The organism is Rhodococcus sp. NPDC059968 (assembly GCF_042738615.1).
Taxonomy (GTDB): domain Bacteria; phylum Actinomycetota; class Actinomycetes; order Mycobacteriales; family Mycobacteriaceae; genus Rhodococcus_F.
In genome coordinates this window covers 228,154-285,824 of sequence record NZ_JBHWUE010000004.1, presented here as the reverse complement: position 1 = coordinate 285,824, position 57,671 = coordinate 228,154, and the positions used below count along the sequence as shown (strand labels likewise).

The following is a 57,671-nucleotide window of genomic DNA, read 5'->3' as shown; positions in this document are numbered from 1 at the left end:
GTCCAACCGGTACCACGAGATCTCGATCCGCGTGAAGCAGCTGTGCGACAAGTACGACCTGCCATACACGACCGGCCCACTCGCGGTGCAGTACTGGAAGTCATGGCGCACCATCGCGAAACTCTCGCTCCCCGACAAGTACCTCACCGACACCCGCGACGCAGCGCCCGAGACCGCGTCCGAAGCCGGGTTCGGCGGTCCCCCCGCAACCGATCCACTCACCGGCCGCCGCATCGGCTTGGCGACTACGATCGAGAAGAAGCGCAAGCGCGGTTTCATCCGCCGAATTCTCGGAATGCGCTGACCACAACTATTCGAATGGGACACCAGGCCCGGCCTCGTGGACGCAGGCGGTGCCCACCGCCGACGCGAATCGGCCGGGGCGGTCAAGGGTGGGTCGGTTCGCCACTGCGCCAACGTTTGCCATCAGTTTCTGGTAGCGGTCGCTGTCGAGCACCCCCATCGCGTGGTCCAGGTGACGGTGTTGCTCGGCGAGCAGATCACCCTCGATGCGGGCGGCGACCGGATCCATCACCAGCTCGCTCGGCAGGTCGGCCACCTTCTCCCCGAACCGCTTCCGCTGCACCTGCCGGTTCCCCACCTCGCCGAGCACACCCGCGTACCAAGACAATTCGGCGTCGAGCTTTGTCCGCACCTCGGTGTCGAGGAGTTTGTTGAACACCCGCAGGGTGCTGCGGAACCGTCGAATACCCCCGGGTGGATCGGATCGGTACCAGGCCGCGGCGCAGCCACACGTCGCCGGCGACGATCGCCTGGACCTGCGCGTCGAGGTACTCGGTGAGTGCCCGTTCCGCGGTGGCGCTCGTGTCGACGGCGGGTGGGTGGTTGCTGGTGAGTGCGCGGCCGAGCTTCGACGCGTGCGGTGACGGCCGGGCACCGGCCTTGGTGAGGCGTTTGCCGGCCTTGGTCAGCACCTTGGCAGCCCCGGATTTCTCGCCGCGCCCGCCGAGTTCGACTTCCACTTCCCGCCATTCGCTGGCCACGGCGACGTCCCCGGCGACGGTGGCATGCACCAGGTCGTCGGCCACCTCCGCGAGCAGCTGCTGATCCCGGTCGAGCAGGCGGTAGGTGCGCCGGACCGTGGACAGCGCCGCCACCTGGTGCAGGGCGGCCAGCTCGTCGGGCCCGGTGCGGGCCTTCTCGGCGGGAACCTTCAACTGCGATCCGGTGTCCGCGTCCCCGGTGCGGCGGCACAGGGTGAGGTGCTGGCGGAGCAGATCCCGCTGTAGATACTGCGGCGGTGGCGACGAGTAGCCACTCCGATAGTGACACATGTCACATTGAATCGGGGTTGGCCGGTGTAACGTTCCCGGCCCTTCCGGACACCGTTCGAATAGCCGCAGACGCTGGGCCCGCGGCACTCGAATGAGGACCACCCGCCATGAGCACCACACAGCTTCACCGGATCACCCACTCCGCCACCAGCACCTCCTCCTGGAAGCGCCTGGCTGCCGTCGCCGCCGCGACCGTCGCACTCGGCCTCATCCCGGTCGGCGCCGCCACCGCCACCACCACCACCACCCCGGCCCCCGTACAGCCGACCGCCACACAACCCGTCGCCGCCGTCGTCACCCACGACAGCCCGCTCGACCGCGACAACGACGTGCAGCAGCAACGTCAGCACGACCGCCAGCGTGACCAGCGGCAGGACCGGCGCTCCGAAACCACCGTCCTCGACCAGATCCTCCTCGACGGCTGGAACAGCAGCAGCACCCAGCTGTAGCGCAGCCGCCTACCCAGGGTGCCAGCAGCGACCAGCAGCTCCCCACCAGGGCCTGACGGCCTCGCATCCGACGACACCCCGTTTTGAGAACCCGACGAGAAGCCAACCATGAGCACGACCGACACCCGCACCACCGCGACTGTCGACGCGAAGACCCGACGTCCCGACCGCATCGACACCACCGCCACAACATTCAGTAGTACCGCCGACCTGACCAATGCGCTGATTCGCGCGGCGATCGCTCACGGCGAACACGAAACACGCACCGGGGCAGAGGATCCGAACTGGCCCGGCTGGTATGCCGCCTACATGGTCGCCGAACAGTCCGGGACAGAGCTGCCCATATAACTGCCCTCCACACCATCCACCGGACTTCCCGTCACCCTGCACAACCCTCCAAGGAGAGAACGCCATGTCCACGATCCACCTCCATCAGACCACCACCGCGACACCCGAACAATTTCTCGACGCGCTCACCGACTTCGGGCCCGGCCGCGAGGCGCTGTTCGGCAACAGCGCCGACGACTACCTCCAAGTGCACGAACTCGGCACCGACCACGCCGACGTCACCGAAGGCTCGGGCGGGGCCTGGGAACGCCTGCGCTACGACTGGACCGACCCCCGTCGCATTGTCATGACGACAACCGACTCCAACCTGTGGGGCGGGAAGTCCGGCCACATCTACACCCTCACCCCGATGCCCGACGGGACCACCGACATCGACGCCGTCGTGGTTCGCGATGGCAAGAATTTCAAAGGACGAGCGCTCGGGGTGGTGCTCGGCACCGTCGGCACACGCGTGCTGCAAAAGGCACTCGACAAGACCGTGCAGGCCATCGAAGCCCGCGCCCGCACCGCAAGGACGGCAGAGAACACCTAGACCCAGGGCCGGGCCGGGCCGTCGAGCACCGCAACCGGGGTGCTCGACGGCGCCACCCTAACCGGAAAGGTCCGGAGAAGCGACGGCAGGCGGCGACGTCCGCGTCGGGACCACGACGTGAGGGCGGGCCGCTGATCGGCACGGACGGATTGTCCGGCAACGTCCTTCGTGTGACACCACCGACGACCGTCACAATCGAGCAAACCGAACGGCCTCTAGAGATCCTCGACGATGTCCCTTCCACACGAAGCATCGCAGGCCGGGCCATCACCATTCGATTGGTGCAACACCTGCCGAACCGATGGCGCGGGCGATACTGCCCCTCGAGCCACTCGGAGTCATACACTCCGAGTGGCTCACAGTGTGCACAGCGGTCTGAACGAAGGCGGTGTTCCGATGGGCGCGGAACTCGAGCCGGGTGACGTGTTTGCCGGCTACACCATCCAACGTGTGTTGGGTGTCGGCGGGATGGGTGCTGTGTACCTCGCTCGCGATCCTCATCTGCCCCGAAACGCTGCACTCAAACTGCTCGACCGGAGCCTCACTGCCGACGACTACTTCCGCTCCCGCTTCGAACTCGAAGCCGACCATGTGGCACGCCTGGAACACCCGAACATCGTGTCCGTCTTCGACCGCGGCCAGGAAGGAAATCAACACTGGATTGCGATGCAATACGTCGCCGGAACCGACGCCGCGGGAGCGTTGCATGAGGGTCCGATGAACCTGACGCGCGCCGTCCACATTATCGCTGAAACCGCCAAGGCTCTGGACTATGCGCACGAGAACGCCGTGCTCCACCGCGATGTCAAACCGGCGAATATCCTGTTGGGCAAGTCTGGCGCCGGGCAACCGGAGCGGGTACTGCTCACCGATTTCGGTATCGCCAAAGCCCTCGACGAGACGAAGCACCTGACCAAAACCGGCTCGCTGGTGGCCACCCTGCAGTACTCGGCGCCGGAAGTTTTCGCAGGCATTCCACTCGACGGTCGCGCAGACGTGTATTCGTTGGGATGCACACTATTTTGCCTGCTCACAGGCCATCCGCCCTTCACCGGAAGCACGCAGGCAGTCATGCGCGGCCATCTCAATACACTCGCGCCGCGAATCAGTACCGTACGCGATGATCTTCCGCCGGCCATCGACGACATCGTCTCCGCAGCCTTGACGAAGCGGCGCGAAGACCGGCTGCCGACCTGCCGCGCACTCTCCGCAGGCGTTCAGCTTGCCCTGTCCAACGTGCAGTCCTCACACACGGCCCAGTCCACCGGTTTCTGGTCGCAGACGACGAACATGCACGGCACACCCAATGCCCAGACGACTCGGTGGCCGATCTCACCACAGCATGGGCAACCGCCGCCCCGGCAGGCACAGCAACCACCCCCATCGCAGGCGGTCAGCGCTCCACGTCGGCGAAATCGGGCGCGCGTTCTACTGGCGCTAGCACTCCTCACACTGTTGGCCGTCGGCGCCGCAGTGGCATTCGTCTACTGGGGCAACCGGTCACCGACGCAGACCACGCTGCCGTTCAACGGTCTCAACTCCCCCGTCGGCGTCGCCGTCAACACTGCCGGAGATCTCTTCGTCGCCGACACCAATAATAATCGAGTCCTCAAACTGGCGGCGGACTCCGACGCTCAGGACGTACTCCCGTTCACCGATCTCGACCACCCCTCAGGGGTTGCGACCAATGACGCCGGCGACGTCTTCGTCGCCGACACAAAGAACAATCGAGTGCTCAAACTCGATGCCGGAGCCGAAATCCAAACGGTGCTCCCGTTCACCGACCTGGCTGGACCCGCCGGCGTAGCAGTAAGCGACGCCGGACACCTTTACGTCGCCGACAACAACAACAACAGGATTGTCGCGCTACCCGCCGGCGGCGCGAGCCAGCAAGTGCTGCCGTTCACAGACCTTCACGGACCGGTCGGCGTCGCGGTCAACACCAGTGGAGACGTATTCGTCACCGACACCGACAACAATCGCGTGGTCTTCCTTCCCGCCGGCGCAACCGACCAGACCGTACTGCCGTTCACAGCGCTGGCATCCCCTACAGGAGTGGCGGTTGATTCCACGGGTGATGTGTTCGTCGCCGACTACCAGAACGGTCGCATTGTCGAACTACGGGCAGGTGCCGATGCCGCCACTGGAGTGCCGTTCACCGGTCTCGATCGCCCGGTCTGGGTAGCGGTCGAGGCCACTGGAGACCTCTTCGTCACCGATGGCAACACAGTGTTACGTCTGCCGGACGACCGTTGATCTCGTCCATCCCGACCGGTCACGGTCAGCCGCCACCGACGACTTGGAACGACCCATACCAGCTCTTCAGATAGTCCAGGGACGTGACGCCGTTTGACGTCGAACCTTGGTACGAGCTGAGGCCAGGAGAGATCTCGATGACCACAACGCCGCCTGCCTGCTGGGAGATGACTCCCGCATGTACACCAGCTGTACACACGCTGGAGTCATCACTGTAAGGGCCGGAGCCCCACACCGTGTTGATAGTTCCGCCTGCCGGGCACTCGAACGACGCTTGTCCTCCGTCCTGGCCCCGGAAAGCCTCGGCGGTCGTACTCCAAGTAGCTGGTGGTGGCGACTGCGCGATCGGCGGCTCGACCGTCGTCTGTGGTGGTGGTGGGATTGGCGGCGGCTGCGTCCGCTGAGATGGCGGAGGGACAGTCGTCCGTGGTGGGGGTGGTGGCGGCTGCGTCCGCTGGGGCGGCGGCGCGACCGACGTCCGCGGTAGCGGTGGCGCAGCTGTTGTCCGCGGTAGCGGTGGCGCGGCTGTTGTCCGCGACGGTGTCGGCTCCTGCCGCTGCGGTGTCCCGCTGCCGGCGTTGATCACCACAGGCGCCCCGGTGACAACGTTGATGACCGTGAACTCGGTAATGGGTGCCGGCGCCGGCTGCACGACGATGATCTTGTCCGGCTCGAAACCCGGCCACCGCTGCCCGGTGTAGGTCGGCGCCGATGCGGTGGGCTGCGGTGGCAGCAGCGGGTTCCCGCACTGGCACCGAACCCTCGGCACACCGCGGTCGTCGACTAGAACTGCCGTCCCGGCCTGCAGCACGGACTGCAACGGTGTCGGGCGGCCATTCTCGTAACCGTGATTCGTCACCCGTGTGTCCGAGCCGAGAATCACCGACGTCAGCGACTCGATATACGCGCGGCTGGCGGAAATACCCAACACCTCCTCGAACGCACCCCGCTGCCCTGGATTCTGCTCGAGAAATCCGATCAGCTTCGCCTTGTCACAGACTGACAACTCGAGCGAGCCACCGTAGATCCCGGTTCGGTCGCCAGGCACGGCGATCAATCCGGGCCGCCCCGGATCCGGCGCACTGGGAGCCACTGTCGGCATAGAGTCCGGCAAGGTGGTCGGCGCGTCGGGGGGCACCACCGGCGGCGTCCATGGAAATTGCCCTTCGGATTCCGCAGCCTCGAGCAATACCTCGCCTTTGTCTGCGTCGCTCCTGACGAACAGCAGGTAGCCACCAACTAGCAGCCCGATCACAACGACGGCGATCAACGCGAACAGCAGAGGCCACCGGCCACCGCCACTCGAACGAGGGGGCGGTGGAACAGGCGGCCCCGGAGGCTGCCCGCCTGGGGGCGGCCACTGCTGGCCGTGCGGTTGCTGCTGTTGGCCCTGAGGTTGCCACTCAGGCCCTCGGGGTTGCCAGTGCGGATTGCCTAGCGAACCCGGATAGTCGCTCATGGTGGACCGCCGTCGACCGTGAAGCCGGATTTTCGCCAACGTTACTCCTAAAGCCGGCCCTGCGATGAATGTCCTCACGACCCAGAAGGCCCACGCAGACGGTGCTCGCGGCCGCGGCCGCGGCGCGCTGCACGCCAGGCCGCATGAGCCGCGGCATCGCCGTCCTCCAACCCCAAGGCAGGAGTGTGACCGGGTTCCCCCCATACGTCACGACCGAGACAGATCTGCGCTGCGGGCACCGCACCTCCTTGTGTATCGTCTCCGCCTCCCCGAGTTGCAGCGGTTGGAGCCCGGGTATGCCCGCACACCGGCGCGGACCAACGCCGGCGCCCACGGTGTCGGCTCGGGACTCGTCTACATACATCCCCTGACCGACGGTGCTCATCCCGCACGACTATGCGCGGTTGGGCGACCGCAGCTCGGCTTCCACCACACCAGCCCAAACACGCTGTGAAAGAAGGGAATACCACCGATCGACCACCTGCGCACCGGTACCGGACCGGGGCCTCGCAACTTCGCCACCAGCGGAAATGCATTTACGTCGGCCAGCGACGCATGCACTTAATTAAACTCGAGCACAATGCGTCTCACCAAGGTCGCGCCGATCGCCTCCGCTCAGCTCTCGGCCGCCGAAGTCGAGGCAGTATCAGATCCCAAGCCCACGCCGAGCACGAGACCATCACAAGTTTTCATTCAGAATCCGATAAGTGGCATGCCGGACCCTTTTCTTACCGCACACGGTACTCACAGAAAAGGACCCACCATGTTCACCAAGTTCGTCAAGTCTGCCGCTCGCGTCACCGCCGTCACCGCCGTCACCGCGGCGCTCGGCTTCGCCACCATGAGTGGGGTCGGTATCGCCAACGCCACGAGCTATCTCGCGCCAGAGGAGGCATATCTCACCGTCCTCGATGAAGAAGGCATCCCGTACAGCTCGGCCTACTACGCGGTGGCGGCCGCCTACGCGGTCTGCGGGGACTTCGAGAGCGGCTACGACTTCTACGACATCGGACTGGACATCCTGAGTGAGTCCTCCTACTACTCGGCGTACGAGGTCGGCTACATCATCGGCGACGCCGTGTCGGTGTACTGCCCGCAATACTCCTACGAGATCCCGGCCTGATTCATCAGCCGCACAACCCCGCCCGATTGGTTGCCGCACACGATGCGAGAATCGGTCGGCGGGGTGTGCTCGTCTGTGTGCGTCCAACGATTTCTCTGCGAGTGCCGGAGCGTCTTCGCCCACGATGTCAACGACGCGAGGCCACTGTTCGAGTGGAATCAGACCACGAACGCGTCGAATCAGTGAAGCGCTATTCGACGACGATCTCGAATACGTACTCGTTGTCCCCGATCCGAATGATGTCACCATCGACGAGCCACACGCTATCCACGACGCGGTTTCCGCGCACGTACACACCGTTCGATGAGCGCAGGTCCCGCAACACGAAGTTCATACCGGTATTCACGATGATCGCGTGGTGACGACTGACCTTGCTCTGCACGAGCACGATGTCGTTGTCGGGCATCCGGCCGATTCTGATCTCCGCCGAACCGATTCGAAAGGTACGGCCCTGACCGTCACGAAGCTGCGCGGCGACGGCACGTTCCAACGTCTCGAGAACCGTGACCGTATGGGCGGCGGTCGCCCGCGCCGTCTCCACCACCGCTAACGGTTCCTGCCGCAGGATGCGGCCCTCCAGTTCAAGCAGTTCACGGCCAGGATCGATGCCCAGCTCCTCGGCCAGGTTCGATCGCAGTCGTCGACACGCACCGAGAGCGTCGGACTGCCGGCCACACACGTACAGCGCGGTGATCAGCTGACCCCACAACGGCTCGCGAAGCGGATAGACCGATGCGAGGGACATCAACTCGGCAATCACCGACTCCGCTCGTCCGCAGGCGATTTCAGCCTCCGCCCGGGCGGCGAGGGCCAACAGTTTCTCCTCCTCGATCGCGGCGGCGAACGTCTTCGCGAAATCCAGATCGAGTAAATCCTCGAGAGCCGAGCCCTTCCACTCCCCGAGTGCAGCAGCGAAGTGCCGACTCGCGTCCTCGAAACGCCGCGTGGCGGCGGCCTGGATTCCGGCCCGCTTCTCGGCGAGGAATCGCCCCAGATCACAGTCCTCGTCCGGCACAACGAGCCGATACCCCGGCGGTGCACTGACCAACACTGCGCGGGCGTCGATGCCGGCATTGCGCATCATTCGACGCAGATTCGAAATGAACACCTGCAGACTTGCCCTGGCTTCAGGTGGCGGCCGATGGTCCCACACCCCGTCGGCGAGCGCATCGGCGGACAGCGAGCGATTGCGGTTGACGATCAGGGCGGCGAGCACGGCACGCTGCTTGGGCCCACCCAACGGAGGAGCGATCCCGTCAATCCGTACTTGCACCGGACCGAGTACATCGAATTCCAGTCTCGGCCCACGCCGCTTATCGTCCACTAGACCGGTGACATTACACCTGTGACCTCCACCGACGCCGTCCATTCGCCGAGAACCCGGCGAGACATTTGCGCCGATGACACGAGCGTCTCAGCCCTCAACGCGGACGCTCGCGCGACAATCGGTGTCTGGTGCACAGGCATCATCGGTCACAGAACCTGGGGGTACCACCGAGGTTGCCAACGAGAAGCCAGTCGCTCGGCGGCATCGAGGCGAAACTGACAACCCTCCTCTCCTCCTCCACACTGCGCACCCCGCCGACAGGTAGCGAGCAACCAACTCGAATAGCTCTGATTCTGCTGCTGAAGATCCGGCAAACTGGTTTGCAGTGCGGCGCTCTTCATCTCCATTCTGTGGAATGCGACTCGTCGTCGCCGATCGCGGTCTGCCGGATGCGGTCTTGAAGGGTTCATCTCACGGACCTCGGAGGTGTCGAGTGCTCCTCGACGCGTTCTGGGCGGCGGCGCTTCGATGCGCCGAGCAGAACAACCCCCCGGCGGCACCGAATCACCACGAGGTCGATCCCGACACCGCAATCTTGTAGAGCCGCGGCGGGGCGCGCCCTCAGACGGGTCTGGAGCTCGGACCGTGCGCATTGCCGGTGGCAGTTCCGACCGGCCGACAGTCGGTCAACTATGGACATCGCGTGTGGCGAAGACGGCGTCGCAGCAATGTATTGATGACCGACTGCCCACCCAGAGGGAGGTGACGACCCTCGTCAGGTGACCGTGACCGCTTGGGCGACGGCGCCGCTGGTCTCGCACACCACCGTCACTGTTTGCTGACCGGGAGGAGTGTGGAGAAACGTCACAAGGGTGCCGAAGTCATCGACTTCGTCCTCCTCGTAGAACGGTCCGTTATCTGCCTCCGCTCGACACCACTCCCCTGGCACGGCGCCGGTGATGTTGATGTCGACCCCGCCCGTGTTGCCCCATATGTTGACCGTGTAGCCCTGGGCGGGTCCTGGTGCCGGGCCTGGGCCCGGCCCAGGCCCGGCAGATCCGACTGTGAGCCCTTGGCCGTACCCTCCGCTGATATCGCACGCCACAGTCACCTGGTGCTCGCCCGGTTCAGCTGGAATGGAGAAATCGAGAAACCCCGCATCATCCACAACACCCCCGAAGGAGTACCCGTTGTCGATGACCATGCAGTTCTCTCCCGGCACAGCGTCGGTGATGAAAACATCTACCGCTCCGCCACTGTCGTAGAATTCTACTGTTGCTGCAGCGGCGGCGATTCCGTGGCCGACAAGCACCACAGGAAATACCGTGGCTCCGACACACACCGCGGCACGGAGGCGACCGCGTGTGATGTTCGAACCTTTGATTCGGGGCGCCGGTGTGGCGGCAGCGACGCGAGCGATGGTCTTGACGAACTTGGTGAACATGGCGGGTCCTTCTTGTGAGTGCGTGACAGGTAAGAAAAGGATCTGGGACGCCGCTTATCGGATTCTGAAGAGAATCTTGTGATGGTTTCAGCGAGAGCGCGGGCGGCTCGCCACACAGCGACGTTCATCAGCTGTCTTGATGGACCCCTCGCATCCACGCGCCGACCGCCCGCAGCGCCGACGCGCCTTCAGCGCCGCCGACAAACTCGCCCACCCGACCGCCTACGAACAGGCGTGCGAGAGAACAACGGTGGTGGCGCGTATCTGCGCCGTCCCCGTCGCGCGCGGGTTGGCTCGGCAGCGGGCGACGGCGTAAGCACCCCGGACGCAACACGCGCGCGACCGCTATCAGATCCGACCCCCGTGCCAACGGCATGGTCGTCGTTCTGATTCGACCCCGCGTATTGCCAGCGCACCACTCCATGCCCGTAACCCCCTGGTGAAGGGATGACCGACAGCCGAGGAACCCCGGCCTGTCCCAAACCATTCGCATCACATTGGAGACGGCCCCACCGAGCCACAACCGAATGCACGCCCAACGCTGCTCTGGCTGCCGGACCAGAGCCTGGCGTCGGTAAAGCTGCAGGATTGACAAACCCCGCACTTTCAGGGATGACCTGGTTAGTCACCGCGCTCGCGGACGTGGTCATCGCCCGCCTCGGTCCCGCGGAGGACGGTGAGGCGTTCGTGCTCGAGGTTCACCACCGCCGGCCGCACCGTCGGTGCCGGTGAGCTGCCACCGCAGCAAGGCCGAGTGGGGCGATCGGTGCTGCCGCTGCTCGCCGGCGAGCGGGACATCGCCCAGGCACAACTCGCGGCCGTCGAACGCGAGCCGGACCCGTGCGGTGCGTGCCACCACGCTGGTCGAGGCGTTGGTCCGGCTCCACGCACTCGTCGACGCCGAGACGCCGGTCTTCCCGGACGCGCCACCCGATTGAGGTCCCGGCCCACCCCTCGGTGGGGATTCCCGGCCCAGGTGCCGCCGCCGCCTGGACACGTCGAGCAGACGCAGCGGACGGTGGAACGCAGCCCGGTCAGGTACGGGTCACCCGCGAACTCGGGGGCTATCCTTGAGAAGCACCCACGTCGAGCAGTACCTGCGAGGAACCGACGTCTGGTGATGCCGATGTCCGGGAGTGAGGCGGCCGCCGATGGCCGAGTTCGATCCACTGACCACTCAGCGTGCCCCCCGTTCCGCGATCAGCACGGAGCTGGCCGCGGCCGGATTTGACGACGCCCGGGAAATCGGGCGCGGCGGATTCGGCGTCGTCTACCGCTGCCGTCAACCATCCCTGGACCGCACAGTCGCGGTGAAACTCCTCACCGAGGACCTCGACACCGATAACCTCGAACGGTTTCTGCGTGAGCAACGCGTGATGGGTCAGCTGTCCGGGCACCCGCACATCGTCAACATCCACCAGGTCGGCGCCACTTCGTCGGGTCGCCCCTACATCGTGATGCAGTATCACGCGTGCGATTCGCTCGACGCCCGCATTCGCGGAATGGGACCGATCGGGTGGCCACAGGCGTTTCGACTCGGGATCAAACTGGCAGGCGCCCTCGAAACCGCACACCGTCTCGGCATCGTCCATCGCGACGTCAAGCCCGCGAACATCCTGCTCACCGAGTACGGGGAACCCCAGCTCACCGACTTCGGCATTGCCCGCATCGCTGGCGGCTTCGAGACCGCCACCAGGTCCGTCCTCGGGTCGCCGGCCTTCACCGCACCCGAGGTCCTCTCGGGTGGGCCGCCAACTCCGAGCTCGGACGTCTACGGTCTCGCCGCGACTCTGTTCTGCGCGATCACCGGCCACGCCGCGTTCGAGCGGCGCAGCGATGAGAGGGTTGTCGCCCAATTCCTGCGGATCACCACCGAACCCATCCCTGATTTCGGTGCGGAAGGTATTCCGCAGGACGTGTGCGACATCGTCGAACGCGCCATGTCGGGAGACCCGCGGATGCGCCCGACGACCGCCGCCGAGTTCGGGTACGAGCTGCGGGAGTGCCAGCGTCGAATTGGCCTGTCCGTCGATCACATGGCGCTTCCGGTCGAACTGCGCGAGGACGGACAGAATCCACTCGGCGGGACGCTCGGCGTCGTGTCGGGGAGCTCCCGCCCGCTGAGCAGTCCCGCCCGTCGGCGCACACCGACGACGATCCCGCCGCCCACTCCCGCAACCAAGTTCCGTCCACCGACTCCCACCCGTCAGCTGGTTGCCCGGGCTCGGCTCATCGCCGTCCTACGCGCGGGCCGGTCGCGACGACTGACCGTGATTCATGCGCCGGCGGGATTCGGGAAGAGCACGCTCGCCGCCCAGTGGCGAGACGTCCTCACCGAGGAAGGTGTGGCGGTGGCATGGCTCGGTGTCGATCATGATGACGACAACGTCGTGTGGTTTCTCACTCACCTGGTCGAGGCGATCCGGAAGAGCAGTCCGGCCTTGGGGGATGGTCTCGGTGAAGCACTCGAACAACGCGGCGATGCGGCCGCACAATACGTCATGATCAGCATGATCAACGAGGTCCACGACGGCGGGCAGCGTGTGGCCGTGGTCATCGATGACTGGCACCGGGTCACAAGTGCCGAGACGATCGCAGCGATGGAGTTCCTTCTCGACCACGGCTGCCACCACCTGCCGATCATCGTCACCAGCCGCACCCGTACCGGCCTGCCCCTGAGCCGGATGAGAGTGTGTGACGAGCTCGTCGAAATCGATTCGGCTGCGTTGCGTTTCGATGTCGCGGAGTCGAAGTCATTTCTCGTCGATCTCGGAGGACTCCCGCTCAACCGAGTCGATGTCGACGCATTGACGCAGTCGACAGACGGATGGGTTGCCGCCCTGCAACTCGCTTCCTTGTCGCTGCGCGGAAGCGATGACCCAACGCAGCTGATCAGTCATCTGTCGGGGCGCCATCACGCCATCGGTGAATTCCTGGCCGAAAACGTGCTCGGGACCCTCGAACCGAGGCTGCTCGAATTCCTCATGGCCACCTCGATTACCGGACGAATCTGCGGCAGCCTCGCGTCGGCACTCGCACGCGTCGAGCGTGGGCAGGCGATGCTCGAAGACGTCGAGAGCCGAGATCTGTTCCTGCGCCGCATCGACGACGACGGCGACTGGTTCCGGTACCACCACCTCTTCGCCGAATACCTGCGCAGAAGACTCGCGCGTGATCATCCCGAGCGGGTCGGCGAGCTCCACGCCGCGGCATCGCGATGGTTCGCCGATCGCCAATTGCTCAGCGAGGCCGTCAATCATGCTCTGGCTGCGGGAGACGAGAAGCGGGCAGTCGACATGGTCGAGCATGACGGAACGGTTCTGCTCGAACACGCGAAAATGTCAACTCTGCTCGGTCTGGTGGCGAAACTTCCGCCGAGGCTCGTCGCCTCGAGCGCCCGTCTCCAGCTCACGCTGGCGTGGGCGCACTGTGAACTCCAACGTGTCAGGCCCGCACAGGCGGCACTGGACCGCGCCTATTCCCTCCTCGAACGTGACGCGACGAACGGGGCGGAGATTGCCGATCTGCGGGTCGAGGCCGACGTCGTTCAGGGTGACATCACAATATTCTCGGACCGGGTCAACGGCGTCGCCGAGCTGATGGCGGAATGCCTGTCGCGACCGGAGACCCTGCCCCCGTGGGTCGTCTCCGCCGCGGCCGACATCGCAACCTTCGCCGAGGTCTACCGGTTCGACTTCGACGCGGCACGCCGCATGCAGGACTGGGCATCGATGTACCACGAGCGAACGAGCGGCCCGTACAGCGGGGCGTGGGGATACTGCTACTACGGCATCGCCGCCAATGAACAGCTCGATGTCGTTGCGGCCGAATACCACTACCGGAAGGCGATTCGGCTCGCGGTGAAGTCCGGCGGACGGCACTCACACGCTGCACGTCTCGCCAGCGCGCTGCTCGGCGAACTTCTCTACGAACGCGGTGACATCAGCACGGCCGAACGGCTGTTGACCGAGAGCCGCGAACTCGGATTCGACGTCTGCGTGGATTTCATGCTCGCCCCATGCGTCGTCGGAGCCCACATCATGGCGCTGCGAGGAGACCGCGCCGGCGCGGAAAAGCGGCTGAACGAAGGCGCCGAGGCCGCCGAATCACGGTCGCTGCCACGATTTCGGGCCAGGATCGACAATGAACGGGTAATGCTGGGCCTCCCTCTCGAACCGGGTCGCGCCGTCGAGTTCTCCCGGCGACGTCACCCGGTCGACGGATTGGACGAGATCACCGCGCAACTCGAGGACGCCACCGCCATCACCCTTCTCCTCGGTCAACGATCGGCGGAGACGACAGCGACCGCCTGCACCTGGGCCGGGGAATGGGTACACAGGATTGAAGGTCGAGGACGGCACCGAGCGCTACTGAATGCCAATCGACTGCTCGTCAGCTGCCTCGCGGCTGCAGGCCGAAAGGACGAAGCGAAACAGGTGCTGGCGTCGATCGCGGCGCAGTGCGCGGATCGCGACATGATCCGGTACCTCGTCGACGGAGGACCGCATGTCATGACGACCGTGCGCGGCCTCCGCGACGACCAACTGCACGCGCTGTGGCGACCGGAGTGGACGCCGGTCCCGAGCGCCTTTCTCGAAGCGCTGTCAGCGACCACGCGCCCGGCGGGATCTTCACACTGACCCTGCCATCACCGGATGGGCGCGGACAGCACTGTCCCCAAGGCCAGTTCGGCAAAGGACACGGGAACGGTGACGGTGCGATCATCGGCGCTTCGGGTGAACACCGGGTCCGGTTCCACGCGCACGGAGACATACAGGTTCCCCGATGGTGCCCCGCCGAGACCAACCTCGCTCAGTGGATCGCCCATGGTGAAGGGTAAATCACTCCCGAACAGGTCCCCGAAGTCGAAGCCGAAGCCGCCGGACCGGCGCGCGCTCCGGCCGTGCCGGAGCCAGGAGGAAACCCGTATCGGCGAACGCCCCGGAGGGGCTCGGCCCCCTCGACACGCTGGTCCTCGACCACGGCGTATCGGAACCGCAGGACCGTCCCGAGGAGATCCTGCGCCTGCCGGCGGTGTCCACCGAGCTGGTTCGTATAGTTTGCGATACAGCAGCTTTGACCGAGGCGATAGAGGCAGGTCCGCAGACTGCCACGCGTTGCGACGGCTCACCGGTCTCGGCGATCGAACCGACCGAGCACGCGCTACGTGCGGCTCTGTCCATCGAGCCAAGCGGCGGCCCGGGTGCGCGAGGCGCGAGAGAGCCACCCGTCCTGGACTACCTCGGTCAGTTCCTCCAGCGTGAGATCACCAATCATGCTCGCCCGCAGCAGTACCGAAGGGTGGCCATCGAAATGTGGGGTCGTGAAGAACGGCGAGGCGGAGTGTTGCACCATTGCTCGCTTGTCCGACTCGGAGGGCACCCAGAAGACGATCACGTCCGTGTATCGCTCACCGGTATGAGGGTCAACGGCATCTGGTCGAGGCGTTCGGAAGAATACAAACGACTTACCGCCGATCTGGTAGATGGGGTTACCCCGCGGCCCGTATTCGACCTTGACGTAGGGCATACCCAGGGCCAGTTCATGGACATCTTCGACCCGCGCATGGCGCAGTTTTGCCGACATGACAGCAGTGTATCGAAACCGAGTCCTTACTCGTCAAACTCACCTCGACGCATGGATGGCACACGGACATCCATCCGCCGATTGAAACCCTCTGACGGAACGAACGTAGATAACTGAACACATACAAAGCTGAGGCCGGGATGCGCACTGTATCTGCGCGGAGCCAGACGTGTTCGATGGAGCATCCGCGGTCGACAAGCTACACAGGCACCTGAGTGCGGCCTGGTCGATGGGGCAGTCTGGCCACAGCACCATGGCACGTTGCCCTGGTGGTGATGTCGACAGACGAAACCCTCGAGGCACACTCTCTCGCCGAAATGTAGCGCGACGCCGGGCCACGGCCCTGCGCAATCGTTGCCACTTCCGGGCACTGGAGCAGATCACTGCTGGAACCAGCCTGCAGCACCGAATCAGGCGCCGAACCGACAACCGCCAGGTTGTGGAAGGATCTCGTGAGACCCACCCACAACCTGGCGGTCGTTGCCTACTGAGCGAGCATGCCTGCGTCGACCAGATGCTCCGATCCGGTGATGTAGGAGGATTCGTCCGACGCGAGGAACAGCACGAGGTTGGACACCTCCTGCGGATCTGCGATGCGGCCGAGAGGAATCTGAGCCAGGGCGTCACCACCCTCTTCGTTGGTCGCCTCCACCATCATCGGAGTCTGGATGAACCCAGGGTGCACGGAATTGACGCGAATGTTCCTGGGTCCGTACTCGATTGCTGTCGCTTTCGTCATGCCCCGGACAGCGAACTTGCTGGCGACGTACGCCAAGCTCGGGAAACCGTAGTTCGCCGCCATGCCGGCGATTGACGAGATGTTGACGATGGAGCCGATGCCCGCTCGCTCCATCGAGGGCAGAACAGCTTTCATCCCGAAGAACACACCGTCCTGGTTGATACTGCAGACCTTCCGGTAGTCGTCCTCGGTAAGCTCTGCCGTTGTGGCCAGCGGGCCGAGAACACCTGCATTGTTCACCAGGACGTTGATCTCACCGAACGCCTTCACACTCTGTTCGACGACATTCGTCCACGAATCGAGCTGCGTGACATCGTGATGCACGAAGACTGCATTCTCGCCCAGCTCCTTGGCGAGTAGCTCCCCTGCGTCGTCCGTGATGTCCGCCAGTACGACCTTCGCCCCGTGCTGGACGAATGTCTTCGCGTGCGACTCACCCATGCCGCGGGACGCGCCAGTGATGAGGGCCACTTTGCCCTCCAACCGCTTTGTCATTTCTGTCCTTCGTTCGATTTGAGCACTACGTTGTCACCGATACAGGAAGTGAGATCCTGGGAGCCACTTCCTTCTGGATCATTGCCAACGAATTGAACCAGGGCGCGGGATCGTCGTAGTAGTCGTGCGACTCGACCTGGAGCGTGCCCCAACCTCCGCTGGCCTCGAACAAAGTATTGATCTTCTCCACCACGGTGTCCGGTGAGCCCACACAGAACACGTTGTCGACAACCCACTCGAGATCGACGTCGGCCTTGTCTGCTCCAGCATCCTTGATGAAGCCGTCCATCATGCCGAACCGCCACCAGATGGGAATGAGGTAGCGCTCGAAGCAGTGTCCGATAGGGCCCTCCATCACCAGCCGCTTCGCCTCTTTGTCCGTGTCGGCGACGAACACCGTCTGGGACACGTGATAGCGCGCGCGATCAGCGATGTGCCCGTTGGCCTCTGCAGCCGTGGAGTAGGTCTCCCAGTGCGTCTTCAGAGCGTCCAGACCGGAGAAGATCGACATCGGTCGGAATCCGCGTTCGCCCGCAAACTTCATCGACGGCGACTTGGCACTGAATCCGGTCACGGCGATCTCCGGTGCACCACCCCACGGGCTGAAGTCCGCGAGCATGTGCTGGTCGTCGCCCTCGTCGCCGTGTAATTCTTCGGGGTAGCCTGCATTCCAAAAACGTCCCTCGAAGAAGAACGGTTCACGCTTCCAGATCTTCTCCATGATCTCGAGGGATTCGCGGACCATCTCGTTGGTGAACTGCGTGTCTTCACCGTTCTTGATGCCATGGATGTACGTGGACTGCGGGTACGCACCCGCGCCGATGCCGAGGAAATACCGACCCTCGAGGATTTGCGAGAGCCAGCCGACCATGATCGCGAGCTTCGCCGGATTGTGATGGGGAAGGATGTGAGCCATCGGCGCGAACTTGATCCGCTCGGTTTGGCGTGCGGCTGCTGCGATAATCAGCTCCGGGTTGGGGATATTCTCCCAACGCTGCGAAGCGTGTTCGGACAGCATGATCGAGTCGAATCCGATCTTGTCGGCCTCGATGGCCTGCTGTACGCACCAATCGAACGTCTGGCGCGCGGTCCGCTCGGGGCGCATGTACGGGTGGACGATGAGTCCGGTTTCCATTGCCATCGTGAACTGCCTTTCTACGAACTTGCGGTCGATTACCTAGTGCTGGTACGAAACCTTTTGTCAGGCATAGAAGGTGTCGTATGCGTGCTTGGTATCCATGTACTCCTTGATGGACAGGATCTTTCCGTCGCGAAACTCGAACAGGAAGTGGTACTGGTTCTGATAGACCTTGCCGTTCTTCAACTTCGCATACGAGGTGGCCTCCGCGGCGACCTTGTTGCCTTGCGCGATCGCCGAACTGGGGGTGACCTCGAGAGCGCCGTTCTCGTACACAGAAGTGACCCCGCTGAGCAGCGTGCCGAGGCCTTCCTTGTCATAGCTCCCCGACATCCCGTCGATCCCTCCCGAGACCCAGTAGGTCGCCTCGGGATGGAGAGTGTTGAGAATCTGCTCCACGTCGCCTGTGGAGAAGACCTTTGCGAAGTTGTTGGCCAAGTCGATGTTCTGTTCCGGCGTAGTCATGGATGCTCCGTTTCGTTCCGCTATGACCTGGATCACTGTCCACCGACGGCGCTCGGGGCGAAACCGTAGTAATACTCGGTTCCCTACCGCTCCCGAATCTGACGGCATCCGGCCAGCTCAGAGCAGATATGCGTGCGGAAATCCCCAGAGCCGCTGTGTCAATATGCGTGTTGTCAGATCTTGACCACGCGGTTGTTTGACGACATGATCAACCAGTGACACCCATCACAGAGGGCCGCATGCAACAGAGAGGGCACCGTGAACGCTGACGAGTGGCGCGAGATAGTCGAGCTTCGACAATCCGGTGAATCGATCTCGGGCATCGCGACGCGGTTGAAGGTCTCTCGCAACACGGTGCGCCGAGCCCTGGAATTCGAGGCACCACCCCGGGACCACCGGCCACGGTCAGGGTCGTCCGCCGATGCCCTCCGACCCCGGATCGCCGCGGCGCTCGATGCAGACCCCGACGTCACGGTGGCACAACTGCATCGGGAACTCGAATGGAGCGGCTCGCGAAATACTCTGGCGAGCGCGGTCCGCCGCATCAAGGAGGAGCGTTCGCCACGAACGTCTGGCACGCGCACCTCGTCGAGCACCCGTTTGTTCAGCGCAACCGATATTCCGCTCTTCTCGACGAGTTTCGTCGGCCGAAGCGAAGAACTCCACACAATCCGGGTACTCCTCGGCGACAGTCGCCTCGTCACCGTCGCCGGCCCGGGTGGCATCGGAAAGACCCGACTCGCCGCAGAGGCCGCAACCGCGTACCGGCGGGCATTTTCCGATGGAATCCGCTTCGTGGAGCTAGCGTCCTTGCGAAGCGAATCTCTGCTCCCCCAGACGATACTGGACGCGCTGAGGTTCGACGAGCGAGATGCAGGGGACCGAAGTGCAACAGAATCGCTCCTCGAATCGGTCCGCAACAAGCACCTGTTGCTGGTGCTCGACAATTGCGAGCATCTCGTCAGCGCGTGCGCAGAGTTGATCTCGCTCATATTGCGGAACACCGAACATGTGAAGATCCTGGTCACGAGTCGTGAAGTGCTGTCGATTCCGGACGAGCACGTGCACGTCCTCGAGCCGCTGTCCACGACGGACCACCGCGACCCGGGCAGGGCCGGGGCCGCCATCGAGTTGTTCGAGAACCGCGCATCGGCCGCACTGTCCGGATTCGCCATTACGGATTCGAGCCGGGACGCTGTACGCCGAGTGTGCACGCAACTGGACGGTATGCCGCTCGCCATCGAATTGGCTTGTGCGCGCTTGACCGCGTTGTCCGTCGACGACCTCGCAGAACGTCTCGACGACCGGCTGTCGTTGTTGACCACGGGGAACCGCGGCGGGCCGAGCAGACATCGAAGCCTGCATGCAACGGTCGAGTGGAGCTACGACCTCTGCACTACTCAGGAACAGGTGCTCTGGGCCAGATTATCCGTATTCTCCGAAGGATTCGATCTCGCCATGGCCGAGAGCATCTGCGCTGGAACGCCTGTCGATGCCGCGAGCATTCTGGATACCCTCGCCGGTCTGATCGGCAAGTCGGTCTTGCAACGCACCACCAGCGAAGGACGTGTCCGGTTCAAGATGCTCGAAACGATCCGACACTTCGGTGCGAGCAAACTGTCCGACGACGAGAAGGTAGAGCTGCGGGTGGCACACCTCCGTTGGTGCGCCGAGCTGGTACAGACCGCCCGCCGGTCATGGACAGGGGCCGACCAGGAGCGTGCGAGCACCCGGCTTCGGGAGAACCGCGCCAACTTGCGGTCGGCACTACAGACTGCGCTGACCGACCGGAATCACGAGACGCTGCACCTCGCGTCGAGCCTCGTCGCGACCTGGTTCCTGTGGTCGTCGGCATTTTCGGTGCGAGAACACCGGATGTGGGTGACAGAGTTCCTTGCGCGCGACGATCTTGCCGAAGACGTCGTACCCAAGCTCTACGCCACTCTGGGGGTGCTGCAGACGATGCAGGGTGACAGGGTCGAGGCAGTACGAACACTCGACACTGCCGCGCGACGCGCACGCGAACTCGGTGACGATGCGACACTCGCATTCGCCCTTCAGACACAAGGCCTCAACACCTACCTCGGCGGTGATTTCGAGGCCGGCGAACGCAATCTGTCGGCCGCGTTGGCACTGTACGAGCGCCTCCCCGGTATCACCGATCTCATGTGGACCGCCCACGTCGAGATGGGAATGCTGTGCAGTTCGAACGGAGAGAACGACCGCGCTGCCGCACACTTCGAATTCGTTCACGCGCAGGCATCGGCCACAGGAGAGCAATGGATGCTGTCCTACGCCGTATACGGACTGGGCTTGGTAGCGCTGGTTCGCGGCCGTCACGACGAGGCGATCACCCTTGCCATCGAAGCCCTCGCCCTCAAACGCGCCTTCGACGACACGGTCGGAGCCACACTGGTGACAGACCTTCTCGCGTGGGCAGAAGCAGCGGCAGGTTCCGGCGAACGGGCAGCCGTACTTCTCGGCGCAGCATCGTCTATGTGGGATTCGTTCGGCATGCAACTATACGGATCCCAGCACTGGGTCCGGCGACGAGAGGTGTACGAATCGCGCGCGCGAACTTCGCTCGGCGACACGGTCTACTCCGCATCCCATCGTCACGGTTCTACGTTGTCGATGGCCGAACTCATCGCCTACGCCCTGGACGAGGAGCACTCCGACGGCCCCGTGCCGTCGTCGTACCTGGTTGCCGGGCTCTCCCCTCGTGAGATGGACATTGCACAGTGCGTTGCGGAGGGGCTCACCAACAAGGAGATCGCGGACCGGCTGGTCTTGTCGGTCAGAACCGTCGAGGGGCACGTCGCACATGTGCTCCGAAAGTTGGGTGTCGCGCGCCGCCACCAGGTGGCTGCCGCGCTCGCGACTTCTCCATCCTGCCGGGTGTAGAGCGTCGAGGACGCGTTTCAATGTCTACGTTGATGTTGACAGGGCAAGAAGAATTTGCGACGCTCGTCACAGTGCAGACGGCAGTCGTCCATATCGAAGCGAGGTCCCACGATGGATGGTCCAACAACCCGGGTGCAGCGAGCACTCTCGGATCTGAGCGCCGGACGGCCCGTCGTGCTGACCGGCAATACCGCGGCCAGTGATGCTCACATTCTGACTTCCGCCGAGAAAGCGTCGGTCGAGTCGATCGCATTTCTCGTTCGGTACGGTTCGGGGCTGGTCTGCGCGGCAATGGCCGGCTCGGACTGCGACCGGCTACAACTCCCGAGCATGGTCGGCGCGGACAGAGATCATCCCGGAACGGAGTTCACGGTCAGCGTCGACGCAGTAGGACCGGGGACCGGCATCTCGGCATTCGACAGGGCGGGCACGCTGCGCCTGCTCGCCGATTCGGCGAGCACCCCCGACGAGTTCACCCGGCCCGGGCATGTACTCCCGGCACGATCCGTACCCGGCGGAGTGTTGGAGTTCCGAGGGCCCGCGGAAGCTGCCGTGGATCTCATGACTATCGCAGGTTCGCACCGGACCTGCGCCTACAGCGCTCTCGTGTCCGATCTCGATCCGACAGCGATCGCCGACTCCGCTGAAGCCGAAACATTCGCACGTGCACACGGACTCGGAGCCTTGTCCATCGATGACGTGGCGACGTATCGCCGAATGGCCGAATTGCACATGCTCACGCAGTTCACCTTCGAACGTGAGACCGTCCACGGCCCGGTTCGTTGCGTCGGCTACCGCAGCGATGTCACGGGGGCCGAGTATGTCGCCTACTCCATTGGATCGCCGACAGCCGGTACCACCCCTCTCGTCTCCTACGAGCAAGAGAGCGATCCGGCACCGCACCTGTCCCAGAAAGGCGCGATCGAGATGGCGCTGGCACAGGTAGCCGAACACGGTCACGGAGCAGTCGTGGTGGCGAGGCGCCAGTCGAACAGCCAGATCTCGGCCGACACGCACGGCGATCTCGCCGAGGTGGTGCGCGAATGCGGATACCACTCCCCCTCGCTGCACAACTTTCCACCCGAGTCGCGAACGATGATGTGGCACATCGGGTTGAGCATCAGCGCCGGAGACTCCCTGTCCTTTGTTCGCGGAAACGCCCCTGCGCCGTTCGGCTTCGAGCAGCCTGCCATCGTCGGCACGGTGGTTCACGGCGATCAACGCGGGCGAGAGCTGGGCTTCCGAACTGCGAATCTGGAATTGGAGGATTCGAATTCGGTCGCCGACGGCGTCTGGGCCGGCTGCTGCACACTCTTCGACGGCTCGACGGCGATCGCTGCGATATCTATTGGCCGACGCCCCACGTTCTACGGCCGGTCCGGAATTCGACTACTGGAGGCACATCTACTCGACTTCGATGGCGACCTGTACGGCGCAACACTCGAGGTGCACCTACACCACTGGATGCGCGGACAGGTGACGTTCGCGTCGAAGGAAGAGCTGGTCGCAGCGCTCGCCGCCGACGTGGTGCGGACACGATCGCTGATCGCAGACTGAGGAACGCGGATCGGCCCGGCACGAAGTTCGTGCCGGGCCGATCAGCGTACGGCGGAACTGTCAGCCGACTCCGCGATGCTCGGGAGCGGCCGCCGAGATATCGAGAACCTCACGGATGCTACGAGCTCCTGCACCGAGGTCGAGCGCGTTCTTCAGATGTAACAAGAAGCCAGGCTTGTATCGATGAGTGGGAGTGGAATCGGCGGCGAGAGAGATCAATTCCTTCGTCACCGCCCGCAGTGCCCGACTCTTCCACGGCACCGCACAGTAGTCGAAGAACGCCACGAACGTGTCCGGTGACATCCTCAACAGCGCGTCGAAGAAGCCGGGAAGCTCGTCCTCCATGCGCCGCCAGTACGGATCGGTACCGACGTAGCGGTCCCACAGATCCTGCTGATCTGCATCGAGCGGTTCGACCCTGCCGCCACTTCTGCGGCGAACAGTATCCGACAACTGTCTGGACGACTCGAAGAGCGTGTGCACACCAAGTCCCGATACCACCGTCAACGCTTCCTGGATCTGCTCGGCGTCGAGGCCCAAATCGAGCGCTTCCTCGATGTAGCGGCCTGTACCTGCCACGTCCATGGTCGTCGCCACCGAACACACGGCGATGTGTGTGAGCACGCGCGTCTGCTCACCGAGGGCGGGTCCCTCGTCCACGTCTTCCAACATGCGTTCGGCTAGCGCACGAAGATCGCTCGTACCGCATCCGACTGCCACAGACGTCAACCCGCCACACTCAGCGACGTGGCAAGGGTCGACAGCTGCGCTTTGAGCCCGCGCTTGTTGATCTTCGTCGCCGACATGGGCCACGCCCCCGCCTCGACGAAATACACGGCGCGCGGAACCTTGTACCGGCCGATCCTGCCGTCACAGAATTCGATCAACTCCGCTTCTGTGAGCTGGTGTCCTTCTCGAACCTCGACGAATGCGACCGGCACTTCGTCGAGCCGGTCATCCGGGCGGCCGATGACAGCGGCAGTCAACACAGCAGGATGCTCGCAGAGGAACGACTCGACTTCGATGGCCGCGACGTTCTCGCCACCGACCTTGAGCATGTCCTTGAGCCGTCCGTGGAACTCCAGGCACCCCGACTCGGTACGACTGTAGAGGTCACCGGTCCGCAACCAGCCGTCGGAATCGATCGCCTCGGCGGTCTTCTCGGGATCCTTGTAGTAACCCTCGGTCACGCAGTAACCGCGAATCAAGATCTCACCGGGAACTCCCACCGGCTGCTCGGCGCAACTGAATGGATCGACGATACGAATCTCAATGCCCGGCACGGGCTTACCTTGCGCACCGCTTCGCTCCTCGAACGACTCGTCCGGCTCGCTGAGAGCATAGATTCCTGTCGTTTCCGTCATTCCGCACGCGGCCATGAGCTCGGCCGCCGGGAAAAGATTCTGAACCTCTTCGATGAGGACCCGGGGACCGATCAGGAACACGTACCGGATCGAGTCGAACTCGCCGGCGTCGAAGCTGGGGTGCGACATCATCATCTGCATCGGTGCGGGAAACCAGGGCCAGATGCAGGTCGGCCGCTCGGCCCTGATCAGCTCGATGGCGCGGCCGGGTTCGAAGAACGTGTCGGTCAGGAACGTTCCCCCGGCACCGATCGCCCCGATCAGCGGGGCCAGCGCAGCGATGTGGAACAGCGGCCCGCCGGCCCAGCTGATGTGACGCTCACCTGCGGACAGGCGCCCGGTCGCCCGCTCCACCGGGCCACGCGTCATCGATTCGTGGGTGAGCAAGCAGCCACGCGGGTTGGCCGTCGTCCCCGATGTGTACAGGATGGCGGCGATGTCTCGCGTCCGCACCCGGCGGCGATGACGATGCACGAGTGTCGCGTCGACGGTCTCCGCGGCAGCATCCAAGGCCGTCCTGGACGTGAAACCGGGCCTGTCGGTTCCTTTCAGCAGTACGGCTCGACGTAGCCGCGGCGCTTCGGGAATGTCGAGCTCACCTGAACCTGCCGTAGCCAAGGAGGGCAGCGCTTCGTGCAGGACCTGTACGAAGTCCACGTAGTCGTCGGGGCCGGAGACCGTCAGCAGCGCGGTGATGTCGGCGTTCTCGATGATGTAGCCGAGCTCCTTCGCTTTGTGCCGCGCATTGAGTGGTACGACGACGGCGCCGATCAACGTCGAACCGAAGAGCCCCTCGACGAACTCGATACCGTTCGGCGCGAGGAGCGCGACGTGATCGCCGGACCCGACACCCAGGGCGAGTAGGCCTCGCGCGACCGCGATCGCACCGTCGAGCACCTGGGCATACGTGAACCGCGCGTCGGGAAACACGATCAGATCGCGGTCTGGGTGCAGGTGCGCACCTCGCACCAGCAGGTCGCCGAGCGGGGTTACGTTGCACCAGTCGTCGATGTCAGTCATGTCGTCCTCAATCATCGATCGTCGGCAGCGGTTGCGCTACCGGAATTGTCTTGATCAGCGGCGCAGAAGCCTCGCGCACCAAGGGATCGTGTCACGTAGACGCTAAGCGACTCATGTCACACTGTCAACGTTGAAGTTGATTAATATCAGCGTTGATAATCTACACTTTCAACGTCAACGTTGTAGTTGACACGTGATCGGCGTCACCCTATGTTGGGGATACGCCGATGCGAGCATTTCGCCTGGCGGACCGCCACAACACGTGTCGGATCGATCGGACAGAAACAGCGTTCTGCATGCAAGTTCCGCGAAGCCGCTCTCGGTTCTCAGGGCCCATCCACAACCACTGTCAGCCTCGTGCCGGACACAGCAGCAGACTGCATTCACGACGACCAGAAGCTGGAGACTCACCAATGGAATGCGGCGTTTTCCACACCCCGTACATGCGCCCCGGGCGCAGGGACAAGGACACCTTCGAGTACTCGCTGATGCTGGCAGCCGCATGCGACAAGTTCGGCTACCGCGACTTCATGGTCGGCGAGCACGGCATGCAGGCATGGGAGAACATTCCTAACCCCGAGTTGCTGATCGTCGCGGCAGCGCAGATCACCGAGCGCATGCGTTTCGCGCCCATGGCGCACATCGTGCCCCTGCACAATCCGTCGACACTCGCGATTCAGATCGGCTACACCTCGCAGCTGCTCGAGGACAGATACTTCCTCGGCGTCGGAGCCGGTTCGTGGGAGAACGAAGCAGTGCTTCGTGGCCAGCCCGGCGACCTGTCCGAAGCCCACCCCCGGCTGATGGAGGGACTGGAGGTGATGGACAAGGTGTGGCGCCAGGAGCCCTTCGACTTCGAAGGCAAGTACTACAAGGCCGCCCGCCTCGACGGGCAGATCGATCCCGGTAGCGTCGCCTCCCACGGTGAGTTCAAGGTCAAGGAAGGCGAGGAGTACCACCTGACCGCAGACCACTCTCCCCATGGTGGCGCGGACGGCCTCGAAATCGCTGTCACAGGACTCAGCAAGAACTCACCCTCACATCGCCTCGCAGGCGAACGAGGCTGGACCCCGATCTCGTTCTACGGCGGTTCGGCCTTGCTGAGATCGCAGTGGGACACATACTCGGAGGCGGTCAGGTCCATCGGCGGAACCCCGCAGGGATCTCGATTCAAGATCGCACGAGACGTGTTCGTGGCGAAAACGGACGAAGAGGCCAAGGAAAAGGCAAAGAACGGCGCACTGGGACTCGCCTGGCAGAAGTACTTGATGCCGGTCTACCAGAAGTACCGGATCCTTCAGGGCTTCATCGACGATGCCGACCACAAGGTCGACATCGACGACGTCGATCTCGACTACCTCGCCGACAATGTGTGGCTCTGCGGAAGCCCGGAAACCGTCATCGAGAAGATCGAGAAGACCTTCGACCTGGCCGGCTTCAGGTACGGACAGCTTGCCGTCAACACTCACGACGCGATGGACGATCCCGAGCCATGGATCGAATCCCTCCGCCTGTTCGCCACAGAGGTCGTACCGAACGTTCCGGTCGAAGGAACACACGAGACTGTCGCAGTGGCCTGAACCCACCGATAACAGGGCCCCGGGAAGTAGTCGACAAACAACGACTTCCCGGGGCCTTACCCGTCCCCCACGGCGACCTCGGTCGACGCCGAGGTCGATCGACGTCAACGTTGATCAATGTCCTCGATCCGGAGGTATCATCCGACAATGCCAACTTCGACCGCAGCCAACAGCGGCATGAGCCGACGCCGACGCAGCGCTCAGAACGACAGCAGCCCCAACTATCAGGCCAAGCGCCAGGAACTGTTGCGGACCGCAGCCGATGTCTTCAAGGAGAAGGGCTTCGAAGGAGCGACGCTCAACGACATTGCCGAGCGGTTCGGGACCGACAGAGCGTCGATCTATTACTACTTCGCGAGCAAGAAGGAGCTGTTTCAGGCGCTTTTCCATGACATTCTCGTCGACGTCCTGGATCAGAACATCGCCGTCGCAGAGGAGATCCTCGCCGGCGACGACGACGCGCCCGAGAAACTTCGCCGCCTCGTCGAGCAACAGATGAACTCGTACGAGAAGAACTACCCCTTCGTTTACCTGTACATCCAGGAAGACATGGCGCAGCTACAGCTCGACACCACGTCGTGGGGCAAGGACATGGCCCGTAAGACGAAACGCTTCGAAACCATTGTTCTCGAGGTGCTGCAGCAGGGAGTCGACGACGGCACCCTACGCAGTGACGTGTCGGTGCAGCTGATGTCGAAAGCACTGTTCGGCATGGTCAACTGGACGCATCGGTGGCTCAAGCCAGGAATGCGCAACGTGGACGCCAAGCAGACCACCGAAGCGTTCTGCACTCTGTTCTTCGAGGGCGCGAGGACGAAGAACTGACTGTGCGCTGGGCCGCGACGCGTACGTCGGACCCAGCGCACCGCGTGGGACACGGTTGTGGGCGGCCGCTCCTTACGAGCAGCGCGCTTCTCGTATGGCACGATTTCGCCGACCAGTCCTGAGTACGGCTGTCACCACACGCTTACCGTCCGGAAATCAGCCCTCCGTCGACAGGGAACATTTGTCCAGTGATGAAGTGTGACGCATCGCTGGCGAGGAAAACCATGACCGGAGCCAAGTCCCGGTCGGCTCGACCGAAAGCCCCACCGAGAGGTATGTCTGCAGCGGTTTGGTCGTCGTGCGATTTCAGCTCGTCGGGAGACAAGGCAGCGCGAAACTCGTCGTACATCTTTGTCCACATGTACGGAAGTACGTAATTTACTCGAATCCCGTCTGGCCCCCATTGACGAGCGACGTTCCGGCTCCATGTATGTACCGCACCCTTCGACGCAGCGTACAGAGCATTGTTGATCTCACCCGTCAGTCCCGACTCGGAACCGAAGTTGATGATGTTCCCAACGCGATTCGATTTCATCAGGCGATGTGCGGCACCGTTGGTGTTGATTGTCCCTAACACATTGACATCGAAAATGAATCTGTAGAGTTCAGTGGAGATTCCGGCGGGATCGCAGTGCTTGTGTACACCAGCCACGTTCACGACTACGTCGAGGCCTCCCAGTTGGTCAGCAGCGGTCTCGAAGACTTTCTCCACCTGGTCGCGGTCACGCACGTCGCACGAGTGAAAGGTTGCTTTGCCAGGTCCGCATCGGCTCGCTTCTTGTGCTACGGCCGCACCCAGCTCGTCAGCGAGATCCAGAGAGGCGACGTCAGCACCCTCCGATGTGTAGGCCCGGACGACCGACTCACCGATGCCCATGGAACCGCCCGTGACAATGATCTTCTTTCCGTCCAGCTGCATAGCCAAGTGCTCCTTACAATCTCAGGTTGTCGGCGACCAGGTCGGATGCCGCTCTCGGTGCTCGCCCGGGCATCACGCGGCCATCCGTTCACGGCGCCGGGTGCAAGTGCTGCGCGCTGGAACCGCGACGCGGACGCCGGGCCCAGCGCCCAGACAAAAAGCAGTGTCAGCGACCGCTCCATTGCGCAGCACGCTTGTCTGCGAACGCTGCACGTCCCTCGATGCGGTCCGCGCTGTTCGCGTACGCCTCGATGGGCTCATAGCGAGTTGCCAACGCGACGTCCAGCGGCCATCCTGCCCGCGACAGCACCGCATCCTTCGCGGCTTGGACCGCAAGCGGTGACGCCGACGCGATTCGCTCCGCCCACAACGAGGCGGTCTCGAGCAGCTTCTCGAACGGCACGACCTCGTTGACCAGCCCGTATCGCTCCGCCTGCTGTGCGTCGATGCGATCACCGGTGAGAATCAAGGCCATCGCGATGTGATGTGGCAGCTGCCGTATCGCGCGATGCATGATGCCGGCCTCGCCGATGATGCCGACCTTCGTCTCCGGAATGCCGAACTGAGCGTTGTCGGCTGCGACGATGATGTCGGCGCACATCGCCAGTTCGAATCCACCGCCGATCGCGTATCCCTGCACTGCCGCGATCAATGGTTTACGAAGCGTCAGCATGGGCCCGCCGACACCGGTGAGACCGCCGCCGAGCGCCATCCTGCGGCCGTCGCCTTCGGTCCCACCGCTCACGTTGGCGCCGGCGCAGAACGCCTTCTCCCCCGTAGCACCGAGCACTGCGACCCAGATGTCCGGATTCGAGTTGATCTCGGTCCATGCCTCGAACAGCGCCGCGTCCATCTCGGGATCGATGGAATTCAACGCCTTGGGGCAGTCGAGCGTCACCCGTGCGATGTGGTTGTCGAACTCGAACAAAACTCCGCTGCTCACGGTAGATCCTTTCTCATCGTTGTTCTGCGACCGCATGATCGGGTAACGCCACGGGTTCGCGGTAGGCAGCGATCGCCGCCTTCAGTCCCACCTCGGAAACGAACTTGCGCACCTCGGCCACCGACGGCGACAGATGGAGCAGGGCATCCATTTCTGCACCACCTTGGGCTGCGGTACGCACGCCCATTGCTTCCATCGTCTTGTTGATGGACAACTTCTTGATCCGCAGGATGTCCGACGGCGTGCGTGCCATACGAGCGGCAAGCGCCTCGGTCTCGGCGATCAGATCTTCCTCGGCCACCGCATGATTGGCCCAGCCCCACTCGACCGCGGTCGTGCCGTCGATCGAGTTGCCAGGAACGAACGCCAGTTCCTTGGCACGTTTAGGACCGACCAGGGGCGCCCACAACGGCGCGATGTACCCACCACCGAGTGGGATCGCCGGCTCACCGATCTTCGCGTTGCGCGCCACCAGGGTCACGTCGGTGAACACACACATCTGCGTGGCTCCCGCGATGCAATATCCGTGCACTGCAGCAATCACCGGTTTCGGGTGATCCCAGATCGCGAGAAAGCGATTGACGTTGCGAGCAAGCCGCTCTCGGTCCGCCACCGGGTCCGGCTCGGCGACGACCTTTCCGACCTGGCCGAGGTCGTAGCCTGCCGAGAAGCCTTTGCCTGCTCCACGAATTCCGATGATCGGCCCGCCGGCCGTCGCCAGAGCGGCCAAAGCCGCACTGAACTCGTCGAGCATCTCCGTCGAGAGCGAATTGGCCTTGTCCGGCCGGTCCAGCACGATCCAGCTGATCGGTCCCCGGTGCTCGATGCGCAGGTTCTCGTAGCGGGTTCCTGCAGCCGTGTCCGCGATCGCCGTCATGACCGCCCGATCGGGATCTGCTTCTTCACGTGGAAGTCCACGACACCGGACGCACGCAGTTCGCGTCGAGAGAAGAGCCAGCCGTGCTCATCGTCCCGCACGAAGTCGTCGTGATACTGGCCGAAGAAATAGCCGTCGGCCTTGCCTTCCTTGGTGTAGCGATGCCATGCATACAGGACGGAGCGAACCTTGGCCGACGTCAGATCGTCGGAGAAGTCGACGACGATGTTGGACACATGGTGACTGGTTGCCGTGAAGAACGTACCGATGCCGTCGAGTGTCTCGCGATAGGCGGCGCGGCCTTCGGCGCCGAAATCAGGCCCGTAGGCGACGTAGCAGTCCTCGGTGAACAACGCGACGAGATCGTCGGGACGGTTCATGTCGAGGTTGTAGGCGTACTCGAACAGGACGCGCTCGATCTTGCCGGTCTCCACGAGCTCGGCGAGCTCCCTGGTGGACACCTCATGGGTTGCAGTCATATCGATCTCCTTGGGGCGTGAATTGTTGACGTACGTTCGATTTGCCCGCCTGGAATACGCGACGGAAAATCAACATTGATGTAGATTTTGACGACCGTTCGCACCCGCAGGCAACGGGTGCGAAACGGTCAGACGCGAACCGCGTAGTCGGAGGGCGCAGGTTCGGCCCCGGGCCACCGAACAGGTAAGTCAGAAGTGAGCGACGTGGCCACTTCGTCCCAGGGGCCTAGATGCACGGTGCGCATGTTGCGAGACGCGAACTTCCAGCGCCCACCTTCGCGGACGTACTCGTCTTCGTAACGCACAGCGCCGAACACCGTCGTTCCACCCGTTGCGATCTCGAGGTGCGCGCCTACCAGCCCTGTCGCATGATCGTCGTCGACGAACACGATCAGGACGTAGTGCGGCGTGTGAATGGTGGTTCCGAACGCGGTACGAGCTTGCCGAATCATGTTCGCGATCCCACTGCCGGTGGTGGCGCCGGGGAATCCTCCAGCCGAGAACGTCCCGTTCTCTGCGAAGGCATCGGCAATGGCGTCGAAATCGTCGAAATCCGAAGCGAGGAAGTAGCGGACCGCGAGGTCGCTCAACGCCGCCCTGTCCTCCAGCCGACGCACCCTGCTCTCGATGTCGGACATGTGCACTCCTTTGCGCGGTGAAGGAAATCCAGCGACTCGACCGAAGGGTCGAACCCCGCATCTCGCGATCAACGTCAGCGTAGATCGCTGTCACGATCATTGTGCCCTGCGCCACAGATGTCAACCTTCGACCCCGCGGCCACAACTACCGAATCTACGCGATCGTAGATTGTATCAACGACATAGTTGACAGAATTCCGGCTCCGGAGGAGGCTGCAATCAGTCTCCGCGTCGGGAGTCATATGTCCTCGATACCCGGCTCGGCTTCACGGACGAAAGGAATCACCATGGGCTCCACGATGGAGGGCAAGGTCGAGACACACGAATCCGACTCGCGCACCGCTGTCCCCGACGGCGTGATCGTCGACGAATTTCACGCGATAGACCCCTTGCGCTTCCGAAAAGTTCTCGGCCACTTCCCCACCGGCGTCGTAGCTGTGACCACCATGGACGCCGAGAACAACCCGACCGGCATGGCGGTCGGGTCCTTCACCTCTGTGTCACTCGATCCGCCACTGGTCGCGTTCCTGCCGGACAAGTCCTCGTCCACGTTCCCCAAGATCCGCTCGGCCGGACGCTTCTGCGCCAACGTGCTCAGCTCCGAGCAACAGCAGGTCTGCCGCAGTCTCGCTCGAAAAGGAACCGACAAGTTCGCGGACGTCACGTGGACCCGGACTCCCTCCGGCATGCCGCGCATCGAGGGTTCGCTGGCGTGGGTCGATTGTGAGATCGATGCCGTGCACGACGCCGGCGACCATCACATCGTTGTCGGCCGCGTGCGGCAGCTCGAACTCGATACCCCCGAATCACCGCTGATCTTCTTCCAGGGCGGTTACGGCGGCTTCGCAGCCGACCGGCCACCCGTATGACGTCCCTTCTGATCGCCAATCGCGGTGAAGTAGCGCTTCGAATCATCCGGACAGCCGCGGCCCGCGGAATCAGGACGGTCGCGGTGTACAGCGAAGACGAGCATGATGCCCCACACGTCGCTGCTGCCGACCACGCCCGTCCGCTGCGCGGAACGGGTCCCAGCGCATATCTGGATGTGGCGGCCGTTCGCGACGCGGCCCTGGAGGCCGGGGCGTCAACGGTTCACCCTGGATGGGGATTCCTCAGCGAGAGCGCCGAGTTGGCCGAGGCCTGCGCCGAGGCGGGACTGACATTCGTCGGACCCGATGCTCGTACGTTGAGGCTTCTCGGTGACAAGTCCTCCACACGTGAACTCGCGACCGGCTGCGGGGTACCCGTCCTCGCCGCCACCGCGGGTCCCACATCCAAGACCGACGCACGCGAGTTCGCGCAGTCGCTTCCTGCCGGCGCGGTGATCGTCAAAGCCACGGCAGGCGGTGGGGGTCGTGGTATGCGAATCGTAGAGGATCTCACCGAACTCGAACGTGCCATCGACAGATGCCGTTCCGAGGCGGAACGCAGTTTCGGCCTGTCCGATGTCTATGTCGAGGCCTACCTACCGCGGGCCCGACACATCGAGGTCCAGGTCGTCGGCGACGGGGTGATCACACCGATGCATCTCTTCGACCGCGACTGCACGGCGCAGCGCCGTCACCAGAAAGTCGTGGAGATCGCGCCCGCGCAGAACCTCCCCGAGTCCACTCGCAAGGAACTTCACTCCGCAGCGCTGACGTTGGCGTCATCCGTCGCGCTGAGAGGACTGGCCACATTCGAGTTCCTCGTGGAGTCCGATCACCTCGATCGGTGGTACTTCATCGAGGCCAATCCGCGCCTCCAGGTGGAGCACGGCATTACCGAAGCGATCACCGGTCTCGACCTGGTCGGTCTGCAACTCGACGTCGCACAGGGACGCACGCTCGAGGACGTCCAACTCTCACCGGCAACGCTCGGCGAACCGAGCGGTGTCGCGATCGAGGTGCGGGTCACCGGTAGCCCGAAACCAGATGGCTCCGACCGACTCACCGACGTTCGGTTTCCGTCCGGTCCGTCGATCCGCGTCGACTCTCACGCGCACGTAGGAATGCGAGTGGGAACCGGATACGACCCTCTGCTCGCAAAGGTCATCGTGCACCGAGAGGACGGCGACTTCGATTCGGCCGCAGCAGAACTAGACCACGCCCTCTCCGATCTGACCCTGAACGACATGGATACCGACGTCACGACGTCGTCGTGGCTGCTGGGCAGTGACGAGTTCCGGTTCGGCACGGTGACGACACAAACGATCGACGATCATCTGGCAACATTCTCGATATCGGATGCGCCCGCGGCGTCGGCGACACAACTCGAACTGCGGGCGCCGTCGTCGGGCACGGTCGTCGAGACGGCCGCGGTGCCGGGACAGGTCGTGCGAAGCGGCGACGCTCTGATCACGCTCGAAGCCATGAAGATGGAATCCGATGTCACCGCGACAGCATCAGGCCGCGTCGCCGGCGTGTGGGTGACGGCAGGCGATACCGTGAAAGCCGGACAGCTACTCGTGACCCTAGTGCTCGATGTACGTCAGGACGACGCATCGGCAGCCCCCATCGACGTGGACGTCACGGCCGAGCGCATGGATCTGTCCGAAATCGAAACACGGCAGCGTCGAACACTGGACGAGTCGCGTCCGGCGGCGATCGAACGACGGCACAAGCGCGGCAAACGCACCGCGCGCGAGAACGTCGATCATCTCGTCGACGAAGGAACTTTTCACGAGTACGGATCTCTCGTCGTGGCTGCGCAGCGACGCCGAAGGCCTCTGGGCGAACTCGAATCCGAAACGCCGGCAGACGGCCTCGTTACAGGATTCGGAAGGGTTGCCGGACGACCGGTGGCAGTGCTCGCGTACGACTACACGGTGCTCGCCGGAACCCAGGGCCTTCAGAGCCACAAGAAGGCCGAGCGGATGTTCGAGCTGGCCGGCCGCAGAGGCACACCGGTAGTGCTGTTCGCCGAAGGCGGCGGGGGTCGCCCCGGCGATACGGACGACATGTCCCGGGCGACGAGGATGGATCTCGGCACGTTCGTCGCACTCGGGCGGCTCAACGGTTCGGTCCCGACCGTGGGGATCGCTTCCGGCCGTTGTTTCGCGGGGAATGCTGCGCTACTGGGATCGTGCGATGTCATCGTCGCGACTCGTGATTCGACGATCGGCCTCGGCGGACCCGCCATGATCGAAGGCGGCGGCCTCGGCGTATTCGCCGCGGACGACATCGGTCCGGTGTCCGTCCAGGAGACCAACGGGGTCATCGACATCGTCGTGGCCGACAAGTCGGAGGCAGTCGACGTCGCCCAGCGATACTTGGGCTACTTCGCCGGCCCCACACCCGAATGGGCCGCCTCCGACCAGCGCTTGTTGCGTCACATCGTCCCCGAACGACGCAATCGGCCGTTCGACATCCGCACGTTGATCGACACCGTCGCAGACGAAGGATCCGTTCTCGAACTCCGACGCGGATTCGCCGGCGGATTGGTCACGGCGCTGGTTCGGATCGAAGGCAACGCCATAGGGCTCGTCGCCAACGACGGCAGCCGTGCGGGCGGCACGATCGGCAGCGCCGAAGCCGACAAGATGACCCGATTCCTGCAACTGTGTGAGGCGTATGGCCTTCCGGTCCTCACGCTCTGCGACACAGCCGGTTTCCTGGTCGGACCCGACGCTGAACGCACTGCGTCGGTGCGTCATGTGAGCAGGCTGTTCGTCACCGCGCCTGCCCTCACCGTTCCGTTCTGTACGGTGATCGTCCGCAAGGCCTTCGGACTGGGCGGCCAGGCCATGGCCGGTGGAAGCTTCCGCGTCCCGGACACCATCGTGGCGTGGCCCTCGGCCGAACTCGGTGCCATGGGTCCGGAGGGAGCCGTCACGCTCGGCTATCGTCGCGAACTGGCTGCGATCGAGGACGCCGAGGAACGGGAGCACGTCTACCGACGGCACCTGGATGACTACGTGGCGCAGGGCAAGGCCCTCAACGCGGCGTCCGTCTTCGAGATCGACGACGTCATCGATCCCGCAGACACTCGCTCACGGATCGTCGATATCCTCGCCGCTCCGCGCCCCGAACGCCCGACCCACGTTCACAGGCGCATCGACACCTGGTAAAAGTGATTCTCGAACGACTCTGCCCCGGAACCGATTCGGTACCGGGGCAGAATTCGCGGAGCAGCTATCGCGCAGTGTAGTTCTCCAGATCGGGGCGCCGCGTCATCTGCCAGTACTCGACGTTCAGGAACGGCATCACGAACACCACCCGTCCACGCGAGTTGCGGTAGTACGTCGACATCCCGCGGTGGGTCCAGACCGTGCGCGAATGGGTCGAGTCCACCAGCTCGTTGTACTCGACGTTCGCCTCAGGGCGCGCATCGATCGCCTTGATTCCACTCTTGAACATTTCGGTCAGTAGTCCACGTATGTACCGCATCTGGACCTCCATGAAGAACATGAAGCTGCCGCTACCCGGGAACGAGTTGGGGCCACCCAGCATGAAGAAGTTGGGGAACCCGGGAACCGACACACCGAGATAGGCCTTGGGGTCGTCGTCGTCCCACACTTCGCGTAGCGTCCGGCCGTCCATTCCCACGACGTCCATGGAACTCACGAAGCGTGCGGCTTCGAATCCGGTGGCCCACACGATCACGTCCACGTCGTTCTCAGTGCCCTGATCGTCAACCAGGCCCTCGGGCCGGACGGCGGTGACGGATCTGTCGATCAGGTCGACGTTGTCCTTGCGTAGGGTCGAGTACCAGCCGTTGTCGAGCAGAATCCGCTTACCGAACGGCGGGTAGTCGGGCATCACTTTGTCGAGCAGATCTGTTCGATCTCCGACCTGTGCCGTGATGTACCGCGTGAAGTACTCGCGATGGGCATCGTTACGGGCGTTTACGGAGCGCTCGGGGTGGTCCCATTCCGGGTCGACGCGTAGCGACTCGATCACCTTGTCACCGAACTGCCAGAACAGTCGAATCCAGTACCAGCTGTGGTAGATCGGGCAGGTTTGCATGAGGCGACGCAGTTCCACGGGTATCGGGGCGCGGAACTTCTCGAACGGCGCAACCCACTGGGGAGAGCGCTGATAGATACTGAGATGGGCTACGCGGTCCGCGATGGCCGGCGCGATCTGCATCGAGCTGGCACCGGTGCCCACGATCGCGACACGTTTGCCGTCCAGATCGAGGTCGTCCGGCCAATTGGCCGAATGGAAGCTTGCTCCGGTGAAGCTGTCAATCCCGGGGACGTTCGGCGATTTGGGGCGGTTCAACACCCCCACCGCACTGATCACCACATCGGATCGCAGCGTCGACGAGGAGCCGTCCGGATTGATCACGTCGACTGACCACTGTGCGGCTGCTTCGTCGTACCGCGTCGACCGCACTTCGGTTCCGTATCGAACACGTTCACTGGCACCGAGACTTTTCAACACGGCCGCGAAGTAGCCTTGCAGTTCGTTGCGGAGTTCAAAGTGTGTCGTCCAGTCGTTCTTTGCGAACGAGAACGAGTAGAGGTGACTGGGGGTATCGACACCCGCTCCGGGATACGTATTCTGCCACCAGTTTCCGCCGGCCTCTGGCTGCTTCTCCAGAATGACGTAGTCGATGCCCATATCCTCGAGCTGTTGCGCTGCAGCTATTCCCGCTACGCCCGTGCCGATGACGATCACCGAATAGCCCTCCGGTGCATCGACAGGCTCCAGTGCGAGGCTCGAGGCATCGGGCGCGGCGCGACGAGCGAGTTCGAGGGACAGCATAGGTCCGTATTCCTCCCCGACCTCCTCGCCCATGCACACACTCATCATCCGCACCGTGAGTTCGGGGGAGGGAGTCTCCACCGCAGGACGAGCGCCGTCCTGCAAATCCAGGATGGCCTTCACCGCGGCCTCCCGGATCTCATCCTGAATCGCTTCGTCGAGGCCGCCCGAGTCATGGTCGCCGAGGCCTTTGCCTCTCGTCGGCGTATACGGTGCTGCCAGCCACTTCTCGTCACCCGTCGTCTGGAACACGACCATGAGCAGCGAGGGTACATTTGCCCGCGCAACGGCGGTTCGGATCTCGGATTCAGTGAGCCGATCGGGATTGATTGAATCTTCGGTGGCTGCGCCTGCCACCTGGACTTGCTGGGCTGCCTTCATCTGAGCACCTCTCGCATCGAGTACGGGGACCGGAGCTGTGAATCGCTCCTCGCCGAGATCACGAGCTTTCAACATCAGCGTTGAAAACGTCTTCGACTCATGGTGGCAGCACGCGCGCCGAGTTGTCAACGTCCGCGTTGCAAAGACCGTGGCTATCCACGCAGACGTTGACAAAATGCACCCATGTAGGCAACATTTGTGTTGATTCTATGTGTCAGTCGTCACACGCATTCGTCGAACCCGAGGCACGGGCCTCTGGCGACGCTCACCCGAATGGACATGACCATGTCGAACACAGTCAGCTCCGCGCCTGGCACCGAGGTGGTGCTTGACGTCCAGAAGTCCCGAAAGGCGCTCGTCGCAGGTTCGCTCGGCAATCTCATCGAGTGGTACGAGTTCGCGATCTACGCCTACATGGCCCCGATCATCGCGCCGTTGTTCTTTCCCTCGGACAACCCGACCGCGTCGATTCTGTCGACGTTCCTTCTCTTCGCCCTTGCGTTCTTCCTCCGCCCTGTCGGGGCAGTGATTTTCGGGCGGATGACCGACCGCCTCGGCCGCAAGCCGGTTCTCGCGCTGATTATCGCGCTGATGACCGTTGCGACGACGTGCATCGGCTTTCTACCGACGCACTCCTCGATCGGGATCGTCGCGCCGCTGCTGTTGACGCTGTGTCGGGTCGCTCAAGGATTGTCCGCCGGCGGCGAGATGGGCGGAGCGGTGTCGCTCATGGTCGAGTCCGCACCCAGCGGCAAGCGTGGCCTGTACGGCTCCTGGTCATTCGTGGGAACCACGCTCGGATTCGTCCTCGGCGGCGGTGTGGCAACACTGCTGGCGGTCATCTTGTCCGATGACGCCATGGCCTCCTATGGCTGGCGGATCGGATTCCTGATCGCGGCGCCAATGGGCCTCATCGTCCTCTACCTGCGACTCAAGGTCGACGAGACGCCCCATTTCAAACAGATCAAGGTCGCCGTCGACGCAGGCGAGCCTGCCGTCGGGGAACCCATCGATCGACGACCACTGGCGTATCTTGCGGCAACCATGGGCGTCGTGGTCGTGTACAACGCTGTCGGCAACACCTTCATGGTCGGAATGCCGACATTCCTGTCGACCAGCTACGACATGTCCTTCGAGCGGTCGTACTTTCTTGCACTCGTCACCGGACTCATCGCCGGTCTGTCGATGCCGGCGTTCGGTGCACTGTCCGACCGCGTGGGACGACGCCCGGTGCTGATGTTCGGATCGATTGCGGTGGTGGTCCTTTCCTATCCCCTCTATTTTATGCTGAATCTCGGCTTCGGCGGTGGACTGGTGGCACTCGTGATCGCCGGTCTGCTCATCGGCGTCGTCGGAGGCCCGATGCCGGCGTTCCTTTCCGAACGTTTCCGTACCCGCAACCGTGCTACCGGCGTATCGGTAACCTACGCGTTGTCGGTCGCGATCTTCGGCGGCACGGCGCCGTACATCATCACTTGGCTTGCATCCACCACAGGTGATCCGCTGTCAGCGGCGTACTACACGCTCGGATGCGCAGGAATCAGTGTTGTTGCGCTATTGACGATTCGTGGCGCACAACGGTCGCAACACCGCGAGGAGCTCGAGCTCTGAGAACGTCGTGCCCCCGGATCCGATGGATCCGGGGGCATGGGGCTTTTCCTACCGTACGGCTGCGAATCCTCCGTCGACCGGAAGCAGTTGGCCGGTGATGAAGTGCGACGCGTCGCTCGCCAGGAATACGAGCACCGGAGCCAGATCGCGTTCGGCGCTGCCGAACGCTCCACCGAGCGGGATGTCTTTGCGGAGCTGTTCCTGGTAGGCGGCGAGCTCCTCCGGCCCCAGCGAGCTGGTGTACTTGTCGAACATCGGCGTGTTCACATAGGGCAGAACAGCATTGACGCGGATACCTGATGGGCCCCACTCACGAGCGACAGTCCTGGTCCACGTGTGTACGGCCCCCTTGGACGAGCCGTAGGTTGCGTTGGCCAATTCTCCGGTGAATCCGGACATCGACCCGAAGTTGACGATCGCCCCCGTACCCGCCGACTTCATGATCCGGTACGCGGATTGATTGGTATGAATCGTTCCCAGCACGTTCACACGATAGATGCTCTCGAACAAGTCATCGGTGATCTCCTCGGCCATCGCGGAGCGCTGCAGGCCGGCGATGTTCACAAGCACATCGATACCACCCAGTTCTTCTGCAGCAGTGCGGAACAACGACTCCGTGGCATCGCCGTCGGTGATATCGAGACGCGCGAACTCGACTGTTCCGGGCCCGACGTCGCCCGCTTCTTTCGCGACCGCTCGACCGCCTTCCTCGTTCAGGTCGTACGAACGCACGGTCGCACCCTCCACGGCGTACGCCTTTACGATGGCAGCACCGATACCCTGCGCACCACCGGTGACCAGGATGCGTTTTCCCTCGAGTTGCATGATGACTTCTTTCGGATTGAATTCGGCTCTCGGCGAGCTTCGTAACGAAAGCTGCCCGAGGCGGACCGTGGACCGAGCCGCCCACTTCGTCCATGATAACGGCGCATCTGTGCTTAACTGCAACAACATCTTTCGAATGCCAACTATCCGACGACCTGACGAACGACCGAATTGCACGGCGAGTACATGCCGTACCACTTCCACCCCGGCCGATGGTGTCGAAGATTTCATCGACACCATCGACGGAAAATCGAAAGGATCGAATCAATGAAGGCATGGCGATTCACTGCAGTCGACGAACAATTGCGACACGTGGAAATCGGCGAGCCGGTTCCCGGGCCCGACGACATCGTCATCGACACCGGAGCAGTCGGACTGTGCCACTCCGACATCGGGTTCATGAACGGAACCATCACACACCTACTCGGACACGTCCCGATCACACTCGGCCATGAGATAGTCGGCACCGTCTCTGCAGTCGGATCGAAGGTCTCCGAATTCGTCCTCGGAGACCGCGTCGGGATACCTGCTACCACGGATGGCCCGGGGACCGCGATAGACGGCGGCTACGCCTAGAAGGTCAGGGTTCCGTCCCACCTACCCGTCGCGCTACCCGACGGATTGTCGTTTCGCGACGCAGCGTCGGCAACGTGTTCGGGTCGCACTGCTTACCGGGCAGTGCACACAGCCGGGAAGATTGAATCCGGAATGAAGGTCGGCATCATCGGATTCGGTGGTCTCGGCTACTTCGGCGTCCAGATCGCGAAAGCAGCAGGAGCTTCCGTGTTCGTCGCTGAGGTCAATGAGGCGCGGTGGCCACTCGCGCGACATCTAGGTGTCGAGTCGTGCTCGAAGGACATCCGTGTCTTCGAATCCGAGGAACTTGATGTGATCATCGACTTCGCAGGCGCGGATGGGACTCTCGATTCGGCAATCGGCGCCATCCGGCACGGCGGCCGCATCGTCGAGGTCGGGTTGGGCGTCGAGGCCACCTCCGTTTCCATACCCAGCATCACGATGAAAGAAGTACATATCGTCGGCGCATCGAACGGCACCAAAGCCGAAGCGAGCGCGATACTCGCGCTGATAGCCGAAGGGGCAGTACAGCCGAAGACCCAGCAGATCTCGTTCGGCGAGATTCCCGAAGGCCTGCACCGCCTCGAGCAGGGCGCACCCGATGGACGGCTCATCGCGGTTCTCTAGACCCGCCCCTCCGCTGCTGCCGACAGTGGGGCGAGTCGATTCCCATCCATCTGGCGGCCGAGTTGCGGCACTCGAGTCGTTGGAGCGCCGAGGCCGCAGTGACATCGAGCTGGCGATCGTCGAATCCGGCACTTCAGCTGTGCGGAATCGGAATCGGAACGCTGATCGTGGGCAAGTTCCTGCCTCGCGTCGTTCGATTCACCGGTTCCGCTCAGCGCCGCGCTGGGCTGCGTGAAGACGTGCCTCTCGCATCCTGCGCGGTCGGTTGAGTGGGTTGACCCATGTTCAGTGATTGACATCACATGCTGCCTTTCGCTAAGTTCAAACTGATATCAGTTCAATCCGCAAGGTGTGGTCATGTCATACGTCCCCATCCAGGGCACAGGCATGCGGGCCTTCAGCTGCGAACGTCTCTGTTCTTTGCTCGATGGCGACACGCTCGCAGTCGATCTCCCTACCGGAAGTCCAGCAAACGCACGAACCTCATCACAAGGTACCAATGTCAATGAAAAATTCAGCTGCTACTGAAGACGATGTACGACGCTACCGTCGAAGGAAGGCCCAGCGGCGGGGCGAGAGGCAGTTTCCTCGACCCCGTAAGGATGTGGAGGACTTCATTGCCTTCGCGCGGACGTGGGCACCATTCGGAGGCGCCTCCGATGAAGACGTTTTCGTCAAGTATGGAATGTCGCGTGCGAAGTTCGTCAACACCCTCTGGAAGTGCATTCCGGAGAGTGTTGACTGCGACCCTCAGATAGTGCAACAACTCCTGAATGCCTACCCACCGGAGAGGTAACCTTCGTAGTGCAATACGCGCGGCGGCCACCGCGGTGACAGCCCCTGAAGGCGAAATAGTGAGCCGCATTGACGAATTGGCTCACAACGGATAGTTGATCCATCACATGGACACGCGAGCCTCCGCGACCGGTCTCGGGTGGAATGGTGATCCGGGCGTCCGTCTCGGTGAGGGATTGGTACACCCAGCCCCCCGAAGATCGCGGCGGTGGTCCGGGGTTCGATCGCCCTCAACGGCAGCCCGATCGCAAGCCGACGTCATGCCGGTGTGGCTGCCTGCCAATCCGGCACGGCACGCTCGGCCAGTGAGGTGTTGTCGTCGATGACGCTCGCCTTCCGCCTGGGCCCGGAGGAGAACGGCGGCCCACTGTTCGTCCGTTCGCGGCTGCGCCGTGGTTTTGGCACTCCCCCACACCGCATCAGCACCGGAAATGACCGGCATTCGGCATGAGAAGGCGTCGGCGCAGCGTATCGGGCCGTCGACGCGATCCCGTTTTCGTCGAGCACCCGGCGACGCCGTCGGGCCGATCTTCAAGCTGATGGATGAGCTTCGATCGCGGCCGGCGCACAACATCGCCGGGTCCAGTTTCTCGTTCAGCCTGATACCTCCACGGAGAGGCCTTCCTGCACTCTGTGAGCGGGCAGTTCCGAGCGTATGTCGGTCGGTTGCACCTCATCCGCGGTGACACCGATCGACAGCGTCCTCTATCGGCATACAAATATCCTTTGACGGCAACGCAGGATCGGAGCCAGCCGCCGACCTTCCTCGTGGCCGGCGGCGACACCTACCCGCGAACCGCCATCGCCCGTGACGTCGTCGAGGCCATCGGCGCCCTGGCGACGCGAGCTGCTCGGTCGGCTCCATCCGCACAGGGGCATTCATCCTCGCGGCGGCCGGCCTCTTGGAGGGCAAATGCGCTATCACGCACTGGAAATCGCACACGAACTTGCCGACCGACACCCGACGACCCTCGTCGAACCTGACTCCTTCTATATTCGCGACGGCACCACGTACACGTCCGCGGGAGTGAGCGCCCGCATCGACCTAGCGCTGGCCGCTGGTCGAAGACGACCACGGCCCCGACCTGACGCGCGCCGTCGCCCGACGCCTGGTGGTCTATTTGCAGCGCGCGGGCGGGCAATCGCAGTTCTCTGCCCCACTCCAAGGCCCACCGCCGCGAACTCCAGTCCTCCGCCGAATTGTGGATCTGGTGACGGCGGACCCCGCCGCGAACCACTCACTCACCGAACTCGTCAGACACCTCAACGTGAGCCCTCGACACCTCACCCGACTCTGTCGAACCGAGCTGTCCACCACACCGGCCCGGTACGTCGAGCTGGTCCGATTCGACATGGCAAGGGCCCTACCTGGCCAGGGACACAACACAACGTAACGCAAGCAGCATCACTCGCCGGATTCCCCGGCTACGAGAAGCTACGACGAGTCTTCGTGCGGGAGCTATCGATGTCCCGGCTGCCTACCAACGCCGCTTCGGCACCGCGCACCGCGCCGACGCGGGGTAGCCAGACGCACAGCCGAAAAGTTTGACCATTTGCGCAATTCACGGCCAATCGCGTTGCCGATGGCGACTCCGTCATCCTCGACAGCGGTTCCACAACGTACGAGGTAGTAATTCCCCCGGTGAACCGCCATGATACGACGTGTCCGACCGGCTCATCACCGATGTGGTACGGCTGCAGCGCGCGCCGGCCACATCGGGATACCGACGGCGGCGGGGTATGCGGCCCGCACCACATCGATGGGATCGGCAATGGTATGTAGGGTCGCACGACAGGAATCGACTTGTCGAAGAAGTGCCGTTGCGGTGCTCCGGCATTCATTCAGCGTGTCGGGGCCGAAACACCGGTCAAGAATCATACCCGCCAGCGGCGATTGAGGGCGTTTCGGCGTAACCAATTCTTTGCTTGCACCCAACCGCTGTGGAGCGGGTCGATGACGTCGAAGTGATCGGCCCCTGCGATCTCGGTGTACTCAACCTTTCGCCCGCCGATCGTGAAACGCTCACGAAGTCTCTGCTGTGCTGCACTGGAACTCGATCGCCCTGGTCGCCGTGGAGGACGAGGTGGCGGCTCTCCAGAGGTAGCTGCTATCGATGAGGCAGCTTCGAAAGCCACGGGCTCTCATCGGAGAGCGCCCCGATGAATGGCAGCGGCGCGCCGTCCTCCAGTTCGTCGACGAAGCATCTGCGCAGATCTGTGTTGGTGCCAATGCGATTGCGACACCGCGACCGCCGGTATCAGCCGAGGTCGCGATCGAGGGCCTCGCCGTCAGGAGACGACTCACCGGGGTGAACGATGTCGTCGGCAGCGGCGGTGAGTCGTTCTGCCAGTGATCGGATGAGACCGCGAAGCGCGTCGGGATGCTCGACGGCGAACGGAAGACCTAACCCGGCAAGCAGAGTGGGTACCCAGTCCAACCGCTCGGCGCGCAGCCGCACTCGGACCCAGCCGTCGACATGGGGGATGTCGTGCACGGTGGCGATGTCCGCCGGGAGCCGGGACCGGACCTGCTCGGCCGTGCCCTGGACGCGTACTGAGACTGCGTGCCGCCAAGGCGCCTCGGCAAGCCCGGACAGCACGCGCTCGGCGGGATCGAATCCGTCGGGGAGGTCGAAGGTTCCCGCTTGCGGCTCGACCGCCGTGATCCGGTCCAGTCGGAAGGTCCGGGTCTCCTCGCTCGCAGAGTCTGCGCCCGTGACGTACCAGCGTCCGGAATGGGCGACAATGCCGTACGGGTGCACGATCCGCTCGCTGCGCCGTCCGTTCGGGGAGGTATAGCTGACGGCGACCGGCGTGCGGTCCCGCGCGGCCTCGGCGAGCCAGAGCAGGACGGTCGTTTCCAACTCGATCACGGGGCGGCCGCGGACGGTGAAGTCGGTGGCCTGCAGCAGCGCATCCAGCCGACGTCCCAGCGCCTCGGGCAGCACGCGCTGCACCTTGGCCGCGGCGCTCTCGGCCGCGGCGACGGACGTGGTCAGCAGACCCGCCCGACGTCCGGCGACCAGCCCCAACAGCACGGCAAGGGCCTCATCATCGGTGAGCATGAGGGGAGGCATGCGAAACCCGGGCGCCAATCGGTAACCGCCGTACCGGCCGCGCACTGATCGCACCGGGATCCCCAGCTCGGCCAAGTGGACGGCATAGCGACGAATGGTGCGCTCGTCGACGCCGAGCCGGTCCGCCAGGTCGTCAACCGTGCGGGTGCCCCCGGACTGCAGGATCTCGAGCAGGGCGAGTATCCGGGTGGTGGGACGGGTCACCACAAAAGTATCGCAATACCGGGCGGATTCTGTCCGCTATTCGCCGTAGCGTGCTCGTCATGAACACTGACAGCTCAGCCCCCAGCCCGCCGCACAGCCTGGTGTCGATCCGCGTCATCACCGACGACGTCGCTCGCTTGGTCGACTTCTACGAGAAGGTCAGCGGCATGCCCGTCCGCTGGTCAACGCCCGACTTCGCCGAACTGCAGACGCCCGCGGGCACCTTGGCGATCGGTAGCACACGCACGGTCGCGCTGTTCGGTGCCAACTCTGCGCGTGCAGGAGACAACCACACCGCGATCATCGAGTTCCTCGTCGACGACGTCGACACCGAGTACGAGCGGATCAGGCAGGTCACGACCGAGTTCGTCAACACGCCGACTACGATGCCGTGGGGCAATCGATCGCTGTTGTTCCGTGACCCCGACGGCAATCTCGTCAACTTCTTCACCCCCGTCACGCCAGAGGCCAAGGCCAGATTTGGACGGTGACCGCGGCGAGATCCCTGGCCGGCGGCCTCCTGCCGGCGAGGGGTCTCGTCGAGAGGGGTGATCCGGTATTCGACGGCAACGGTGCGCGGCCGGCGGTAGCCGAGCCGAACGTCGTCCTCCCACCTGCAGGAGCGCCACAAGCGTGTCATTTCCGCCCCGGCCGTGCCGCGTGGCCCGATAGTCTTTCCAGCACCGGTTGATTCGTTGCCGGTGGACCGTTGAATGAGGTGCCGAATTGCATACCAAGACTGTTCTCAAGCTGACCGGCGCCACCCTGGCCGCGGGGGTAATGCTGGCCGGGGTGATGTTCCCGATCGCCGCGGGGCTCGGGTACGCATCCAACCGTGCCGCCGACAGCGTCGGTAATTCCTCGGCCGAACTGGCCGACGGGGTGGTGCCGGCGGTGACGACCATGACCGACATCACCGGGAACCCGATCGCCTGGCTGTACGATCAGCGCCGATTCGAGGTTCCCAGCGACCAGATCTCCAACGAGATGAAACTGGCGATTCTCTCCATCGAGGACAGGCGGTTCGGCGAACACCAGGGGGTGGACTGGCAGGGCACGATGCGGGCGTTCTTCACCAACACCACCAGCGGTCAGATCGAACAGGGTGCCTCGACCATCAATCAGCAGTACGTGAAGAACTACCTTCTGCACGTGGTCGCCAAGACCGACGCCGAACGTCGTGCCGCGATCGAGACCACGCCGGTCCGCAAGATCCGGGAGATCCGGATGGCAATGACCCTCGATCAGGAACTCTCCAAAGAGGAAATTCTCACCCGGTATCTGAACCTGGTGCCGTTCGGCAACGGTTCCTTCGGGGTGCAGGACGCCGCCCGCACGTACTTCGGCATCGACGCCAAGGACCTGAATCTGGCGCAGTCGGCGATGCTCGCGGGCATGGTGCAGTCCAGCTCCGCGCTCAACCCCTACACCAACCCGGAGGGGGTGTTCGAGCGCCGCAATGTCGTCCTGGACACCCTGATCGTGAATGTTCCGGACCGGGCCGCCGAGATCCGCGCCCTGAAGGAAACGCCGCTCGGGGTGCTCCCGAAACCGAACAACCTACCCCGCGGATGCATCGCCGCCGGCGACCGCGGGTTCTTCTGCGACTACGCGCTGCAGTACCTCCAGAGCGCCGGACTGTCCCGGGAGCAGCTCGAAAAAGGCGGCTACCTGATCCGCACCACCCTCGATCCGGCCGTGCAAGGGTCGGTGAAGTCGGCGGTATCCACGTACGCCGACCCGAGACTCCCGGACATCGCGAGTGTAATGAACGTCGTGCAGCCGGGGCAGGACCAACACAGGGTCCTGGCCATGGCGGGCAGCCGCAATTACGGCCTGGACGCGGCCGCCGCCGAGACGGTTCAGGAGTTGCCCTATTCACTGGCCGGGCACGGCGCCGGATCGGTGTTCAAGATCTTCACCACCGCAGCGGCCATGGAGAAGGGGCTGCGACTGAACGCGATCCTGGACGTGCCCGGCCGGTTCGATGCCCGCGGGATGGGCGACGGTGGTGCCCCCGGGTGCCCGGCGGCGGCCTACTGCGTGCAGAACGCCGCCCCGTATCCCCGGGCACTGTCGGTCACCGACGCCCTCGCCCAGTCACCGAACACCGCGTTCGTGAAACTTCTCCAGGAAACCGGGGTGGACGCGACGGTGGACATGGCGGTGCGCCTCGGCATGCGGTCCTATACCGAGCCGGGCACCTCCGGATATGGGGACCAGAGCCTTGCCGACATGCAGAAAGACCAGAATCTGGGGTCGTTCACCCTCGGCCCGGTGTGGATCAATCCGCTCGAGCTGTCGAATGTCGCCGCGACCCTTGCCTCGCACGGCAAGTGGTGCCCGCCGACGCCGATCGAGTCGATCGTCGACCGGCAGGGCCGGTCGGTCCCGCTCGCCCAGCAGGCGTGCGAACAGGTCATCGATCCCGGCCTGGCCGACACCCTGTCCAACGCGCTCAGCAAGGACGACCTGCCCGGTGGCACGGCGTCGGCCGCGGCCGGGGCCGCCGGGTGGAAGCTGCCGATGTCCGGCAAGACCGGGACCACCGAATCGCACATGTCGTCGGCGTTCGTCGGGTACACCAACAACCTGGCCGGTAGCGTCTACGTGTTCGGTGACTCGCCGACCCCCGGCCAGATCTGCACCAGCCCACTGCGCTCGTGCGGGGACGGCAACCTGTTCGGCGGCACCGAGCCGGCCCGCACCTGGTTCAAGGCGATGATGCCGATCGCGAACAACTTCGGCCCCACCACCCTGCCTCCGATCGACCCGCGCTACGCCCGCTGACCGGACGACGGGCGGCGGGCGGCGGGCGGCAAAGGTCTGTCGGACGGGGATTCCCGCGAACGTACTGAGCAGTGCGTTCGGGTCGGTTCGATCGATGAGGGCAAGTGTGGATCCGATGCTGCGCGGGCCAGCCCTGCCGCCCCGAGAGCGAAGCCCCACTCCTCGACGTCTGTGCGGACAGCGCCTCGACCTTGGGGGTTCCCAACAGCAGCGATCAACACCGCTGGGTCGCGAATCGACGCCCAGTTCACCGAAGGACACCTCGTCGGCGAGGCATCATGGCCCGCTTGGACACCGACACCACTGACGTCGTACACGAGGCCAAGCGGCGGCCCGCCCTTAGTTTCGCGCTGGTAGGTTTAGTCGAAATGCTGCCGCGCGAGCGGAGTTTGCCTAGCCTCGACGGATGGCACCGGTCCCCGCGGTGGCTAGCCTGACGCCGCACACGGCGACATGTATGGGAGGACCCATGAGGCGCCTGACCGGTCGATGGCGGATCGTGGAGATGGACCTGTGGGACCGCGACGCCATCGACCTCGTCGAGCCTGGCTTCATCGACTTCGCCGGCGACGGGACCGGCCAGTTCGGCTTCATCGCCGTCCGCGGCTCGATGGACTGCCGGACCACCGAACGCGACGGCCGCACCACTGTGGAGTTCAGCTGGGAAGGCGACGACGAAGGCAACCAGGTCAGCGGGCGCGGCTGGGCCGTACTGATGGATGACGCAACCCTCGAAGGGCACCTATTCATCCATCTCGGCGACGACTCGGGCTTCCGGGCGGACCCCTTCGTCCATGCCGACCGGCAGGATCGGCGATGAGTGGGTACCACTACTACGATTTACTCGCCGTCGCCCGCCCATCGTCGGTCGGATTATGTGCTTCCCAACGGTTTCAGTGTTCGCGAGCCGGCGGAGTTGGTATAGGCACTGATGACTGCAAGAGTTCGCCACGGGTACCGGGCATGCCGCTGTCACCCCGTTCGGAGGATTTGACTGCCAGAACCTGGTTGATCCCGAGCCGATTGGCCGCAAAAGCCAACGCCGCGCCGGCCATGTACAGCCGCCATACCCGAGCCCGCCCGGCGCTGCTACAGGCCACCGCCTCGTCCCAGTTCGCCTCCAGGTTCCCCACCCAGGCCCGCAGGGTCAGCGCGTAGTGCTCGCGCAGCGACTCGACGTCACGCACCTCGAAACCGGCCCCTTCGAGCGCCTCGATCATCGTCGTGAGCGGTTCGATTTCTCCGTCGGGGAACACATAGCGATCGATGAAGGAGGTTTTGGAGAACCTGGCAGCGGGTTTGCGTGGTCGCCGCGAGATCGCGTGGTTGAGCAACCGCCCCTGCGGGCGTAGCAGCGCGAACAGGTCCGCGGCGTAAGTCGGCAGCATCGCTGCGCCGACGTGCTCGGCCATGCCGATGCTCGAGATCGCGTCGTAGGGGCCGTCTGTGACGTCGCGATAGTCCTGGACTCGGATCTGCACCAATTCCCCCACACCCGCGTCGACCATCCGTTTGCCGGCGTAGTCCGCCTGCTCGTGGGAGAGGGTGACACCGACGACGTGCACGCCGTACTGACGTGCCGCGTGCAGTGCGAAGGTCCCCCACCCACAGCCGACGTCGAGGACCCGCATCCCCGCGGCCAGGCCGAGCTTGCGGGCCACCAGATCGCATTTGGCGTACTGAGCTGCGTCCAGATCCCCGCTCGGCTGCGCCCAATACGCGCACGAGTAGGTCATCGACTCACCGAGCACGAGTCGATAGAAGTCGTTGCCGACGTCGTAGTGGTGGCTGATCGCGGCAGCGTCACGCTCCTTGTCGTGCCGGTCCCCGCGCGCCAGTTTCATCTCCTCCGCCGGCGGCTTCGGTGGCAGGCCGATGATCCCCAGACGCAGCGCCGCTGTCACCAGCGCCTTCTTCGTCTGCCTGTCTATCCGTACACCGGGGCCCCTGCTCGGGTCCGACACCTGCTCCAACACGTCCAGTCCGGCGAGCAGGTCTCCCTCGATGTCGATGTCGATGTCGCCGGACACGTAGGCCCGAGCGAAACCGAGGTCGTTGGGCGCCCACAGCAACCGCCGCAGACCACGCCGATTGACGATGTGCACCTGCCACGGCGCGTCCGAAGGCCCACTCCGACTACCGTCCCAACACCTGATCCCTACCGGGACCTGCGCACCCAGCACCGCGCGAACCAACGGCGCCACCGTGTCCGAGACCGTCATACACACCTCCGTCAAAGTCTGAGTCCAACCACCACCGCGGCTGCTCAGTTCACCTCGCTCGCCGTGACGCAAGGGTCTGTCAACCCGTACCAACGTCCCGCAATCCCACCTCGTCGACCATATCGATGGAACCCCCCTCGCCGCAGACCATCACACCGATTCCAGTTCGGTGTAACCCCGCTTCTCGAACGCCGACTCGCCCTCGAATGGGCCGCCCGCACCGGATCATGGGTGTCTACTCGGACGAGCCGGGCGTGTCGATCATGATCGCCTGCAACTTCGGCACCGTCGTCTCCCGCCTATAGTCGGTTGCCCCCGGGGGCTGGTCGTTCCTTCGGCACCAGCAGGGCGAGCAGCGCGATTATCAGGCCGCCGCCGACGAGGTACAGCCCCCAGTGGCCGCTGAGCAAGTTGTCGTAGTTGTCGCGGACGAAGTCGCCGACGCGATCATCGAGCCGCCACAGGAACACCGCGGTGGTGCCGATCCCCACGATCACGCCCAGCCACCCGGCCGCGCGCGAACCCACCAGGGCGGCGACCAGCAGCAGAACCGCGGCCGACAGCAGCAGTACAGTCATCGACATGTAGAACACCACGGCCTGATTCTCGACCTGGTCGAAGGTGAACCCGGCAGGGAAGCCGTCGCGCAGATCGACCAGCGCGACATCGCTCGGTCGTATTTCGCCGACGATCGGAAGGAAGGCGCCGACCGCAACCGCGATGGCGCATGCGAACAGGACCAGATGGACGAAGGTGCGCATGGGCGTTCTCCTCTGTCGGGTGACGAGGTGCTCGGGCCCACAGAAACCGCCGCAGCTGCTCGCTCCGCCCAAACACGATCGCGCACCGCCGACTCCGAGCGAAGGGATCAGGCGCCATCGGCTCCCGCGTTACGATTGCGTCGAAGAGTCCGTCCGAGAGCCAGGGGTGCCCATGTCGGATCTGGATCAGGCGTTTGCCGACGCGCAGGAGAACGTCAAGAAACTCACCTCGCGGCCGGCCAACGATGAGCTGCTGCGGCTGTACGCGCTGTTCAAGCAGGGGTCGAAGGGTGATGTCGAGGGCAAGCGGCCCGGTCGGCTCGACATGGTCAACCGCGCCAAATACGACGCCTGGACCAAGTTGGCGGGTACGAGCAGCGCCGATGCCAAGCAGGGCTACGTCGACCTGGTAGCCCGGCTCACACAAGGCTGAGTTCAGGGGTTCCGCGAGTGAAGTCACGAATCGCTGCGGTGGTCCTCGGTGTCGGTCGTGGCCCTGATGGTCAATGCGTTCCTGGCATTTCGAACGCACCGCGACGCGGAATCCTTTGGCGGCGGCCCGGTGCCGCAGGCCGACGGTCGAGCGTCCGGACGCGCTGATTGCCGAGCTGACTGCGGCCGCCCATCGGAGGGCCAGGAACCAGCTTGGCTGGATGAACGATCGCGCGTGATCCAGCGGTCGTCTCGGCGCAGACCTGGCACGATGGCGGTGTGACCGATTCCAACCGCGTCCTCGTCCTCGGCTCGGGATTCGCCGGCTTATGGGCTGCGCTGGGAGCGGCCCGGCGGCTCGACGAACTCGACGCGGCCGGCACCGTCGAAGTCACGGTGATCAGTGCGCAGCCGTACCACGACATCCGGGTCCGCAACTACGAGGCAGACCTGAGCGCCTGCCGCATCCCGCTGAGCGACGTACTCGACCCGGTCAACGTCGAGCACATCGCCGCCGAGGTGACGGCCATCGACACCGCGGCGCGCACCGTCACCGTGTCGGACCACGAGACACAGGACACGCAGAGATACGACCGCTTGGTCATGGCGCTGGGCAGTCGAGTGGCGAAACCCGATATCCCCGGTCTGCGGGAATTCGGCTTCGACGTCGACACCTACGACGGCGCAACGAAACTACAGCGCCACCTGGCCGCGCTGTCCGACGGCCGAGCGAACCGGGGCGCGGCGACCGTTGTAGTGGTCGGCGCCGGCCTCACGGGCATCGAAACCGCGTCCGAGCTGCCCGCAATGGTGGCAACGGTGTGCGCCGGACGCAACGTCGAACCGCGGGTGGTGCTGATCGACCACAACCCCTACGTCGGTTCCGACATGGGCGCATCGGCGCGACCGGTGATCGAAGCGGCTCTGTCCGACAACGGCGTCGAAACGATGACCGGTGTCGGCGTCGCAGCGGTCGACGAGCACGGCGTGACGCTCTCCTCCGGAGAGGTGCTGGCCGCGGGCACCGTCGTCTGGTGTGCGGGGATGCGGGCGAATCCGCTGACCGCACAGCTCGGTGCCGACCGCGACCGGCTCGGTCGCCTGCCGGTCGACGACTTTCTGCGGGTGATCGGCTCGCCCGGAGTATTCGCCGCTGGTGACGTCGCCGCGGCGCGGGTGGACGACGACCACCTGTCGGTGATGTCATGCCAGCACGGGCGCCCGATGGGCCGCTACGCGGGCTACAACGTCATAGGCGATCTGCTCGGGGAGCCGATGCTCCCGCTCCGGATCCCCTGGTACGCCACAATTCTCGACCTGGGACCGGCGGGTGCGGTGTACACCGAGGGGTGGGATCGCCAGGTGGTCTCGCGCGGCGCGCAGGCGAAAGCCACCAAGGTCACCATCAACACCCAACGCATCTATCCCCCGTTGAACCGAGACCGCGACGCACTGCTGGCCGCCGCCGCACCGGCGCTGCAGGCACGGCCCGATCCCGGACAATGACGCTCAGGAAATCGAGGACTTCGTCGCCCTATGCGGCACGCAGGTCGGCGGTCCAGGTCGTTTGACCACGCTGTCTCGCTTGTCGATCACTAGGCTGGCTCGGTCGTCGCGACAATACGGACGCCGCCCGCCGGCCGGGGCCGGTCACCCCCGACAGCAAAGTTCACCCACCCGCCCGCAGCCGCCGCGACGGTGCCCCATCCACCTGGGTTTTGAACTATTCCCCGGCCCAAAACATTCTGTGACCAGTGAGTTTCACGCGTCGTCATGAGACCGAAGGTTCGACATGAACAATACGACATCTGCGTCCTGCTGTGGCCATAGGCTCAAGCGCCTATTGTGCCGGACTCTTGGTGACCATGATGTTGGGGCTGTCGGGTTTGCGCTGGCCCGCTGGGCACCTCTGGCTGTGGTTCTGTGATGTCAACATCCACACAGCCTGCGCGAGTGAGGATCTGACCCAAATGTGTGCGGGTGCAGAGACTGTGTGTCGTATCTGTCATGGACATCGGCGGGTGACGCGCCTTACCCTCAACTAGTGAGCGTAGCTAAAGAAACCCGGGAGGGTTTGATTCTGCCCATGCTGGTCTTCCTCGGTGTGGTCTCCACCGCGGTCGGCAGCCTCGGCGCCCCATTGCTGGTGACCATCGCCGACGTCGACGACGTGTCGCTGGCTGCGTCGCAGTGGACGTTGACCATCTCACTGCTTATCGGCGCGGTCGCCTCACCCCTGTTGGGCCGACTGGCCGACGGACCTCACCGCCGACCGGTCATCCTGTCCGCCACCGCCGTGGTGTGCATCGGCTGCGTGCTCTCCGCTCTACCCCTCGGCTTCGGGTCGCTGATGATCGGACGCGCGATGCAGGGCGTCGGCCTCGGACTGGTTCCGCTGGCGATCACCGCGGCACGCGACGCCCTCCCCGCACCCAAGGTCGGGCCCGGAATCGCCCTGCTCGGCGTGACCACCGCCGCCGGACTGGGCGTCGGCTACCCAGTAGCCGGACTCGTCACCGAATACCTCGGACTGGCGGCAGCATTCTGGTTCGGAGCAGCCGTCAGCGCCGTGGCGTTCCTGCTGGCCGCATGGCTCCTCCCCTCGAGCTCCGCGCGTCCCCGCCGCCGCGTCGACGTCACCGGCGCGGTCCTGCTCGGCATATGGGTCACCGCCCTGCTGCTGGTGTGCTCCCAGGGACCCGAGTGGGGATGGACCTCTCCCCGCCTGCTCGGCACGCTCGCCGCGGCACTGGTCGTCCTCGTCGGCTGGACCCTCTGGGAGCTACGGACAACCCACCCCCTCGTAGAACTGCGGCTGCTGCGGCACCGCTCCGTGCTGGCCGCCGACATCACTGTCGTCCTCGTCGGCCTCGGCATCTACCCGTTGCTGTCACTGGTGGTGCGCTACGTCCAGGCCCCCACCGGCACCGGATACGGATTCGGCGCCTCCACCCTCGTCGCCGGGCTGATGCTCGTGCCGTACTCGATCGCCAGCTTCGCCGCCAGCAAAGTCACCCGACACCTCCTGCGCCGGATGTCGCTCGAAACCGTCGTCGCCGTCAACTGCCTCGTCCTCATCGCCGCCATGGTGCTGTTCCTCACCACACGCGCGAACCTGATCATGCTGCTCGTGACGATGGCACTGGCCGGATTCGGTGTCGGCTGCATCTTCGCCGTCCACCCCGCACAGATCGTGCGGGGTGCGCCCGCCGAGGAAACCGGCAGCGCCACCAGCTTCTACCAAGTCCTCCGCTACATCGGCTACTCCGCCGGCAGCGCCCTCAGCGCCACCCTGCTGATCTCGACCATCCCCGCCGGGGACGGCACACCCACCGACACCGGCTACGAGGCCGCCGCCTGGTTCGGGATCGCAGCCCTCGTTGTCGCACTCGCCGCTGCCACGATACTGAGCAGAGGCACAACCCCCGCCGCAACCGATCCGCGCGCGGCCGTCACCGACAACGAGCGTGCTGTCGCCGCCGTCAAACCGTAACAGTCACAACGTCTCCGCTCACACGGACTCCCCGCGGCAGATAACATCAGTACCGACCGATCACTCGCTCGATCGAATTCGTCCCCGACACTTCCACAACATGCGCCGCGAGAGCAATCCCGGATGCAATGCAGCTTGCCCACCGCCAGAAATAGGAACTCACATGAAACGAAAGTGGGCCAAACGTCTTGACTGTTTGCCCAAGTTCGCCTTACTGTACCGGGAACGGCCGCGAAAAGATGGTCACTCGAGCGAGGTGGAGAAATCATGCGCGTTGTATTTGTCGGTGGCGCAGGCGCAATGGGCAGCCGGGCAGTCCGAACCGCTGCGGGATTCGACGAGTTCACCGAATTGGTCATTGCCGATTTCAATCTGGAAGCGGCGCAATCGCTTGCAGCGGAACTTGGACCGCGAGTTTCGGCCGTCAAGTTCGATGCGAACACCGATGACCCTCGCGCCCTGTTCTACGGCGCGTGGGGCGTCCTGAGCACTCTCGGTCCGTTCACCCGATTCGGTACCAAGATCATGGGCGCCGCGATCGCCTCCGGCTGTCACTATGTAGATATCAATGACGACTGGGAGCCGACTCTCGAGGCGCTGGAATTGACTCAGCTGGCCAAGGATGCTCGAGTCACGGCACTGATCGGCGTGGGCCAGAGCCCCGGTGTCACCAACGTGCTCGCCGCGAAGGTTGCCGACGAACTCGACGAGGTGCATGAACTCATCACCGCGTGGAACCTGTCCGGGACGCGATCGGACGCCCCGGGTAAGCGACCCGACGCAGCGATGGTGCACTTCGTGCACCAGACCACAGGAACGATCCGAGTCATCGAAGACGGTCGGTGGGCCGACGTGCCTCCCATGCAGGAGTTGACCCTGTTCTATCCGGGCATCGGAAACCTTGCGGTCCGTACCATCGGCCATCCCGAAGCCATCACCCTGCCGCGCACGTTTACCGGTCTGCAGCGGTGTGTCAATGTGATGGCCGGACCGGCGTGGTACTTCGACCAGATGGCCGCACGCATGGCCGAAGTTGATGCCGGTCGACTCTCTCCGTTGGATGCCGCCATTCTGATGGAGGACGAGCCGCCGGTGCGTCCTGCGAATGCCCCTTCTACGCCCCACACACCCACGTTGTGGGTATGGGCATCAGGGAAGAAGAACGGCGTCGACACCATCGCGGTGGGCGGTATGAACCGTTGGCCGACCGGCAAGATGCCTGGATCGACCGGCACCCCGGCAGCGGTCGCGTTGCGCCTACTGGCCTGGGGCGAGATCAAGGTGCACGGGGTGGTCACACCCGAAGAAGCGATCCCGGCAGACCTCTTCTTCGCCGAACTGGACCCGCTGTACACCGAACCCCACGGAACCGAGAATCCGCTGATCGAAATCACGACTGTCGCAGTCGAATCAACCAATGCGTAGCTTGCCAGAGGGGACGAATCACCGGAGAAGGAAGACGAATGAGTAACTCCACAACGGTCTTCGTAACCGGCGCCGGATCCGGGATCGGACGCGCCACTGCGACACTGCTCGCCGACCGCGGCTATGCGGTAGCAGGGTTCGACCGCAACGGCGCTGCCGTTACCGAATTCGCGAACGAAATCAACTCACGCGGAGGCAGGGCACTTGCCTGGGAAGGCGACGTCACCGACACCGCTGCCGTGGCTTCCGCCATCGACGAGACGGTCTCCCACTGGGGTCACCTCACCGGCGCAGTTGCCTGCGCCGGAATCGAAGTCGTCGGCGGCGTTCTGGATCTCGATTTCGAGGATTGGCAACGAAGCCTGTCAGTCAATGCGTCTGGAGTATTCAACCTGGCCAAGGGTGCCCTGCCGCACCTCATCACCTCCCGAGGATCCTTCGTCGCGATCGCATCGGATGCCGGCACCGAGGGCGCCCAGGGCTACGCGGCGTACTGCGCCGCGAAGCATGCAGTGGTGGGATTGGTCAAGAGCATGGCCCTCGACCACGGCGTGCAGGGCGTGCGCTCCAATGTGGTGTGCCCATCATTCGTCGAAACCCCGATGGCAACAAGAATTTTCGACAGCACCGCGCCGGGGGAAGCAGAGTTCTACCGCGACGTCATTCCCATGGGCCGATTCGCACTGCCCGACGAGGTCGCGAGAGCAGTCGCGCACCTGCTCGGCCCCGACTCGTCGTTTACGAATGGCATGCTGTACGCCATCGATGGCGGAGGAACGGCAGGCTTCTACCGACCTGCCTAGGTCGGTGGAGTGGCGCTGCGCTGTACCGGCGATGCGGACACGACACGAAACAACCTGCTTGCAAGTGACCGATACGGAAGGGCACGTCATGAATTCTCCTGAACCGATCGTGGTCGTCGACGGCGCGAGGACCCCGATCGGCAGCTTCGGTGGTGCGTTCAAGGACGTGCCCGCCCACGAACTGGGTGCCACCGCCGCGAAGGCCGCGCTGGACCGTGCCGGGGTGCCGGGTGAGGACATCGACGAGGTGGTGATGG

At 64.0% G+C, this 57,671-nt stretch carries 46 protein-coding genes and 4 pseudogenes (2 of these 50 only partly in view); 28 read left to right on the top strand and 22 right to left on the bottom strand.

Going from position 1 to position 57,671, the window contains the following annotated elements:
• On the top strand, positions 1–304 hold the end of the coding sequence (locus ACFWAY_RS06780; protein ID WP_378510215.1) for a fatty acid desaturase family protein. The gene continues 932 nt to the left of window position 1, outside the view; 304 of the gene's 1,236 nt are visible here — the last part of the coding sequence; its start codon lies off the left edge, out of view; it ends in the stop codon at positions 302–304.
• A 71-nt stretch (positions 305–375) separates the two neighbouring features.
• Here the strand turns inward: ACFWAY_RS06780 and ACFWAY_RS06775 are convergent.
• A pseudogene (locus tag ACFWAY_RS06775) lies at positions 376–1,244 on the bottom strand (CHAD domain-containing protein); the annotation flags it as partial.
• 158 nt (positions 1,245–1,402) lie between these two features.
• On the opposite strand from ACFWAY_RS06775, the gene ACFWAY_RS06770 reads away from it, so the two are divergent.
• The 4 genes from ACFWAY_RS06770 (at position 1,403) to ACFWAY_RS06755 (ending at position 4,880) form a co-directional block, all read left to right on the top strand.
• A complete protein-coding gene (locus tag ACFWAY_RS06770; RefSeq protein ID WP_378510214.1) occupies positions 1,403–1,744 on the top strand; it encodes a hypothetical protein in 342 nt (113 codons plus the stop codon).
• 108 nt (positions 1,745–1,852) lie between these two features.
• Positions 1,853–2,092, top strand: a complete 240-nt coding sequence (locus tag ACFWAY_RS06765) for a glyoxalase (RefSeq protein WP_378510213.1) — start codon at positions 1,853–1,855, stop codon at positions 2,090–2,092.
• Between the two features lie 64 nt (positions 2,093–2,156).
• The gene (locus ACFWAY_RS06760) at positions 2,157–2,624 is read left to right on the top strand and encodes a hypothetical protein (protein WP_378510212.1); all 468 of its coding nucleotides are present in this window, start codon (positions 2,157–2,159) and stop codon (positions 2,622–2,624) included.
• Positions 2,625–3,020: 396 nt separating this feature from the next.
• Complete coding sequence (locus tag ACFWAY_RS06755; RefSeq protein WP_378510227.1) at positions 3,021–4,880, top strand: serine/threonine-protein kinase PknD; 1,860 nt, start codon at positions 3,021–3,023, stop codon at positions 4,878–4,880.
• A gap of 25 nt (positions 4,881–4,905) precedes the next feature.
• Here the strand turns inward: ACFWAY_RS06755 and ACFWAY_RS06750 are convergent, their stop codons facing one another.
• A complete protein-coding gene (locus tag ACFWAY_RS06750; protein WP_378457319.1) occupies positions 4,906–5,226 on the bottom strand; it encodes an LCCL domain-containing protein in 321 nt (106 codons plus the stop codon).
• Here ACFWAY_RS06750 and ACFWAY_RS06745 point away from each other — a divergent pair.
• Complete coding sequence (locus tag ACFWAY_RS06745; RefSeq protein ID WP_378457321.1) at positions 5,211–5,462, top strand: hypothetical protein; 252 nt, start codon at positions 5,211–5,213, stop codon at positions 5,460–5,462. The two genes, ACFWAY_RS06750 and ACFWAY_RS06745, sit on opposite strands and share 16 nt — an antisense overlap.
• Positions 5,463–5,481: 19 nt before the next feature.
• On the opposite strand, the pseudogene ACFWAY_RS06740 reads toward ACFWAY_RS06745, so the two are convergent.
• A pseudogene (locus ACFWAY_RS06740) lies at positions 5,482–5,982 on the bottom strand (DUF6777 domain-containing protein); the annotation flags it as partial.
• Between the two features lie 1,120 nt (positions 5,983–7,102).
• Between ACFWAY_RS06740 and ACFWAY_RS06735 the strand changes: the two are divergent.
• A complete protein-coding gene (locus ACFWAY_RS06735; protein ID WP_378457316.1) occupies positions 7,103–7,462 on the top strand; it encodes a DUF732 domain-containing protein in 360 nt (119 codons plus the stop codon).
• Between the two features lie 190 nt (positions 7,463–7,652).
• On the opposite strand, the gene ACFWAY_RS06730 is transcribed toward ACFWAY_RS06735, so the two are convergent.
• Entirely contained in the window at positions 7,653–8,831 is a 1,179-nt protein-coding gene (locus tag ACFWAY_RS06730) for a BTAD domain-containing putative transcriptional regulator (RefSeq protein ID WP_378510211.1), read from the bottom strand.
• A 673-nt stretch (positions 8,832–9,504) separates the two neighbouring features.
• Complete coding sequence (locus ACFWAY_RS06725) at positions 9,505–10,173, bottom strand: hypothetical protein (protein WP_378457314.1); 669 nt, start codon at positions 10,171–10,173, stop codon at positions 9,505–9,507.
• Between the two features lie 139 nt (positions 10,174–10,312).
• Between ACFWAY_RS06725 and ACFWAY_RS06720 the strand changes: the two genes are divergently transcribed.
• Both ACFWAY_RS06720 and ACFWAY_RS06715 read left to right on the top strand, forming a co-directional pair.
• Positions 10,313–10,489: a hypothetical protein gene (locus tag ACFWAY_RS06720; protein ID WP_378457313.1), complete on the top strand. Its 177-nt coding sequence runs from the start codon at positions 10,313–10,315 to the stop codon at positions 10,487–10,489.
• A gap of 835 nt (positions 10,490–11,324) precedes the next feature.
• Positions 11,325–14,813: a protein kinase gene (locus ACFWAY_RS06715; RefSeq protein WP_378510210.1), complete on the top strand. Its 3,489-nt coding sequence runs from the start codon at positions 11,325–11,327 to the stop codon at positions 14,811–14,813.
• On the opposite strand, the pseudogene ACFWAY_RS06710 reads toward ACFWAY_RS06715, so the two are convergent.
• From ACFWAY_RS06710 to ACFWAY_RS06690, 5 genes and pseudogenes are all read right to left on the bottom strand, one after another.
• Positions 14,752–14,983: pseudogene (locus ACFWAY_RS06710) on the bottom strand (DnaJ C-terminal domain-containing protein); the annotation flags it as partial. The gene ACFWAY_RS06715 and the pseudogene ACFWAY_RS06710 sit on opposite strands and share 62 nt — an antisense overlap.
• Positions 14,984–15,336: 353 nt before the next feature.
• Positions 15,337–15,759 (bottom strand): MmcQ/YjbR family DNA-binding protein, encoded by a 423-nt coding sequence (locus ACFWAY_RS06705; protein ID WP_378510209.1) that lies wholly within the window; start codon positions 15,757–15,759, stop codon positions 15,337–15,339.
• A 484-nt stretch (positions 15,760–16,243) separates the two neighbouring features.
• Complete coding sequence (locus ACFWAY_RS06700) at positions 16,244–16,993, bottom strand: SDR family NAD(P)-dependent oxidoreductase (RefSeq protein WP_378457311.1); 750 nt, start codon at positions 16,991–16,993, stop codon at positions 16,244–16,246.
• Positions 16,994–17,018: 25 nt separating this feature from the next.
• Positions 17,019–18,134 carry an LLM class flavin-dependent oxidoreductase gene (locus tag ACFWAY_RS06695; RefSeq protein WP_378457310.1) on the bottom strand — a complete coding sequence of 372 codons (1,116 nt, stop codon included), beginning with the start codon at positions 18,132–18,134 and terminating at the stop codon, positions 17,019–17,021.
• A 60-nt stretch (positions 18,135–18,194) separates the two neighbouring features.
• On the bottom strand, positions 18,195–18,596 hold the full coding sequence (locus ACFWAY_RS06690) for a nuclear transport factor 2 family protein (protein WP_378457309.1): 402 nt from the start codon (positions 18,594–18,596) through the stop codon (positions 18,195–18,197).
• A 258-nt stretch (positions 18,597–18,854) separates the two neighbouring features.
• Between ACFWAY_RS06690 and ACFWAY_RS06685 the strand changes: the two genes are divergently transcribed.
• Positions 18,855–21,500 (top strand): ATP-binding protein, encoded by a 2,646-nt coding sequence (locus ACFWAY_RS06685; protein WP_378510208.1) that lies wholly within the window; start codon positions 18,855–18,857, stop codon positions 21,498–21,500.
• A gap of 111 nt (positions 21,501–21,611) precedes the next feature.
• Positions 21,612–23,057 carry a 3,4-dihydroxy-2-butanone-4-phosphate synthase gene (locus ACFWAY_RS06680; RefSeq protein ID WP_378510207.1) on the top strand — a complete coding sequence of 482 codons (1,446 nt, stop codon included), beginning with the start codon at positions 21,612–21,614 and terminating at the stop codon, positions 23,055–23,057.
• A gap of 60 nt (positions 23,058–23,117) precedes the next feature.
• On the opposite strand, the gene ACFWAY_RS06675 is transcribed toward ACFWAY_RS06680, so the two are convergent.
• Together ACFWAY_RS06675 and ACFWAY_RS06670 are read right to left on the bottom strand one after the other, a co-directional pair.
• Entirely contained in the window at positions 23,118–23,717 is a 600-nt protein-coding gene (locus ACFWAY_RS06675) for a carboxymuconolactone decarboxylase family protein (RefSeq protein WP_378457306.1), read from the bottom strand.
• A 65-nt stretch (positions 23,718–23,782) separates the two neighbouring features.
• Complete coding sequence (locus ACFWAY_RS06670) at positions 23,783–25,441, bottom strand: class I adenylate-forming enzyme family protein (RefSeq protein WP_378510206.1); 1,659 nt, start codon at positions 25,439–25,441, stop codon at positions 23,783–23,785.
• Positions 25,442–25,854: 413 nt separating this feature from the next.
• On the opposite strand from ACFWAY_RS06670, the gene ACFWAY_RS06665 reads away from it, so the two are divergent.
• A complete protein-coding gene (locus tag ACFWAY_RS06665; protein WP_378510205.1) occupies positions 25,855–27,021 on the top strand; it encodes an LLM class flavin-dependent oxidoreductase in 1,167 nt (388 codons plus the stop codon).
• 147 nt (positions 27,022–27,168) lie between these two features.
• Positions 27,169–27,846 carry a TetR/AcrR family transcriptional regulator gene (locus ACFWAY_RS06660; RefSeq protein ID WP_378457303.1) on the top strand — a complete coding sequence of 226 codons (678 nt, stop codon included), beginning with the start codon at positions 27,169–27,171 and terminating at the stop codon, positions 27,844–27,846.
• 142 nt (positions 27,847–27,988) lie between these two features.
• Here ACFWAY_RS06660 and ACFWAY_RS06655 read toward each other — a convergent pair whose 3' ends face one another.
• The 5 genes from ACFWAY_RS06655 to ACFWAY_RS06635 all read right to left on the bottom strand — a co-directional run bounded on the left by ACFWAY_RS06655 (position 27,989) and on the right by ACFWAY_RS06635 (position 31,702).
• The gene (locus ACFWAY_RS06655; RefSeq protein ID WP_378510204.1) at positions 27,989–28,765 is read right to left on the bottom strand and encodes an SDR family NAD(P)-dependent oxidoreductase; all 777 of its coding nucleotides are present in this window, start codon (positions 28,763–28,765) and stop codon (positions 27,989–27,991) included.
• 166 nt (positions 28,766–28,931) lie between these two features.
• Entirely contained in the window at positions 28,932–29,708 is a 777-nt protein-coding gene (locus ACFWAY_RS06650) for an enoyl-CoA hydratase-related protein (RefSeq protein ID WP_378510203.1), read from the bottom strand.
• A gap of 13 nt (positions 29,709–29,721) precedes the next feature.
• Complete coding sequence (locus ACFWAY_RS06645; RefSeq protein ID WP_378510202.1) at positions 29,722–30,585, bottom strand: enoyl-CoA hydratase-related protein; 864 nt, start codon at positions 30,583–30,585, stop codon at positions 29,722–29,724.
• Entirely contained in the window at positions 30,582–31,064 is a 483-nt protein-coding gene (locus ACFWAY_RS06640; protein WP_378457299.1) for a nuclear transport factor 2 family protein, read from the bottom strand. Before ACFWAY_RS06640 ends, ACFWAY_RS06645 begins: the two co-directional genes overlap by 4 nt.
• Before the next feature lie 128 nt (positions 31,065–31,192).
• Positions 31,193–31,702, bottom strand: coding sequence for a nuclear transport factor 2 family protein (locus ACFWAY_RS06635; protein ID WP_378510201.1), 510 nt, complete (start codon positions 31,700–31,702; stop codon positions 31,193–31,195).
• A gap of 287 nt (positions 31,703–31,989) precedes the next feature.
• Between ACFWAY_RS06635 and ACFWAY_RS06630 the strand changes: the two genes are divergently transcribed.
• Together ACFWAY_RS06630 and ACFWAY_RS06625 are read left to right on the top strand one after the other, a co-directional pair.
• Complete coding sequence (locus ACFWAY_RS06630; RefSeq protein ID WP_378510200.1) at positions 31,990–32,571, top strand: flavin reductase family protein; 582 nt, start codon at positions 31,990–31,992, stop codon at positions 32,569–32,571.
• Positions 32,568–35,750, top strand: coding sequence for a carboxyl transferase domain-containing protein (locus ACFWAY_RS06625; RefSeq protein ID WP_378510199.1), 3,183 nt, complete (start codon positions 32,568–32,570; stop codon positions 35,748–35,750). Before ACFWAY_RS06630 ends, ACFWAY_RS06625 begins: the two co-directional genes overlap by 4 nt.
• A gap of 64 nt (positions 35,751–35,814) precedes the next feature.
• On the opposite strand, the gene ACFWAY_RS06620 is transcribed toward ACFWAY_RS06625, so the two are convergent.
• Entirely contained in the window at positions 35,815–37,773 is a 1,959-nt protein-coding gene (locus tag ACFWAY_RS06620) for a flavin-containing monooxygenase (protein WP_378457295.1), read from the bottom strand.
• 285 nt (positions 37,774–38,058) lie between these two features.
• Between ACFWAY_RS06620 and ACFWAY_RS06615 the strand changes: the two genes are divergently transcribed.
• Complete coding sequence (locus ACFWAY_RS06615; RefSeq protein WP_378510198.1) at positions 38,059–39,384, top strand: MFS transporter; 1,326 nt, start codon at positions 38,059–38,061, stop codon at positions 39,382–39,384.
• Between the two features lie 48 nt (positions 39,385–39,432).
• Here the strand turns inward: ACFWAY_RS06615 and ACFWAY_RS06610 are convergent, their stop codons facing one another.
• Positions 39,433–40,209 (bottom strand): SDR family NAD(P)-dependent oxidoreductase, encoded by a 777-nt coding sequence (locus tag ACFWAY_RS06610; RefSeq protein WP_378510197.1) that lies wholly within the window; start codon positions 40,207–40,209, stop codon positions 39,433–39,435.
• Between the two features lie 267 nt (positions 40,210–40,476).
• Here ACFWAY_RS06610 and ACFWAY_RS06605 point away from each other — a divergent pair, with 267 nt between their 5' ends.
• The 3 genes and pseudogenes from ACFWAY_RS06605 to ACFWAY_RS06595 all read left to right on the top strand — a co-directional run.
• Positions 40,477–40,785, top strand: a complete 309-nt coding sequence (locus tag ACFWAY_RS06605; RefSeq protein WP_378510196.1) for an alcohol dehydrogenase catalytic domain-containing protein — start codon at positions 40,477–40,479, stop codon at positions 40,783–40,785.
• A 132-nt stretch (positions 40,786–40,917) separates the two neighbouring features.
• A complete protein-coding gene (locus tag ACFWAY_RS06600; protein WP_378510195.1) occupies positions 40,918–41,412 on the top strand; it encodes a zinc-binding dehydrogenase in 495 nt (164 codons plus the stop codon).
• A 1,493-nt stretch (positions 41,413–42,905) separates the two neighbouring features.
• Positions 42,906–43,731: pseudogene (locus tag ACFWAY_RS06595) on the top strand (GlxA family transcriptional regulator); the annotation flags it as partial.
• A gap of 734 nt (positions 43,732–44,465) precedes the next feature.
• Here ACFWAY_RS06595 and ACFWAY_RS06590 read toward each other — a convergent pair.
• Entirely contained in the window at positions 44,466–45,488 is a 1,023-nt protein-coding gene (locus tag ACFWAY_RS06590; RefSeq protein ID WP_378510194.1) for a helix-turn-helix transcriptional regulator, read from the bottom strand.
• 59 nt (positions 45,489–45,547) lie between these two features.
• On the opposite strand from ACFWAY_RS06590, the gene ACFWAY_RS06585 reads away from it, so the two are divergent.
• From ACFWAY_RS06585 to ACFWAY_RS06575, 3 genes are all read left to right on the top strand, one after another.
• On the top strand, positions 45,548–45,979 hold the full coding sequence (locus ACFWAY_RS06585; protein WP_378457290.1) for a VOC family protein: 432 nt from the start codon (positions 45,548–45,550) through the stop codon (positions 45,977–45,979).
• A gap of 235 nt (positions 45,980–46,214) precedes the next feature.
• Positions 46,215–48,278: a transglycosylase domain-containing protein gene (locus ACFWAY_RS06580; protein WP_378510193.1), complete on the top strand. Its 2,064-nt coding sequence runs from the start codon at positions 46,215–46,217 to the stop codon at positions 48,276–48,278.
• A 469-nt stretch (positions 48,279–48,747) separates the two neighbouring features.
• Complete coding sequence (locus tag ACFWAY_RS06575; RefSeq protein WP_378457288.1) at positions 48,748–49,098, top strand: hypothetical protein; 351 nt, start codon at positions 48,748–48,750, stop codon at positions 49,096–49,098.
• A 73-nt stretch (positions 49,099–49,171) separates the two neighbouring features.
• Here the strand turns inward: ACFWAY_RS06575 and ACFWAY_RS06570 are convergent, their stop codons facing one another.
• Both ACFWAY_RS06570 and ACFWAY_RS06565 read right to left on the bottom strand, forming a co-directional pair.
• The gene (locus tag ACFWAY_RS06570; protein ID WP_378510192.1) at positions 49,172–50,500 is read right to left on the bottom strand and encodes a class I SAM-dependent methyltransferase; all 1,329 of its coding nucleotides are present in this window, start codon (positions 50,498–50,500) and stop codon (positions 49,172–49,174) included.
• Positions 50,501–50,799: 299 nt separating this feature from the next.
• Positions 50,800–51,261: a hypothetical protein gene (locus tag ACFWAY_RS06565; RefSeq protein WP_378510191.1), complete on the bottom strand. Its 462-nt coding sequence runs from the start codon at positions 51,259–51,261 to the stop codon at positions 50,800–50,802.
• A gap of 172 nt (positions 51,262–51,433) precedes the next feature.
• Here ACFWAY_RS06565 and ACFWAY_RS06560 point away from each other — a divergent pair, with 172 nt between their 5' ends.
• The 6 genes from ACFWAY_RS06560 to ACFWAY_RS06535 form a co-directional block, all read left to right on the top strand.
• On the top strand, positions 51,434–51,694 hold the full coding sequence (locus ACFWAY_RS06560; protein ID WP_378510190.1) for an acyl-CoA-binding protein: 261 nt from the start codon (positions 51,434–51,436) through the stop codon (positions 51,692–51,694).
• Positions 51,695–51,972: 278 nt separating this feature from the next.
• A complete protein-coding gene (locus ACFWAY_RS06555; protein WP_378510189.1) occupies positions 51,973–53,199 on the top strand; it encodes an NAD(P)/FAD-dependent oxidoreductase in 1,227 nt (408 codons plus the stop codon).
• A gap of 538 nt (positions 53,200–53,737) precedes the next feature.
• Entirely contained in the window at positions 53,738–55,186 is a 1,449-nt protein-coding gene (locus ACFWAY_RS06550; protein ID WP_378510188.1) for an MFS transporter, read from the top strand.
• Positions 55,187–55,453: 267 nt separating this feature from the next.
• Complete coding sequence (locus ACFWAY_RS06545) at positions 55,454–56,611, top strand: saccharopine dehydrogenase family protein (protein ID WP_378457283.1); 1,158 nt, start codon at positions 55,454–55,456, stop codon at positions 56,609–56,611.
• A 38-nt stretch (positions 56,612–56,649) separates the two neighbouring features.
• Positions 56,650–57,414: an SDR family NAD(P)-dependent oxidoreductase gene (locus tag ACFWAY_RS06540; protein WP_378457282.1), complete on the top strand. Its 765-nt coding sequence runs from the start codon at positions 56,650–56,652 to the stop codon at positions 57,412–57,414.
• Between the two features lie 88 nt (positions 57,415–57,502).
• Positions 57,503–57,671, top strand: partial view of a thiolase family protein gene (locus ACFWAY_RS06535; protein ID WP_378510187.1) — the 5' portion only. It continues 1,013 nt past the right edge of the window; 169 of the gene's 1,182 nt are visible here — the first part of the coding sequence; it begins with the start codon at positions 57,503–57,505; its stop codon lies beyond the right edge, outside the window.

Excerpts from the sequence above, each read along its gene's own strand:
- ACFWAY_RS06770 (WP_378510214.1), top strand. The coding sequence starts at position 1,403 with ATGAGCACCACACAGCTTCACCGGATCACCCACTCCGCCACCAGCACC.
- ACFWAY_RS06765 (WP_378510213.1), top strand. The coding sequence starts at position 1,853 with ATGAGCACGACCGACACCCGCACCACCGCGACTGTCGACGCGAAGACC.
- ACFWAY_RS06760 (WP_378510212.1), top strand. The coding sequence starts at position 2,157 with ATGTCCACGATCCACCTCCATCAGACCACCACCGCGACACCCGAACAA.
- ACFWAY_RS06755 (WP_378510227.1), top strand. The coding sequence starts at position 3,021 with ATGGGCGCGGAACTCGAGCCGGGTGACGTGTTTGCCGGCTACACCATC.
- ACFWAY_RS06735 (WP_378457316.1), top strand. The coding sequence starts at position 7,103 with ATGTTCACCAAGTTCGTCAAGTCTGCCGCTCGCGTCACCGCCGTCACC.
- ACFWAY_RS06730 (WP_378510211.1), bottom strand. The coding sequence starts at position 8,831 with ATGGACGGCGTCGGTGGAGGTCACAGGTGTAATGTCACCGGTCTAGTG.
- ACFWAY_RS06725 (WP_378457314.1), bottom strand. The coding sequence starts at position 10,173 with ATGTTCACCAAGTTCGTCAAGACCATCGCTCGCGTCGCTGCCGCCACA.
- ACFWAY_RS06720 (WP_378457313.1), top strand. The coding sequence starts at position 10,313 with ATGGACCCCTCGCATCCACGCGCCGACCGCCCGCAGCGCCGACGCGCC.
- ACFWAY_RS06715 (WP_378510210.1), top strand. The coding sequence starts at position 11,325 with ATGGCCGAGTTCGATCCACTGACCACTCAGCGTGCCCCCCGTTCCGCG.
- ACFWAY_RS06705 (WP_378510209.1), bottom strand. The coding sequence starts at position 15,759 with ATGTCGGCAAAACTGCGCCATGCGCGGGTCGAAGATGTCCATGAACTG.
- ACFWAY_RS06700 (WP_378457311.1), bottom strand. The coding sequence starts at position 16,993 with ATGACAAAGCGGTTGGAGGGCAAAGTGGCCCTCATCACTGGCGCGTCC.
- ACFWAY_RS06695 (WP_378457310.1), bottom strand. The coding sequence starts at position 18,134 with ATGGCAATGGAAACCGGACTCATCGTCCACCCGTACATGCGCCCCGAG.
- ACFWAY_RS06690 (WP_378457309.1), bottom strand. The coding sequence starts at position 18,596 with ATGACTACGCCGGAACAGAACATCGACTTGGCCAACAACTTCGCAAAG.
- ACFWAY_RS06680 (WP_378510207.1), top strand. The coding sequence starts at position 21,612 with ATGGATGGTCCAACAACCCGGGTGCAGCGAGCACTCTCGGATCTGAGC.
- ACFWAY_RS06670 (WP_378510206.1), bottom strand. The coding sequence starts at position 25,441 with ATGACTGACATCGACGACTGGTGCAACGTAACCCCGCTCGGCGACCTG.
- ACFWAY_RS06665 (WP_378510205.1), top strand. The coding sequence starts at position 25,855 with ATGGAATGCGGCGTTTTCCACACCCCGTACATGCGCCCCGGGCGCAGG.
- ACFWAY_RS06660 (WP_378457303.1), top strand. The coding sequence starts at position 27,169 with ATGCCAACTTCGACCGCAGCCAACAGCGGCATGAGCCGACGCCGACGC.
- ACFWAY_RS06655 (WP_378510204.1), bottom strand. The coding sequence starts at position 28,765 with ATGCAGCTGGACGGAAAGAAGATCATTGTCACGGGCGGTTCCATGGGC.
- ACFWAY_RS06645 (WP_378510202.1), bottom strand. The coding sequence starts at position 30,585 with ATGACGGCGATCGCGGACACGGCTGCAGGAACCCGCTACGAGAACCTG.
- ACFWAY_RS06640 (WP_378457299.1), bottom strand. The coding sequence starts at position 31,064 with ATGACTGCAACCCATGAGGTGTCCACCAGGGAGCTCGCCGAGCTCGTG.
- ACFWAY_RS06635 (WP_378510201.1), bottom strand. The coding sequence starts at position 31,702 with ATGTCCGACATCGAGAGCAGGGTGCGTCGGCTGGAGGACAGGGCGGCG.
- ACFWAY_RS06630 (WP_378510200.1), top strand. The coding sequence starts at position 31,990 with ATGGGCTCCACGATGGAGGGCAAGGTCGAGACACACGAATCCGACTCG.
- ACFWAY_RS06625 (WP_378510199.1), top strand. The coding sequence starts at position 32,568 with ATGACGTCCCTTCTGATCGCCAATCGCGGTGAAGTAGCGCTTCGAATC.
- ACFWAY_RS06620 (WP_378457295.1), bottom strand. The coding sequence starts at position 37,773 with ATGAAGGCAGCCCAGCAAGTCCAGGTGGCAGGCGCAGCCACCGAAGAT.
- ACFWAY_RS06615 (WP_378510198.1), top strand. The coding sequence starts at position 38,059 with ATGTCGAACACAGTCAGCTCCGCGCCTGGCACCGAGGTGGTGCTTGAC.
- ACFWAY_RS06610 (WP_378510197.1), bottom strand. The coding sequence starts at position 40,209 with ATGCAACTCGAGGGAAAACGCATCCTGGTCACCGGTGGTGCGCAGGGT.
- ACFWAY_RS06605 (WP_378510196.1), top strand. The coding sequence starts at position 40,477 with ATGAAGGCATGGCGATTCACTGCAGTCGACGAACAATTGCGACACGTG.
- ACFWAY_RS06600 (WP_378510195.1), top strand. The coding sequence starts at position 40,918 with ATGAAGGTCGGCATCATCGGATTCGGTGGTCTCGGCTACTTCGGCGTC.
- ACFWAY_RS06585 (WP_378457290.1), top strand. The coding sequence starts at position 45,548 with ATGAACACTGACAGCTCAGCCCCCAGCCCGCCGCACAGCCTGGTGTCG.
- ACFWAY_RS06575 (WP_378457288.1), top strand. The coding sequence starts at position 48,748 with ATGAGGCGCCTGACCGGTCGATGGCGGATCGTGGAGATGGACCTGTGG.
- ACFWAY_RS06570 (WP_378510192.1), bottom strand. The coding sequence starts at position 50,500 with ATGACGGTCTCGGACACGGTGGCGCCGTTGGTTCGCGCGGTGCTGGGT.
- ACFWAY_RS06565 (WP_378510191.1), bottom strand. The coding sequence starts at position 51,261 with ATGCGCACCTTCGTCCATCTGGTCCTGTTCGCATGCGCCATCGCGGTT.
- ACFWAY_RS06560 (WP_378510190.1), top strand. The coding sequence starts at position 51,434 with ATGTCGGATCTGGATCAGGCGTTTGCCGACGCGCAGGAGAACGTCAAG.
- ACFWAY_RS06545 (WP_378457283.1), top strand. The coding sequence starts at position 55,454 with ATGCGCGTTGTATTTGTCGGTGGCGCAGGCGCAATGGGCAGCCGGGCA.
- ACFWAY_RS06540 (WP_378457282.1), top strand. The coding sequence starts at position 56,650 with ATGAGTAACTCCACAACGGTCTTCGTAACCGGCGCCGGATCCGGGATC.